Genomic DNA, 40,482 nt, shown 5'->3' with positions numbered 1-40,482 from the left:
TGTTGAACTTGCACGGCTCGCCGCTCGGCAAGTGCCGCGTTGAGATGTTGCCGGGCTGCTCCGAACGGTTGTCGCCGCAGTTGTTGTTCCTGCGCCAAACGTTCGGCGTGGCTGCCCTGCAATTGTCGTAAGCGGTCTTCGTAAAACGCGTCCCGGTACGAGGCAATCGGTTTCATTAGCGACGTCAGCGTAATGTCGCTGGTGTAGGCACCCGGCCCCCATCCGCTGATCCCTGAAGCCATCAAGATCGTACCGGCTAAAACCGTCGCGGCTTCGGCCAGCAGTTCCGATGGTTCCATGTCGCTCGGTTCACGCAGTCGGCTTAGCAGCGCATCTAACGTGACTTGGCGCAACACGAAACGATCGTAATGACCATCCAATGTGATCGACCGAGTGTCCCAGCCGCCAAAGTGATAGTTCGGCCGGCGGTTCACCGGGTGATCGAAATCGAAAGCCCGCGGATCAAGTGAAAGCTCTTGAACGCGGCCCAGATCGAACGAGGCGGCACGCAGAATGTCAGGGTCGGTATTGCGAAGCACTTCCAAGGCCGCTTCGATCACGTTGTGGTAAGGGCCAGCAGAAATGCCGGCGCCGGCGATGTACAACGGGATCGGCCGAACAAACTCGTGAGCATACGGTTCGCAGCGGCGATTCTCGAGCACCGGTACCGGGCGATAGCCGACGTAGTCGTTGAGCTGTTCGATGGCTCGGTCAACAATCTCTTCATCGCTTGCCTCGGCAGCATCACTGGCGAAGGCAATCGCCAGGATCACATCGGCAGCACGGCCCATGAAAAAGCCGTTGAACAGCAGTTCGGGCTGTTGATGAAACAGCAGATCGCGGTGGTAGTCGACGTATGCCGGAAGCAGATCGCTCCACAGGATCTTGACGACACGCTGTGCTTGGCTGGTGTCGCGAAACGCGGCTTGGCTGGCGCGCAGCGACGCAAGCGTTTCGGTCATCCAGTCTTTGAGCACCAACCACGCGGCGGGCCCCGTTAGCGGGTCTCCTGCGGACGCTTGTTGATAGACTTCGTTCCAAGCGGTAAAGATCGCGGGGTCGCTGGTGCCGGACGAGAAGTTTAGATAACCCGCCAGTCGCCGAAGCGGTTCTTTGATTGCATCGGAAGGCGATTGGTTTGGCATCTCGTGGGGCACGTTTCGGGAAGAAAGCGTCGGTGGAAGGGAGTGTCGTCACTGCGGGAGTGTCAAAACCGCTTCCGGTGCAGCCGATGTTTTAATTCGGAGGGCCGGAAGCCTGTCCCGCTCAGTTCATGCTCTTGGCTCAGCCCTTCTTTTTCTTTTTCGTCACCGTCTTTTTGCCAGCAGTCGCTTTGGCAACCGCTTTTTTCTTAGTGGTTTTCTTTTTGGTGGCGGCGGGCTTCGCAGCGGGGACTGCTGCTTTTACCTTGGTCGCAGTTTTTTTCTTGGCCGTTTTCTTGCTGGACTTTTTCTTCGTATTCTTACCGGCCTTTTTGGTTTTGGGCCCGTCACCAAAGATAGAGCTCCAACCGTCCGAATACTTTTCGTTTGTGCCGACTCGAAGAATGGTCATGGAATAGGTCTTTCGCAGTTGAGTGAGTGTGAGTGTGTGGGCAAAGCCACGGCAGCGAGACTAGCTCGCGTGAATGCTTTTGTAACGAGCTCGTTTGGAAACTTCATCTGGATCGTCTCCCATCCGCTCACGAAGGTTTCGTTCGTAGATGTCAAAGTTGCCTTCGCACCACGTTAGTTTTCCGTCGCCTTCGAATGCCAGGATATGCGTGGCGAGTCGATCAAGGAACCAGCGGTCGTGGCTGGTGACAACCACGCAACCGGCGAAGTTCTCAATCGCCTCTTCGAGGGCGCGTAACGTATCGACATCGAGATCGTTGGTTGGTTCGTCCAACAGCAACACATTACAACCTTTTCGTAGTAAGGTTGCCAAGTGGACTCGATTGCGTTCTCCACCGGAAAGGTTGCCAACTTTCTTTTCTTGGTCGGGGCCTTTGAAGTTAAATCGCGATACATACGAGCGAGAGGCGATGCTGCGTCCGCCCATCTCGAGGTGGTCGTGGCCGCCACTGATTTCCTGGAAAACGGTTTTGTTCGGATCCAATGCGTCGCGGCTCTGATCGACGTAGCCCAGGTCGACGGTCTCGCCAACGCGGATCGTGCCCGAGTCCGGAGTGTCTTGTCCGGTCAACATACGGAACAGCGTCGTTTTTCCCGCTCCGTTGGGTCCGATCACCCCGACGATACCGCCCGGTGGCAAACGGAAGCTGAGATCGTCGATCAGGACTTTGTCACCGAACGCTTTGTGGATATTTTTGCCTTCGATCACCAAATCGCCGAGGTGACGTCCCGAGGGGATTTGGATTTCCAGTTCGTCGGGTTTGTCCTCGAACGATTGAGCCGACAATTCTTCGTAGGACTTGATACGCGCCTTGCTTTTCGCTTGCCGCGCCTTCGGGCTCATGCGAATCCATTCCAATTCGCGAGCCAGTGTTTTGTCGCGGGCCTTTTGGGTGCGTTGCTCGACGGCCAAGCGTTTCGCGCGAGCATCGAGCCAAGCGGTGTAGTTGCCCTCGAACGGGATACCTTGGCCACGATCGATTTCCAAAATCCACTGCGCCACGTTGTCTAGGAAGTAGCGGTCGTGCGTCACTGCGACCACGGTGCCGCTGTAACGCGCGAGGTGTTGTTCGAGCCAGGCGACCGATTCGGCGTCGAGGTGGTTGGTGGGTTCGTCCAGCAGCAGCAGGTCGGGTTGGCGAATCAGCAATTGGCACATCGCGATACGGCGACGCTCGCCCCCGGACAATTTGTCGATGTTCGCATCCCCAGGTGGCAGGTTCATGACCGCCATCGCGGTTTCCACTTGTCGATCGAGTTCCCACAGGTTTTGGCTGTCGATGATGTCCTGCAGCTTTGCCATCTCGTCGCAAAGTTTCATCATCTCTTTGTCATCGGTGACGTCGCCCAGCAACACGCTGATCTCGTTGTAGCGGTCAATCACGGCGCGGCGGTCGGCCACGGCGGTCTGCACGTTCTCGAACACCGTCTTGGTTGCATCCAAGGGGGGTTCTTGTTCGAGGTAGCCGACGCTAAATCCGTTGCCCAGCCGAGCGGTGCCTTCGAATTCGGTGTCTTGTCCCGCCATGATTCGCATCAGCGTCGATTTACCGGCACCGTTGGGGCCGAGGACGCCAATCTTTGCACCGGGGTAAAACGCCAAGTTGACCTCGTTTAGCACCACCTTTTGGCCGTGTTTTTTGGTGAGGTTCGTGACTTGGTAAATGAATTGTCCAGCCATGGCAGAAGTCTGAAGTTAAAAGTGAAAGGTTGAAAAATGCTACAGGAAGGAACGGAGCAGCTGCGGTGGGCAGCGGGTTGCAGGGATTCCGTTTAATTACCTTATTCCCATTCAATTGTCGCTGGCGGTTTGCTGCTGATGTCGTAACAGACGCGGTTGATCCCCGCGACTTCGTTAATGATCCGCGTGCTCATGCGGGCCAGCAAGTCGTAGGGTAAATGGCTCCAATCGGCGGTCATGAAGTCATCGGTTTTGACGCTGCGGATCGCGATCGCATTGTCGTAGGTTCGGGCATCGCCCATCACGCCAACGCTTTGCACCGGCAACAGCACGGCAAATGATTGGCTGGTTTCTCGGTACAGTCCGGCGTTGACGATTTCCTCGACGACGATCGAGTCGGCTTCGCGAAGGACTTTCAATTTTTCGCGAGTGACTTCGCCAAGGCAACGCACGGCCAAGCCCGGTCCAGGGAATGGGTGTCGCCAAACCAGCGATTCGGGCAGTCCCAGTTCGAGTCCCAGGCGGCGGACTTCGTCTTTAAACAAATCACGCAGTGGTTCGATCAATTCAAAGCCAAGTTCCTCGGGAAGTCCGCCCACGTTGTGGTGCAGTTTGATCGTCGCGGCAGGCCCATCGGGATCCGCGCCGCTTTCGATGACATCGGGATACAGCGTGCCTTGGGCCAAGAAGTGAGCGTCCTTGATTTTAGTCGCTTCCTCTTTGAAACAATCGATGAAGGCGTAGCCAATTCGTCGACGTTTTTCCTGCGGTTCGCTGATCCCTTCGAGGGTCGACATGAATCGCTCTTCGGCATCAACGACGTGCAGGTCGGTTTTGAAGTGGTCGCCGAATTCGCGGATCACCAACGCTTGTTCGTCTTTGCGGAGCAAACCGTTGTCGATCAAGATACACGAGAGTTGCGGTCCGATCGCCTTGTACAGCAGTGCCGCGACGACCGACGAATCGACTCCGCCGCTGAGTCCACAAATCACGCGTCGGTCGCCGACGAGTTCACGGACGTGTTCGATGGCCGCTTGGGCGAAATCGCCAAGTTGCCAGGTGCCTTCGCAGCCACACACGTCGATGACAAAGTTCTTGAGGATCTGGCCGCCCTGGGGCGTGTGCGTGACTTCGGGGTGGAATTGCATTCCATAGATCGGCAGCGTGCGATGCGCGATTGCCGCATACGGACAGGTGCTGGTTTGAGCGAGCGGTTCGAAGACTTCCGAGATCGAGGAAACCTGGTCCCCGTGGCTCATCCAGACTTCGATTTCCCCCTCGAGGTCACGAAACAGAGTTTCGTTGTTTTTGATCATACAGGTGGCCCGGCCGTATTCGCGACTGGGCGTATTGTCGACTTTGCCCCCTAGTGCGGCACAGGCCAATTGCATCCCGTAGCAGATGCCGAGCACGGGGATGCCCAGTTCAAATAGTTGGGGATCGCACTTCGGTGCCCCGTCGACGTAAACGCTCGACGGACCGCCTGACAAAATGATGCCCTTGGGATTGAGTTCGGCGATCCGGTCAGCCGCAATGTCATGCCGCAAGATTTGGCAGTAAACATTTTGTTCCCGCACGCGGCGGGCAATCAATTGGGCGTACTGGGATCCAAAATCGAGCACCACGATCCGCTGGGCGGTCAGGCTATCGGTCGTGTATTCAGATGCAGATAAAGTCGTATCAGCCATTGCAACGTTTGGGTTGTTTCCGCTCGAGGAAGTCGTCTTCGCGAAGAGTCTTTTCGAGCCAGCGGAATGAGTGGTGTCGCAGGAAAGAATCACGAAGTGTAGAAAATGCCACATTGATACCCAAGGGGCCTGCTTGGATCGTTCTGCGATCGAGCGTCATTTCGGATGGCGTTTTTTCAGCGGCGGGACTTGTTTGATAGCGGTATCGTTCGTCAATCTCTCTTTAAGCCGATCGCAATGAGAATTTTATTAACCAACGATGACGGCGTTTTCGCTCCGGGGCTCGCCGCACTCGAACAACAACTTCGTCATTTAGGCGAGGTCGTTGTCGTCGCACCGGCAACCGAACAGAGCGGGGTGGGGCATTCGATCACGTTTTTGTCGCCGCTGACCTGCAAGTCGATCCGCCGCGATGGCCGGCATTGGGCGTGGGCGGTCGATGGGTCGCCTGCCGATTGTGTGAAGTTGGCGATCGCCGAGCTGTTCAAGGACAATCCCGTCGATTTGGTCGTCAGCGGGATCAATAACGGGCTCAATGCGGGGGTGAACGTGCTGTACAGCGGGACGGTGGCCGCAGCGATCGAAGGGGCCTTTTTTGGGGTAACCAGCGTCGCCGTGTCGCTGGAATATGATCCAGACGCCGATTTTCAGGCGGCTGCCGTGATCGCGCGTGACGTCGTCGGTGGGTTGGTGAAACGTTCGGAAGCGAAAGGGAAACTTTTTAACTTGAATATTCCCACCGCCGCAACACTTTCGCCCCCCCATTTGTCGATTGTCCCCATGGGACTGGCTCAATATGGCCGAACTTACGAAAAACGCCAAGATCCGGGGGGGCGGGACTACTACTGGGCCCTGTGGTCTGAACCCGAACAACCGCCGGCCGAACACTTTGATGTGACCGCGTTACGCAACGGTAACGTGACTCTCACCCCCCTACAGTTCGACCTCACCGTTGAGCCACTGCTTGAATCGATGGGGGATTGGGGGCTCGAGCTCTGACGGACCCTTTTGGGGTTGGTCTCTGGCAGCTAATATTTGCGGAACTGATACCATTTCGCTGTGGGAGCGATTAAGTTCCGCAGCCCCTACTTAAAATCGCCATTCCCGCGAATTGAATCGCGGGATTACTTCTTCCACCCCTCTTCCAGAGAGCGACTGTACCGATGAGCGTAGCCACCACGAACATTCAAACTCTAGCCATCGATACCATCCGGGCCCTTAGCATGGATGCGGTGCAGACTGCAAACAGCGGGCACCCAGGTACCCCCATGGCATTGGCGCCGGTGGCTTACCAAGTCTTCAACAAGACGATGAATTACGATCCCGCCCGGCCGCATTGGCCCAACCGTGATCGTTTCGTGCTGTCGTGTGGCCACGCATCGATGCTGCTTTACAGCACGCTGCACTTGGCGGGCGTCAAAGCAGTCGACAAATCGGGCAAGGTTCTCGATGAGCTTTCGATCAAGCTCGAAGATATCAAGAATTTCCGTCAAATCGGCAGCGTTTGTGCCGGGCACCCCGAGTTTGCGGAAGCAGCGGGTATCGAAACGACCACAGGTCCGCTTGGGGCCGGCGTCAGCAACTCGGTCGGGATGGCGATGGCCGAAAAATGGCTCGCGGCAAACTATAACACTGCCGACGAGGTGCTGTTTGACTACAACACCTACGCCCTTTGCAGTGACGGTGACTTGATGGAAGGGGTTGCCTGCGAAGCCGCTTCGGTCGCCGGCCATCTGAAGCTCGACAACCTGTGCTGGTTGTACGATGACAATCACATCACGATCGAAGGCGACACCGATCTCTCGTTCAGCGAAGATGTTGCGACCCGCTTCGAAGGTTTGGGATGGAATGTGCTACGCGTCGACGATGCCAACGATACCAAGGCGTTGGCGGCAGCATTAGAGAAATTCCACGCCTGCAAAGATAAACCGACGCTGATTATCGTTCGCAGCGTGATCGGTTGGGGAGCCCCAAATAAGCAAAACACTCACGGGGCTCACGGTGCACCCCTTGGATGGGACGAAGTCGCGTTGGCCAAAAAAGCTTACGGTTTGCCAAGTGACGAGAAGTTCTATGTGCCAGAGGGCGTTCGCGAAGACTTTGCTAGCAATGTCGGGGCACGCGGCAGTGAGGCGGCTAAGGCTTGGGACGCGGTGTGGACGAAGTACCAAAAATCGAATCCCGCAAAGGCAGCTGAGCTTGAAGCGATGTTTGCCGGCGAATTGCCCGAAGGTTGGGACAAGGACATTCCGGTCTTTGAAGCGAGCGAAAAAGGGGACGCGACCCGCAATAGCAGCGGAAAAGTGCTCAACGCGATCGCCAAGAATATTCCTTTCATGATCGGCGGTTCCGCCGACTTGGCCCCAAGTAACAAGAGCGATTTGACGTTTGAAGGTGCGGGCGATTTTCTGCCGGGGCAATACAAGGGCCGCAACCTGCATTTCGGTATTCGCGAGCACGCGATGGCGGGAATCGTCAACGGATTGTCGCTTTCCGGGCTGCGAAGCTACGGCGCGACCTTCTTTGTATTTAGTGACTACATGCGAGGTGGACTGCGTTTGAGCAGCATCATGCATCAACCGGTGATCTACATTCTGACGCACGATTCGATCGGCGTTGGCGAAGACGGTCCTACGCATCAACCGATCGAGCATTTGACGGCATGCCGTGCCATCCCGGGAATGAACGTGTTCCGTCCCGGCGATGCGAACGAGGTGGCCGAGTGTTATCGAGCGGCGATGAAGATCAGTGATCACCCCTCGATGTTCGTGCTGTCGCGTCAAAACATGCCTACCTTGGATCGCACCAAGTATGCGTCGGCCAGCGGATGCAGTCGCGGTGGCTATGTTTTGAGTGATTGCGAGGGAACGCCGGACGTGATCTTGATGGGCAGCGGCAGCGAATTGTGCATGGCGGTCGATGCCGCCACGGAACTGACTGCGGCTGGCAAGAAGGTGCGTGTCGTCAGCATGCCATGTATGGACATCTTCGCGGCGCAGGACCAAGCGTACATTGATAGCGTCCTGCCGCCCGAAGTGACCAACCGGGTCGCAATTGAGGCGGGAATCCGCATGTGTTGGGATCGTTGGATCGGCAGCAACGGCAAGTTCGTTGGGATGAGCGGTTTTGGGGCCAGTGGGCCGTTTGACGCCGTTTATGAGCACTTCGGTATCAACACCGCTGCGATGGTGGCGGCCGCCAAGGCGTAAGCTTCCGGCTTTTGCGGGGCAGACCGAGTTGGAGCGAGTGGTTTTTGATTAGGCGTAGGTCTACGATGTCTCGATGGCGGTTCTTTGGTGGGGCCGCCGGCCAGAGTCTATCGCAATCGCAAAACGAAGGTTTGTTAGATGTGCCGTTTGCTCCCTCCATACGGGTGCGGGTCCCTGCATCGAGTCGTTCTGGGGCGACTATGCCTCGGACTACTGAGTCTGGGGGCGTTTGATGGATCGCGGCTGAGGGCCGATTGGCCTCAGTGGCGAGGAGCCAGCCGCGATGGTTACGCCGAATCCAGCAGCTTGATTCGCGATTTGCCCGCCGCAGGGCTGCCATCGGTTTGGGAATTTGCCGACTTCGAAGGAGGCAATTCGGGCGGATGGAGTTCGCCGGTCATTGCGGACGGTAAGGTTTATGCCTACGCCCACACCAAGAGCAAAAAAGGGGATGCCGCACTGGGGCAAGCACTGTTTCCCTGGTTGCCGCCCGAAAAACGCACGGGAATGACCGATGCGGAATACGAAGAGTACGAGGTCCAACGTCGTGATGAAAATGAGGCTCGTGCGAAGGCGTTTTCCTTTGAGCAGCGAGTGGTTTGTCTCGATTTGAAATCAGGTAAAACGCTTTGGGACAAGCGAACACCGGTGGTCTACACACGATTTGTTCAATCTGGAACGCCGTGTGTTGCCCAGGGAAAGTTGTTTGTGTTGGGGCCTGAGCGAACGGCATATTGCTATGACGCTGAAACCGGCAACGTGATTTGGACCCAGCGGTTGCCGGGCGAATTTCGTGATGAGTTCTTCGCCAGTTCGTTTGTCGTGCATGCGGACGTGGCGATGGTGGCCTGTGGAGCTCTGGTCGCGTTGGATGTGGCAGACGGGCGTTTGCTTTGGCAGGGGCAAACGCCGCTGGATTACGCATCGCATAGCAGTCCGGTGATTTGGCAGTTAGGAAATCAGCCAAGTCGTGCTGCGGACGTCGTGATCGCCAACACCAAGGGGGGGCGAACTGAGGCCTCTCGGATCGCAGATGGCACCTTGTTGTGGGATCTCGAATCGGGGGCCGGGCAATCAACGCCGATCGTTACTGCTGGCTTATTGTTGACCTACGGTTCGTCGCGAAAGAACGGCTTGAGTGCGTATCGTTTAGACGCCAAGACGCCCGAGGTCGCACCGGAATTGGCGTGGCGGTTCCGTGGAGCAGCGGACTTGGGGTCGACGCCGGCTGTGTACAAAGATTCAGTGTTTGTGCAAGGTGAAAAGCGTCTGGCAAAAGTCAGTTTGGCGGATGGGGATACCCTTTGGCAGACCACCTTGTCGATTTCCAATCCACGCTACACATCTTTGGTCATTGCCGGCGATCTACTCTACTTTGGTTGGGATGGCTTGCTGTGTGTGGATGCGGCAAGCGATCGTTATCGCGTGCTTTTTGATGCGGAGATTGATTCCGAAGGACGCCTAATCAAGAGTGGCGACTTAAGGAACAAGCTGAAGCTTGACGAGATAGAGGGCGGCGAGGCAGAAAAGGTTTGGCAGAAAACGCTGTCCTTTGGCCCTTTGGCGTGTTCGACGCCCGCAGTTAGCGATGGTGTCATGCTGGTTCGCCGTCGTGATTCTCTGGTCTGTTATCGTCTAAGTTCGGGGGACTCGCCGAGGTAGAGCTATCTGGTGGGTGTCTTGAAGGGGGTAATCAAGGGAATATCGGATCGCCGAATGACGCGATATGTTTTGCGGGGCCATCCGGAAAGGGTGGCACCGAGCGTTTGTTTCTCTTCATCTTTGGGGGATTGGTTTTCCTAACTTGTTGGTGGGCGGGACTTTTTTTAACTGTACAAATCGAGCGGGTGTCCGTTAGTTACTTTAGGGGGCGCTGGTCTTGGTAAAAACAAGGATGGACAGCATTTATGCAAGCGACAACACGATTCGAGCCGAATCCCACGGTGACTCTTCATGGGTCGGCTCAAGGTAATACCGATAAAGAGTTGGTACGTCGCTACGATGACCTCACTCGTGCGCCGAAGGTCAGTTGGACGGGGCATCATCATCTGCTTCGTCTGCTCGGCCAGGGCGGCCAGGGCGAGGTTTATCTGACCGAGTACCGTGGAACCGACGGATTTACTGTTCCGGTGGCGATGAAAGTCTTTTCGCCGGAACGTTACACCGATGCGCGTGCTTACGAAGAATCGATGGCTCGGGTTGCTTCCGTAGCGGCCCGCGTTGCTTTGATTCAGCACGATAATTTGCTCGACGTGCAAAATTTCTTCGAGCGTGACCGTATCCGCATCATGATGATGGAATGGGTCGATGGTTACGATTTACGACAATTGGTTTCGCCTAGCTGTTTAGAGTTGTTGCACAATCGCGTCAGCCAGCGGCGTTGGGATTACATCAACGAAGTGATCTTGACCGACGGCATGGAGCAGTCGCGATTCAAGGCGGGGGTGGCCGTCGCGATCGTGCGTGAATGTTTAGCCGCTCTCGCCGCCCTGCACCGTGAAAATATTGTGCATGGGGATGTCAAACCAGCGAACATCATGCTGAAGCGATCCGGGCACACCAAGCTGATCGATATGGGGTCCGCGTTCGATTTCACGAACCCACCGCGGGATCGTGAGTGTACTCCGGTGTACGCGGCGCCCGAAGTCCTCGAGAATAACGAGGCGACGCCACGGAGTGACTTGGCGAGCGTGGGTTATGTTTTGATCGAATTGTTAAGTGGCATGAATCCGTTTGAGGGGTTCGAGAATTTGAGGCAATTGTTGCAAGCCAAGCGAGAGTTACCCGCTCGGTTGCATCAGATTTTGCCCGGCGATGTGCTGCGAAACGAATTGCTGATGAACTTTTTGTTGGGGCTGATCGCACCGGATCCGAATCGTCGCTTCCCCAGCGCCGAAGCGGCTGAGCATGTCGAGCAAGGGGCCGCGGCATTTCATCGTCAATTGATCCGCAGTGATATGGCGACCGAGTACGACAATGACATTCGCGTCTGGCTCGAAGAGCTCAGGCAACTCGAAGAATTTGAGTGATAGTTTAGGATGGATCAGCAGCATCTCGAAGTCGCCGTGGCTGCGGCGAAGGCCGGCGCGGTCGAATTGATGGCACGCCGTGACGACCGAGTGGTTCGTGAAAAAGCACCCAAGGATTTAGTGACGGATGCTGATCTCGCATCGCAGAAAGCCGTTCGCAAAATCTTGATGGAGGCTTTTTCGGGGTACGCCTTTGTGGGGGAAGAGGACGGCGAAAACGAGCCTCCCGACGCGGTTCGTCTTGGTAAACATGACGCGCCGCCCTGTTGGGTTGTCGATCCGCTCGATGGTACCGTGAACTATGTCCATCGGTTGCAAAGTTTTGCGGTCTCGATTGGTTTGTATGCCGCTGGAAAAATGCGACTGGGCGTCATTTATGATCCCGTGTGTGACGAGATGTTCACGGCGGTCGATGGCGGCGGAGCGTTTGTCAACGGTCGCCCCATGCATGTCAGTGGTCAACAAGATCTTCACGACAGCATGATGGCGTGTAGTTTTCCTGCGGGAGTGAAAGGGGATTCACCTGATGTGGCCCGTTTCGTTCGCGTGCTCGAGAAAACTCGCGCGCTGCGTCGACTCGGTTCCTGTGCATTGAATCTGTGTTACGTCGCCGATGGCCGGCTTGATGGTTATTGGGCCACCTGTGTGCACTCGTGGGATGCCGCTGCAGGAATCGTCATTGCTCGTGAGTCCGGAGCTTCAGTGACCGCCTATGACGGATCTGAATTCGACGATTGGAAGCCGCGATTTTGTGTGTCGAGTTCGCCAAAATTGCAACGATCGTTAATCGAATTGTTAGCGTAACGTTTTGTCCAAGTGGCCAGGGCCATGGTTGTTAGCGGCTTGGACGCTAGCCACCGTTCGGTTGCTAAGCAAAACGCCGCCTCAAAAAGGACACGCCGGAACCGGGGCTAGCGTGGCTTTTCGATTTTGACAATCTCGGCATCAAAGATCTCGACGATCGACTTCACCATCGTGTTGGCTTCGATCTCTTTCATTCGTAACATTCTCGCTTTGCCAGGCTCGACCGGCGCCACTTTGGCTTGCACCGGTTTGGGAGCTGCCAGCTGCAGTTCGAGCGTGATGTCGCGCCCCGCCAATTTTGCCACAGCGGAATTGAGTGATGTTTTATGTTGAGGGCTTTCGCAGCGACTGTACGCAAGCTTGGACTCTCCGGGGAAGACGAGCCGCAGTTTGCCTTCTTCGGCAACCACTCGCTGCACCGCACGCGCCAGCGTTTCGGTCATCGGTTCGACCGTCAATATCGCTTCTTGCCAAATGCGTTCGGCGTTGGCTTGGTTCCAGACTACGGCGGTCGCAGGTGCGGCGGGCGTCGGTGTCTCGCTGCTTTCCGCGGGCGAGCTGGGCTGGCTTACCGAGCTAGCGTGATTGGCCGTGGTGGATGGGGCTGCCTGTTCTTGAGTGGCGGCGACCGGCGTCGCGGGGGAGGTTGTCGCTGTTGCGGACACAGGACGCGAGGGTTCGGTGTCGGCGGTGCGTGCAGCAGGAGCGGCGTTAGCTACTATGTTTTTTTTTTCGCCCGCCGAGCCGCGGTGAGTTGGTGATGCCGCAATCGAATCGGCAGCGGCAGCCAGGTCGGCGATCTGCTGAAGGTCGGGCAGGTTGCAGATTTGGATTGCAGTGGCTTCAAGCAAGACGCGGGCATAGACGCTGTGGCGAATTCGCACCAGCGTTTGGTCTACAAGTCCAACCACCGCCAAGACGGTTTGCAGTCCCCAACGTTCGCCGAGCTCTTTGAGTTCATCGTAGAGGGCCGTCGAGGTATGTCGCATCAGAGTGGCGTCACAGCCGACAGCAACGGCCATCAAGTCGCGGAAATAAGCGAGCAGTTGCTCAGCCAGGCGACCTGCGTCGACCCCGGCGTCGATCCCTGCATCGAGTTGCCGGATTACCTCGGCGGCATCGCGCTCTGCCATCGCTTTGGCAAGCGCGTGCAGTCGCTCGTCGTCTGCGGTGCCCAGCATCGCGTGCACTTGTTCGGCAGTCAGGTTGCCGTCGCTAAAGCTAAGGACTTGTTCGAGTAGCGATTGGCTATCTCGCATCGAGCCGGCCGCGCGTCGTGCGATCAGCTCAAGTGCTTTATCGTCTGCTTCCGCATTTTCAGCATGCACGATTTCGCGAAGCCGATTGACGATCTTGGGAACTTCGACCGGCGCGAAATCAAACCGTTGGCAACGGCTGAGCACCGTGATGGGAAGTTTTTCGGGGTCGGTTGTGCAGAAGATAAACTTCACATGCTCGGGCGGTTCCTCGAGCGTTTTCAGCAGCGCGTTAAAGGCCGCGCCGGTTAACATGTGAACTTCGTCAATGATGTAGATCTTGTACCGCGAGCGGCTCGGGCGTACACCCACGTTCGCTCGCAACGAGCGGATTTCGTCGATCCCGCGATTGCTGGCACCGTCGATTTCGATCACATCGACATCTTCGCCCGAGTCAATCGCTTGCGCCACATCGGTGCTGTTGTCCGGCGTGGCGGTGGGGCCTGACGGATCATTGAGTGCTTTGGCGAAAATTCGAGCCGTGGACGTCTTGCCGACTCCGCGGGCACCGGTGAACAGATAGGCGTGTCCCACGCGGTTGGTGTCGATCGCATTTTTTAACGCGCGGCCGACGTGGTCCTGGCCCACCAATTGGTCAAAGGCGCGAGGGCGATAACGCCGCGCGACCACCACATACGAGTCTTGGGGGGAGGCGTTCTGCTGACCGGAAGACTCAGACATGGTGCGGGGCAAAAGCGTTCGCGTAATGAGTTTTCAACGCGTCGCGAGCAAGCGGCTTGCGTTTGTTCGAGTGCCAAACGTTTCAAGAGCGGAACGCGTTGAGGTGAAACGTTATGTCCGAAAGAGGCGACCCTCACACAGAGCTACACCGCTTATGGCTGCTCCAGTTAAGGCCTGACCAGGTTCACGATTCACAATCGCAAGGGTCGCCACTTTCGGACACAATTCGTTTCACCGAGGACGCGTGATTCTGACAGAAAAATGGTCGGTTGGGAACCGTCCCTCAGGAAAAGTGCTGAGTTCGTTTTTCAAGTCGAGAACGAAGTGGGGGGCAAGGGCGAGGCAATCAGGCCCCGTTTCTTGTTCGCCACCAGTAGGACGCGGGTTGCTGCGTCCATGTCGCATGCCCCGATGGCTTACTTCGAGGTTGTCGCAAAGCGGTCGCCTCGAAGAGCCTGCTGCATGCCTTTCGCTGCTGCGCGGCATGGCCGCTGCAAACGCGGCGGCCGGTGCTCAGTCTCAGCAGCGGTTTTACTTTCGGACTCGAATCTTAGCGGCGTTTGCCACCACGGCCTCGGCCACCACCGCCGCCACGAGCGGGCGTCTTCTTGTGGTTTTCCACATTGGCATCAACCAAGATGCTGACCGTTTCAAGCCATGTCGGAGCACTGGGGCGATCCACGGATCCGGCCGCCGCAGACTCGTTTCGCCGACCCCGGCCACGCGAACGTGATGGGGTGTCCGACGAGCTGTCTGGATCCGCAGAGTCTCGTCCCTTGGAATCGCGGTTTCCACGTGATCCACGGCCCGATTGTGAACGCGATTTTTCGCGACGAATCGCTTCCGCTTCATCGTCGTCTTCGAGATCGTCCACGAACGAGGGAAGTTCGCCGAAGGGGTCCGCGGTATCATCGCTGTCGACGTCTTTTACTTCCTCGTCGCTGCGACTGGACTCATCACGATTGCGTCCACGTCGTCCGCCGCGGCGGCCTCGGCGTCGCGAGCGAGGTCGGGGAGAATCTTCGTCGCGATCCGCAGCGGCGTCACTCGACTTGGGTGAGGTGTCTTCGCTGTCTTGGTCGTCAATCAGCAGTTCATCATCGTCGATGTCGTCAACAAACAGATTGGCACCAAAGCCAATCTCGTCAGTATCGCGGTTGGCATTGCGGCCACGATCCGAACGCGAGCGATCAGAGCGGCTATTAGGCTCGTCCGACACCTTCGCTGCACTTCGTTGACGGCGGCCACCTTCGGCGGCGGCACCACGTTGTGAATCACGCGACGAAGAATCACGCGACGAAGAATCACGTGACGAAGAATCACGTGACGAAGAATCACGTGACGAAGAATCGCGTGACGAACGACCTCGACCTCCGCGATCGCGGCCTCCGCGTTCACGTCCGGAATCGTCACCGCTGTCGGCAGCTTGTCCTGATCGTGAGCGGCTGCCTTCGTCGCCACGACGGGGCTGGTCTTCGCGAACTGCTTGAACGCCTGCTTTCGAAGCGTCGTCGGAGCCTTCGCTACGTTCGAGTTCCTCTTCGGTAATCCGTTGGCGGACGCCTCGGCGGCGACCACGACGACGCGGCCCACGCTCGCTTCGCTCGGAGTCTTTGTCTTCGAAGGAAGACTTTTTCGAGATGAATTTGCCGCTTGATTCCGCAGCGGGTTCGCTGTCGCGACTCCGCGATGGACGTCTTGCCGATTCGCTCGATCGCTCTCGGTTTTCGGCAGCGGGCTTTGTTTCGGCAGCCGGTTTTGCACGACGCGGTGCACCGAAGCTGTCATCGATGTCGCCGGCGTCGTCGCCCTCGGAGGCATCCAATCCGAGACCGGTGCCAAAACCGCTTCGTTTTGCTGTTGGGGCAGGCTCGGGATCGCGTTCGCGCTTTTCGGTTGGGGTGCGTTCGGGACGAGCCTCGGCCTTGGGCTTGGATTCTCGCTCAATTGCAAAATCATCGTCAACAGCCACGCCTAATTGGTTGGCGAGACTGCCCCAAGCACTGTCCTTGTCGGCGTTTTCAGTTTCGTCAGCCAATCCGGTCGGCTTGGATTTCTCTTGCAAACCGGCAGTCCCGACGGGGTTGCGAGGACGATCTTGAAACGATTTTTTGGGGGCCGCTTCCGCCGCACGACCTGGCTCCGCTGCCGGCTTGGCTACCGATTCCGTTTTCTTGGGAGGTCCAAAGCCAGGGATTTTTTGGGGTGGGGTGGGCGAGCGCAAGGCATCGAGCACGTCTTCCACACTTTTCGGACTATCGCCCAACTTTTCGCTGCTGACAGGACTCGTGCTGACCGCGCTCGGGGCACTGCGTCGTTGCGGGGCATTTCCCCCATCGGAGGATTTTTTGACATCCAAGTCCGATTCGAGTGAGGAACTGGGCTTCGATGACTCGGATTTGTTTTTTTCGGGTTCTGTAGAAGCAACAGACGGTTTGGGAGAAGACGTTTTCTTTTTTGGGGAATCGCTTGAGCCAGATGCGCCCAGGAGATTGGCAAGAAAGTTCCAGTGATCAGATCTCATGGATAACTGTTTGGGTAGAATTTTGTGTGTTTTGTAGTGTTTTGCTTGGTCGCAGCAGCAGGGTGGAGCGTTGGCAGCTTACGAGAAACTCGTGATAGGAGCTCAGTGGTCGCATCAAACGTGATCCGCGCGAATCCAGCAAAACAATGTGATATCGTCGAATTTTGGATAGCATTCCGGAAGGAATTTGCTTTTGAATTGGAGGTATCGACTAGGCTGACTCAGTGTAGCTTACCGACACAGTCGTACGCATGCGCTATCCGATTCACCCCTATGTATAGCTTGGCGGGATTTTTCTCCCAAGCCCGAAGCTCGAAATATACTGATTAGGACGCCGGAAACTCTCGCTGCCAATCCGTGTAATCGCTTCGTTGTCGTTGCCCGTCATGACCCTTCTATCCCCATGTTTGACGGGTTTTTAACCCCATTTGCTGCGAAGGACTCCGATTTTTGGCCCCGCCGCCACTGCGATCATCTGAAGGTCAGCAAAATCAAAGTTGGTCTTGTTTTTGCACCGGCGGGGGAACGGATCCGAGGGTTTCGCACAGGAACGTTGGCTTTTTTCGGGCTGTTTTCCGATCTAGATCAATGGGAACGAAATCTGTCACTCACCCGCAAGACCTCTTTCACCATGATGTTGCGACCAGCCGAATACGCTCTCGCTCGATGGATCTCGTTTGCCGGGATGCTGGGGGTATTGCTTGCATGGGGGGGCGGAACCGATGTTTTCGCTCAAGCTCCGCCCGCGGCGGGGCCAAAACCGGCGGCTGCTGCAAAAGACAATACGCGGTACTGGACCACCTCTTGGAATTTCGATTCTGTCGATGTTGAACGGCTTAATGAACGTTTGGACACATTGGGGGTCGGGATTCCGATCGAGATGGAGGGGACCGTTTCGGTCAATCTGAATGTCTCGGTTCCACTGAACGCCCTGACCGACACCAAAAAATATCGACTCGAGGGGCTCGTCCGCTCGCCGCAGTTGAAATTAGAGCAATTGGTGCTCGAAGATTTCCAGACGCATGTTCAGATCGCCGACGGCGTGATGTCGGTCGACAAAATTTCAGGTCGTTTGATCAACGCAGCCAGTCCGCAGCGGTCGCGTCAAGGAAACCGTTCACGTGGAGGCACCGTCAGCGGTTCCGCCACCCTCCAGTTGTCGCCGCTCGGTGAAATCGATGCCTCGATCACAACCGAATCGGTGGCGATCCAGCCGCTGCATGAATTGATCCTGGCCATTCAATCCGTCGGGGATCAACAACCGCTGCATGGCGTGGTGTCGGGCGAGATTCAGTTTCGGGCACCCCTGAAAACGATTCGCGAAATCCGCAGTTGGAATGCGAAGACTCAATTGCGAATCGACGCTCTGGCTCGCGGCGACGCGTTGCCGTTAGATATTCCCTCAGCATCGATCTCGATCGCCGATGGCGTGTTGATGGCCAATGATTTGCAGGTCCGTTCGTCCGAGTCGGCTGATCTATCTGCTTCGCTGCAGGGGCGAATCGAACTGGAACGGCAGCAGCGATTTTCGTTTGCAATTCGCGCGAATGATCTGCCTTTGGATGTGTTGGCACAGCTTGCCGGAGCAAACGCCAATCGATTCGCTACGGGCCAAGTTGATCTAGACGCGACCGCAACCGGAGAATTGGCACAGCAGAAATGGACGATGGCCGGACGAGTGGCATCGCCCCGTTTAAGTATCGCGGGGGTGCAGCTTGGTTTGATCGAACATGCGTTCGAGTTTGATCAACAACACTTGAAACTCGAGCCCGCCGGCGCAATCGGCAGTCCACGACGTGCTGATCTGATCGTGCAAAACGTGCAAGCCAATTACACGTTGCAGGATCGCCGCTGGGTGCTTTCCCAAATCGACGCCCATTTATTTGGTGGCGAGATTTCCGGCGAAGCCTCTGTGGCACTCGACAAGCAGGACAGCAGCACGTTGAACTTGAATTGGCGAGGATTGTCGCCCAATGTGAATGCTCAGCTGTTTTCGCTCGCCGATGTGGTGCTTTCCGCACGTTCCTCGGGCAAGATCGATTGGACGCTTCCTGCAGGCGATTGGAGCCGATTGGCGGACCAAAACGGAAATGTTCAGATTCAACTTGATTCGATCAAAGTGGGCGATGCGGATATCGGACAGATGGATCTCGTGATTTCAAAATCCGACGATGCGCTCAAACTCACTGCCGACGGGAATCTGTTCGGAGGCGATGTCAAAGTGGAAACGCAATCCGACGTGGCCGATGACATGACATGGCAAGATCTGTGGCAACGCCCCTCGCAAATCCGTTTGTCGGTCAATCGAATTCGCATCGATCGGTTTGTCGCGGTGCTGCCTCAGGAATCGTGGTTGGTGCCCCGCTTTCGCCAACTTCGTGGCTTGGTGTCGGCCGAAATTGATTTGGATGGCGTATTGGTTGCAACGCAGCAGGATACTCCGCTACGATCGACCGCGAAAATTCAGCTCGACCATCTGTCGCTTGCGTCGGTACAGATTACCCATCGTTTGGAAATCGAACTACGCACACGCGGCAGCAACGTCGATATCGATAAGGTGGCAGGGATCTACGCCGGAGGCCGGATCACGGCGCGCGGCCAATGGGACTTGCTACAGAACGACGGGCACATTGATGTCCAGGTCGCCTCGGTCGATGCTTCCCCCTCGATTCGCTTGCTGTCGGATTCCGTTGCAGATTTTGTCGAAGGAAAATTGTCTGGCCAATTTCATGTGTCCGGGGGACAATCGATTCGAGCGCGAGGTGCGGTTCAGGCACACGATGCGGTGGTCGCAGGCATTCCCGTCGGCGACGCCAATGGGGGCTTGCTCGCTTCCTACTCGCTCGGCAGCGGCCAATGGGATGCGTCGTTTTCCTCGATTCATGGCGAAGTCGCTCGCGGCCGATTGCGAGGTGTCGCGAAGCTCAAGTCGTCCTATCGCCCCAATCGTTTTGATATGACCAGCCAATGGTCGTTCGAGCGTGTTAATTTTGCCAAGTTTATCGCGGACGCAGGGGGCGGAAGCTTTTCGTATGCCAACGGCCAAGTCCGCGGGAAGTTGTCGCTGGGCGGAGAAGCGATTGCCAGTAGCGACGATCTTCGCGGATCCTTTTCCACTGAACTGGATGGCTCGCAAGCCTCGGCGATCCCAGGGCTAAGCGAGGCCCAGCGATTTCTCGGAGCGGTTCCGCTGGCCGGAATCCGAATCGAGGACGGTCGGCTCGATGGAACCATCACCCGTGGCCGCGCTCGGATCGATGAATTTGTCCTCAGTAGCCCGCAACTCAAGGTCTGGGCCGATGGCTACGTGCAGTTAGATAATCTGCGAATGGATGTCGAGGCGGTGATCTCGACCGGCAACTTCCAGACCAGCCAATTGATGGAAGTCTATCTGCAAATCGCCTCGTTCACCTCGCTTTCGCCGGTCGCCCTTTTTATTCGCATCAATCAACTGCTCAGCAACCGCACCATTTATGTCGACGTTGCAGGCACTCTTTACGACCCCAAATTAAGGTTGCGGCCGCTTGCGACGCTGCGTGACGAAGTCGCCCGTTACATCGTCAGCGAAGTATTGGGACTGAATTGTGCTGTCTTCGGCTCGGAAAACCCGTTCCAAGGCCAAAATTAACCAACCTCCAGCCATCCGCGTCGTCACACGAAGCGTGTCGCCACGAAATTCGATGACTTTAGTCGGGAACCACTGGGGCCATCACCACTGGGGCCATTGCACGCGAAAACTGTGAAACCTTGGCGTTTACGTAGAAATACCGGAGCATCTCAATTGCATCGGCGATGCCCCTCTTGTTAGGACGATAAAACCGACTGGACCAATAAAGTCGATTTTAATCTTGCCCCGGGGCCTACCCACCATGTTCCGAACACTCCTCGTTGCCGTTCTGCTAATCCCTTTGGCCGGTTGCAGCGCTCTGGGACTTTCGCTGTTTCCCACCGGGCACTATCTGACCAAGCAAACCGAAGAGGTTTTGAAGCGGTCCCCCAGTCCGGCAAAATTGCCGCGAGAACTCAATCGAACCGTCGTCGAAGCTCATTATCTCGAACCCGGTGATGTGCTGCTGATCGAAACCGTGAAACTCGACAGTGATGTACGATTGCCGGCGGATCAGCGGGTGATGACCGATGGCAGCATCGATCTCGGGGGATATGGCCGCGTTGTCGTGGCTGGATTGACGCTCGAAGATGCCGAAGCCCTCGTGGAACAGACGCTGGTCGAAGAAGGCGAAGAGAAAACCGAGATCAACATCCGCTTGCTCGAAGCGATGCACCGATTCTATGTGCTTGGCGAAGTCAATTCGCCAGGCAGCTATCCGTTGACTGGCTATGAAACGGTACTGGATGGCATTTTGGCGGCGGGCGGTTTGACCAGCGACGCGGCTCCTTGCAAACTTTTGCTCGCGCGGCCGACCTCATCGCATTCCTGCCGTGTAACGCTGCCGGTTTGCTATCGAGAAATCACTCAAATGGGTGACACCGCGACCAATTACCAATTGCAGCCAGGCGACCGGATCTATGTCGCCAGTCGCACCTTTTTCGAAGAGTTGATGTTTTGGCAGGCCACGCAAACCTGTGATCGCTGTTGCAAGTGCCAAACGCCTTGCCCCCATCCCGAAACGATTAGCACGATCGCCCCGGTGACCCCTGGCTTGATCGGTGTCCCAATGGCGCGGCAACCGTTCGGTAAAGAAGTCATGCTGTCGCCTGAATCGTGGCAAAATCAATCCTTCCCTGCGGATTCAGAACCCAAGTCGCTTTCGGACCTCGATCCCTCGTCGTCATTTCGTTCGGACGTCCAGCTGCTTCCCTCGACCCCCGGGGTGCCCACACCGGCGGCGAGCGACGATGTGTCCGAGACGCTTGAATCGAGTCGCATTTTTGTTCCCCGACCGTCGCAGCCGCCTGCAACGTCCGAGACAAGTCCATCGCTGGATGGTCAACTCGACTTTTCCGAACCGATGACGCTGCCCCGTAACTAACCCCGACGGTCGGCCGCACAATTCTCTTTGCTAGCATTTTTGCTCGAAAATTGCTCACTAAATTTTCGCGAAGACGTTTGCTTTGCGTCGCGGGATTGCCTAATATCTCGACCCAGAATCAAGGGGCTCCGTTGTGTGTGTCGCAAACGGCAAACTCTGCGATTGGGTGTGGACGCATTTTGTTGGCAATTTGTTGAAAAAGGGAGTTGAAGACAATGACACGTATTCCATTAAGCCGAGCGGAAGAGGAAGCACGCCTTCGCCGCGAACGATTGGACCTCAGCATTGCGGAGATGGGGCTTTCGGTTCGAACGACTAATTGTTTGGAAGAGACGGGGATTTTGACGGTCCGCGATCTTTTGAATGCCACCCCACGTCGGTTGTTGGGGATTAGCAATTTTGGCGAAAAGACGCTCGAAGAAGTGTATGCCGCACTCGAAGAGCTGGGTTTCTATCGTCCCGGTCGCGAAGTCACTGCGGCGGTTTCGTAGACACTTATGCCCCGATTCCCAAAGCCATGGAGCAAGAAGCGGGGCAAGCGACGTTTAGGGCATGCGCTCAGCGGATTGGCCGGCGAAGCGGTTTTCTATGTTTCGCTGTTTCTGCTGGGCGTGTTTGGGATTTCGGTCGTCATGATCGCTCGATTTGCCCCCGAGCAGGCACTCGAAGGGTCCACGGAGACCCTTTCCAGCTCGCTTAGCTTTTGGGTGTTTGGCATTCTCTCGCTGGCCGCGATCGCCAGTGGTGGTGGCGGATTGCTGATCCGGCTGAGCAGTTTGGGGACCAGCCACGAGCGTCGTTCGGCCAACGCGAGTCGCAGCGGTACGATCGAAATCATTGGTCCATCTGCGGACGACGACTCGAAATTGCCCAGTGTCCCACAAGGCCGGCTACTGACCGACAGTCCCGGCGAACGGTTGACCTATCGTTTGGCAATGTCCAACCCGGATGATGGCGGTGTGTTGGGGCCCGCGATGTTGTCGTTGTTGTGGAATACCGTTTGGTTCGTTTTGTTAGCCGTGGTCGTTTCGGGGATTTATTACGACCGCCCCCGTCATATCTTGACATTTTTGCTGTTACCGTTAGGCGGAATTGGGCTCTGGGCGTTCCGATCGTTCATCGCCCAAGTGCGACGGATTGCAGGGGTTGGGGCGACGATTGTCGAAATCAGTCATCACCCGTTGGTCCCCGGAGACGATTATCGAGTCTATGTCTGCCAAATGGGACGTTTAAAACTTCGCCGGCTAAAAATTTTATTATGTTGCGAGGAAGAGACGTTTTACCGCCAAGGAACGGACGTAAGGGTGGAAAAATACGAAGCGTTTAGCCAAGTAATCTTAAATCAGCGAGACGTTGCGGTTGACCCACAGACCCCTTGGGAACAACAATTAGCCATCGAGCTTCCCGAGAACGTCATGCATTCTTTTGTCGGTTCTCACAATGCAATTCGCTGGAAGATCGTCGTTTCCGGAGAGTCACGCCCTTGGCCATCGTTCTGCCGAAGTTTCCCCGTCATCGTTCATCCACCCGGATTGCCACCGAAACGCAACCCGCGGTAAATGTTTCGTTGTGTCGGGATGACGCGGTCTACGAGGTGGGGGATCAATTGACCGCGCGCTGGCGAATTTCCCGAGTGCCGCTGGATCAAGTGCAAGGCGTCGAGATTTCCGTGCTTTGGCATACCGAAGGCAAAGGGGACGAAGATCTGCATGTTCATCACTTTCACCGTCTCGATGAACATCAATTGCGTCAGGCTGGGCTGGCCGATACCCAGTCGTTATCGTGTAAATTGCCCTACACACCGCTGAGCTATCATGGTCATCTGATCCGGGTGTGTTGGTGTCTGCGTCTGCGATTGTTTGTTGCCGGCGCCCGTGAAACCGTTAGCGAACAACCGTTCCATTTGGTGTCCAACCGGCTGCGCGCGAATGCTCCGCTGGGATGTGAGATGACGAACCAGGACGGAACGAAGCAGTCTTCGCTGCCCACCGACGTCAAAAAGTCGTTGGATCTGAAAAAGGGCTTTGTTCACCACAGTCGCTCGAGTCGGTTGGCAACCGCTTCAAGCGCGAAGCGATACTAAGCCGCAGGCCCGGCGGTGGATTTTCAGCCCTCCAATCCGTTTTGCACCCGCTTCGTTCGTCCCGGAGCAATCGGTTATCGATTCGATCCGCAGCAGGATGCCGAGCCGCTCGTGGCTGCCCCTACCCTGGCTGCCCCTACCCTGGCTGCATTGGTTCGGCGGATTTGCGATCCCCCTTTCCAACTGATCGTGGGGCCGCATGGATCGGGAAAATCGACGCTGATTCGCGAGCTCGTGCCGCGGCTCTCAAGCCACTTTGCCAAGGTCGTCGAAATTCAACTGCATCAGCCTGAACACCACTACCTAACTTCGCCGCAAACTCTTTCACCAGAAAATGCATCGACTCGCGGGTGGTTTTCCGCTAGCGCCGAACGTCTTATTCATTCTTGCAGAATGGCAAAGTGGGTGGCCGCAAAGCAGCGCGAGGCCCGTCCCAATGGATTGTTGATCATTGATGGGCTCGAGCAACTATCGTGGTGGTCGGTCGACCGAATCCGGCGACGAGCGAAACGTTGGGGGCAAACTGTGTTGGCCACGAGTCATCGACAACATCGCGGTTTTGCGACGCTGCGAAACACGACCTTGGATGCAGACCAAATTATCGCATTGACGCAATCGTTGATTGCCTCGCTCGCAACATCCGAGCAAACGCAGGTACGACGAGAACTGGATCGTCGTTCGCTGGGACCGCAAACCAATCTGCGAGATCTTTGGTTTGACCTTTACGACTTGATAGAAACATCTCGGAGACAACAGCATGCCCGTTCGCTTGAGCGTCGTGATCGTTCAATCGCCCCCCACTCTTGATCTGCAGTCGGCGGATCATTCCGCCCCGGCAAGCATGCGCCCCCACGACAGCGGTGGTGTTGCCGGTTGCAGTGTCGATGCGGTGCTGGGCGAGATGTTGGGGTTGCCTGAAATTGACCTGACCGTGGTCAACCGACTCGAAACAATCTCGATCTCGTCGACCGATCATCTCACGCTCGAGTCGATCACAGGCGACATGGTGGTATTGGATTGGCAAACGGCTTCGCAAACATGCCAGACGCTGCGTTCGCTGGGCCTGGATGCGGTTCGCGGGCCGCACCCGGATGATCCCGACGCGGTGGTCGATCCCGCGCTTCGATCGCGGCGAGTCTATGCATTTGATCTGCGTCAATTCGCCGACGCCAAGACACTGCGTGAATCGATTTTGCGTCTACACGCAAACAAGCAAGTGAAAACATTCTCGCTGTCGCTGGGATCGTCCAACGCCGCTGCGAACCCGCCGCAGACAACTGGCACACGCGAGGTCTCTGGAAAACGGCAAGAAACATCCCCGTTGCCAGGGGCCCCAAACGGGGCGAGTTCTGAAAAGGGAGCGAGTCCCAAGAAGGGGGGGGGGGACGAGAATGACGGTGGCAACGTGAGCCCGCCGCCACGGCCGCTGACGCGTGCGGCAAACCATGCTGTCACGTCCGAGCATCTGGACGCCCTGGTCGATCAGCTTGATGATTTCGATCCCTAGCAGACACGAGAGAGTCACGGGGGGGCGAATGCCGACGCCCGCTTCCGGCGTCGCTTGTTTAATCGCTTTTCCGCGTCGCTTGCATGGTTTGGGTGAATTGCCAGCAGCGGTTTCGGCTGATAATCTATTAGGGGAAACCGCCAACCGGCGGGCACCCGCTTTCCGCCCTTCCATCCTTCGAAAGCACTGTATGTCGGCGATCACCACCCAAGTCGTTAATGATATTCTGTTGGTTGGGTTTACCGACAGCAAGATTCTTGATAGTCAACGTATCGAGCAGGTCGGACGCGAACTTCAAGAGTCGGTCCCTCAAGCGGTTCACAAAAAGATGCTGCTCAATTTTCGTGGCGTCTCGTTTATGTCCTCTGCAATGATCACCAAATTGGTGATGCTCAATAAGAGTTGCAAGGCGCAAGGGGTGAGTTTGAAGTTTTGTGAAGTCTCGCCCAATGTGATGGAGGTCTTCAAGATCACCAAGCTGAACAAGCTTTTTGATATTCAAGAGGGCGAAGAGAAGGCGATGGCTAGCTTCGACAAAAAAGGTTGGTTTGGTTGAACGCTGCCGACTCTCAACCAGGCGACGATCTGAGGCTCGAGAATTCACGTCTGATCGAGGCCGAGCGAGCGGCGATCGGTCATGAGATTCATGACGCGCTACTGCCGTTGATCTTTGGGGCTTCGGCCGGACTGCATCACTTGATCGATCGGCACGACAGTGAGCAGTCAAGTGATTCGGATCCCGTGGCGACTCAGCGACGCGAGCAGCTCGAAAAAATAACGCAGTGGGTCGATCAGGCGTTACAGACAGGGCGTCAAATTCTCGGGGCGGCCTACCCCGCCGAACTGCAGCATCAAACGTGGTCCGTCGCGGCTGCGGAAACGCTGACACGAATTCTTGATGATGCAGCACAGCGCCGGACCGCGATCCACTGGGATATTTCCGACGCTGCCACAACGTTACCCGAAGACGTGGCCACTGCGGCCTATCGCATCACGATCGAAGCGATTCGCAATGCCGCTCGTCATGGCAAGGCGACGGAGGTTCGCGTCGCCGCCAACGTCGAGGATCACATGTTGACCCTCGTGATCGAGGACAACGGGGTCGGTTTCGACCCCCAAGAGGTTTCGTCGGACCGTTTTGGGATTCGGTCGATGAAAGGACGTGCGGATTTAGTCGCTGGGCAACTGACGCTCGCCGCCAAGCCGGGTTGTCCCACTGCCGTCACGTTTCGCTGCCGCGTGAATGCTCAAACGCGGTGATCTTAGGCAGGGGGGATCTTAGGCAGCGTCGCTTGAATTCATGTCTTTGAGCGACTTGCCAAGCCGTTTTTTGTTGGCGGCGGTCGTTTTGCCACGTGTTCCCTTGGTCGTACCGGTGTCGGTCGCCAAAAGTGCCGCGACATTGGGGTGCAAATCATCGCTGTCGGTCGGCGTGCCAATTTGCTCGATCGCATCGCTTACGCCCAACAGCACCGATTGGCGGACGCCGTCTCGCAGCCATTCAAAGAAATTTACGTTCATTCCAACTCTCCATCCCTAGTTTGTTTGCTGATTCTTTTCCGTGGTGCGTCCAAGCCTCGCACGCGTTGTCGGTTCTAGATTAGAAAGCGGGCGAGCGTCTAGACCGATTTGGCAGCCCGCCAAATGGCTGCGTTCGCCACCCCAAACCACGCTTGCTTTGATGGAATTCGCCGCTCATCGGTCGCGGCGACCGAGTCAACGATGCGGAAACTACGCCGCACGCCGCATCGGAGCATCATTTTCGGCGACTTCAGCGACTTCAGCAACTCGCTCGGGCATGCGGATGATCGATTCATCGGCCGACTGAATTTCTTCGACCTGATCAATCTCTTGACCTGCAAAGACGCATTCCAATGTGCCTGAATTGGAATAAATTTTTAGCTCGTCTTCTTCGATAAACCAAACCGCTCGAAACGCTTCGGTGCGAAAACAGCGTCCACAGAAGAAACCGTCACGAATCAGCAGCGACTCTGACAACACCTTCGCGGGCGGATGCTCTTGACCCGCATCGGTGCTCTGGTCGTCGATCCATTGGCACAGACGGCTTCGGACAGTTTCCAGGCGTTGAGAGTTTGTCATTCGATGGTCAAATCACGGTCGAATCGGGGGGATGACACACCGCTGCGTTGCTTGGCACAGCGGGAGTGATCCCTGGAAAAGAGAGAGCTGCGGCAAATGGGGCTCCGTCCTTGGTGCCCCTCCGCCGGTCTTTTCTTTTTCGACTCATTGCAATTGTTTCGTTCGATCGATCTCGATTCAAAGGCAATCTGCCCCTAAACTTCCCAAGTTGCCATCTGTTATTGCTTCCTTTGCCACTAGGAATGGTGTTATGCGAGTCTTGTTGGACGAAACGAAATTGAACGAGGGCGTTCTACGTCTGGCGAGCGAGATTGACGATTTCTACGGCAACCAGCGACATTTGACCGTGATCGCCGTGATGACGGGCAGTTTGGTGTTGTTTGCCGATCTGATTCGCCGACTTTCGATGCCTCAACGGGTTGGGGTTGTGCAAGCATCGAGCTATCGTGGGGGGACAAAATCGGGCGAACTACGGGTCGATTCGAACATGATGATCGATGTCGCCGGCCGTGACGTCTTACTGGTGGACGATATTTTCGACACCGGAAAGACGCTGGATCGGCTTCAGAAGATGATGCTTGATTCGGGAGCCTCGACGGTGAAAACGGCGGTGCTGCTGCACAAAAATCGTGAACACTCCGTTGCGATGCGACCCGACTTTGTGGCCTTTGAGATTCCGGACGAATTTGTGGTCGGTTACGGATTAGACTATTTAGATATGTATCGCAATCTTCCCTACTTGGCTGTGCTTGAACCTGACGAGATCGAGGCCACAGCATCGGAATCGCAACCGTGAGTGTTCTTCCCAACGCGAGATCGCTGAGAGTCTTGTTGGTGGGGCGGCATTTCTGGCCTCATGCCTCGTTTGATGCTGCCGGTTTTTTGGCTCAGTTAGCGACCGATCTCTATCGCAGCGGGGTGCATGTCGAGGTGGTGACGCCCCGCTATGCCGCATCATGGCCCGAGCATTTTCACTTTCGTGAAATTCCCGTGCACCGACCCGCCGCGGCTCCACGCAGCGATTGGTCGATGGGGCGTTACGTGCGTCATTTGACCACTTGGCTGAAAGACCACAGCGAATCGTTTGACTTGATTTTGGCTGATTCGATTCGCGAAGAATCGCAGGCGGTCGTCGAAGCGGCCTCGGCCGCCGGTATCGCCTCGGTGCTGGTGTCCGCAGGCTGGGGTGACGAAAGTGATCCCGCATGGTGGCAATCCTCGCGAAGTGCTCGTCGTTGTGCAGCGACCGCCAAAGAGGCCGACGCGATCATTGTCAAAAACGCGGCTGCCGAGCGGTTGATGATCGCCCAAGGCTTTCCCCCGTCCTTGCTGCACCGAATCGAAATTGGATTTACCAGCAGCGTCAACAACCTCGAAGACAATCGGTCTGCGGCCCGCAATCGTTTGGCCGCTGTCAATTCGGACCTGACCACCCTGCCAGAATCCGAAGTGGTGCTCTGCACCGGCCGGATGCAAAAAACGGGAGCGATGCAGTGGTTGGCCTCCACCGCGCGTCCGCTGATCGCGAACCGCCCCGATTTGCGGTTCTGGTTCGTGGGGGATGGTCCCGAACGTCAATCGTTGTACGATTTTTTGCGTGCGGACGGCGTGCGGAATTCGATTGCCATGCCCGGCTCGTTTGTCGACACGACCGATTTGATGATCGCAGCGGATGTGTTTGTACACGGTGATCGGCAAGGTCTCGATTTCGCCTTGCCCTCCGCCGTTTCCGCGGCCATACCAATTGTGGCAGCGGAGGTCGCGGAGCTGCGTTCGCTGCTCACCCCCAACGGTAAACCGATCAAACGAATCGCCTCGGCAGCAACCTCGGTCAAACCCGATGATCCACAGGACGAAGCCGTAGCATGGTTCACGCCGGGCAAATCCAAGTCACTTCGCATCGCCATCCGCCGTACCCTCGATGAAATGCCGCAAGCGAAACAGCGTGCACTGCAGCTCCGCCGTGACCTGGTTCGATCGCGTCCGCAAACCAAGGCGATCGAAGCTTATATCAATGTAATGACGCGTGTCGTTCAAGAAAAAGCCAACGGCAAATCGCGGATTGCCACCGATTCTAATTCGATCGAGACTGCTTCATGAGCCGACGAATCGCATTGGTGATTCCAACGATGGATCGGGGCGGCGCCGAAAAACAACTCTGTTTGTTAGCCGAGAATCTGCCTCGCGATACGTTTGAAGTTCACGTCATCCTGCTGACCCGCGATGGCCCGCGAAGCGAAACGCTGCGCGCCGCCGGGATCCCGGTCACCGTGATCGGCAAACGATTTAAAGCGGATCCGACGGCACTGTTTCGCCTGCGGCGTGAATTGGTCCGTTTGAAACCGGATGTCGTTCACACCTGGATCTTTGCGGCCAATAGTTTCGGACGCGCCGCCGCTCGATTGGCTCGTGTCCCGATGATCATGGCCAGCGAGCGATGTGTCGATCCTTGGAAAACCGAATCTCATTTTTGGGTTGATCGCCAGCTCGCAAAATTCACCGATGCGATAACCACTAACAGCACCGGGGTGGTCGATTTCTATGCCGATCACGGGATCGACCGCAACAAGTTTTGTGTCATTCCCAATGGTATCCAGCCGCCATCAGGAAACCGTATCGAGCGTGACGAAGCGTTTGCTCGTTTGCAGGTCCCGCTCGATCGAAAGCTGATCTTGGCGGTCGGCCGGCTGTGGCCTCAGAAACGCTATCGCGATTTGATTTGGGCCGCCGAATTGCTCGGAACCACACGCGACGATACCACGTTGGTGATCCTCGGTGACGGGCCGCAACGCGGCGAATTGCTCCGTTTTCGTGATTCGGTGACGATCCCCGAGCGAGTCCGATTCGCCGGGACGCGTCATGACGTGGCTGAATTGTTGCCGCATGCGGATCTGTTTTGGATTGGCAGCGAATACGAGGGGCAAAGTAATTCGGTGATTGAAGCGATGCAGGCCGCCGTCCCGGTGGTTGCATCGGACATTCCTGGAAACCGTGACTTGGTGCTCCCCGGTGTCACGGGAATGTTGGTACCACTGGGCGACACCGCCGATTTTGCTCGGCAAACAATGACGCTATTGGAATCGCCTGAACTCGCCGCAAATCTCGGGAAAACGGCCCAAAAGCGGATCGAAACCGAGTTCACCGTCGACGCCATGGTGCAGCGTCACGCCGAGTTGTATTTGCGATCCCGTTGACGCACGCCATCGCGGTCCAGGCGCGATCCTGATAGCAAATCAGCGGGTATTTCTGGTAAGAGGTTCCGTTCGTAACGATCAGGAGACGATAGGTGCGTCAAAAATGTTCCCAAAACGTCATTTTGACTTAATTCTTCGTTGAGCCAGCCGCCCAGACAGATACCATCGATCTTGTGCTAAGCGTCAAGCACATCGTGGTCATCTAAATCGCGTGGAATCGTTTCGCGTCGCCTAGATCTCTCACGTCCTTCCCACGAAGCCTACTACCACCATCAGGTACCGCCATCTATGGATATGAGCGAGACAAGCCAGCCGACGATTGATGAAGTCGATTTGCTGTTGGCGAATGCCCGCTTGCGTGACGAGCTCGAGCCGTATCGTGACGAATCGATCGATAGCTCGTCGATGCACCGGATGCCATTGCACACCGAAAACGAATATCTCGCCTCGATGTTGGCTTGGGAACGTGCCCCTGCACTCCCGATCGCATCCTGGTTCAATCCTCCGATGCAATTGCCAAGCCCTGACTCGGTTTCCGACAGCACGCTGCCGCGGTTGCTTGCCAACACGATCGAGCGTTTGTATTCCGAGCGAGTGGTGTTGAAGTTCACCGATCACCTATCGGATCGTGAGCTGTACAAGATCATCTATCGCGACATCATGCCCTCGTGCGAAAAGAAGCTCGACATTCCAGGCAAATACCTTGAATGGCGATGTGTCGAGGACAACGAGACTTGGTTGCGTTTCTACGCGGACGCGGTCGACCGCCGACGCTTTCAGGAAGAGCACGATGTGTCGCTTCCCGTCGCGGAAGAGCCCAAGTTCAAACGCAATTTGCCAGGCAACTAGCCTTTGCGGTAGATCCACATGCACGCCAGTGCCGAGACCGCATCTTTCCAGCCGATCTTTTTGCCTTCGTCATAGCCTCGGCTGTCGTAGTGGGTGGGAACCTCAAGAACGCGTACATCCCTCGCGGCAATTTTTGCCGTGATCTCAGGCTCAAAACCGAACCGACATTCTTTCAGTGAAATGCCTCTCAACATTTCACCCTCAAACGCTTTGTGACATGTTTCCATGTCGGTTAAACGCAACCCGGTCATCAGGTTGCTCAGCTTCGTGAGCATCCAATTGCCAAATCGATGCAGCCATGACGGATCGCTGCAGCCATCTAGGTAACGCGATCCATAGACCACATCGGCATTGCCGTCAAGAATCGGCCACACGACGCGTAACAACGTGGCGGGATCATATTCAAGATCTGCGTCCTGGATTGCAACCACGCCCCCTCGACTGTGCCGGATCGCCAATCGTACTGCCGATCCTTTGCCGTGATTGCATCGCCGGCGAATGATCGTGCGATTGCCACGCGGGGCCAAACTGGCGAGCCATTGGCTCGTGCCATCGCAGCTTCCATCATCGACGACGATGACTTCGGTTGATCGTGGCATCACTTCATCAATTCGCTCGAGCACTTTTGGCAGCGTTTCCCGTTCGTTATAGACCGGGACAATGATCGTTAAATCGTAGTGATCAAGCGGCTGGACGCTGTTGGCCGCGATCGAGGCTTCGGCAATAAAGTCAAGCGTCTCTTCGGTCCGCCGGATGACGTCTTCGATCGGGTCGACCAGATCAAGACTCCAGCTCTCGCGACGTTCCTCCACGGCGGTTTCGGTGGTCGCAGACCGCACGCTCGGGGCCTTGGGGTTGGCACGATCTTGGATCGCAACGGCTTGGGGGGAAAACATCAAGTCGGCCGGGGTGTCGGATTCGATTGGCATACGGAGCTCGGGCACAGGCGGTGATAGCGATGGGTCGATCGGTTCCTTCCACAGTAAATCTGGGCTATCAAAATCACTCAAGCCGAAAAATTTGCCGCAACCGGCCAAATCCCGCATAGCGGAACCGTCAATCAGGCCGGTTCTAGCAGTTATGCCGATTCGTTGCTTTAGTCCCCCCAATGCCATTGCTGCCATCGGCTGCTTGGACCCCCCCCGGTGATCGTTTGATTCACGTGATTTTCGTAAAAAGAGAGGGAGTGGCGGTTGTCCGTAGTGCTAGGGTCTAGGGATGACAGACACACGTTAGCTGCGGTCGATTTCACGCATCCGCTAGGATGCTGCAAGCGGCGTCGACTACATTATCCTGCTCAAGCGGTGGTTGTCGTTGCGTTGCATTTTTCCTGATCTACCCCTCGGATCGGTGCAGTGTTCCTTCTCTCAATAAGAAGAACCGTTTGTCTTGACGCTCCGAACACGAAGCAATCCTAACGCGAAGTAAAACCTATGGACCTCCTGATTTATCTTGCCCTCATTCCAACGCTTGGCGTCGTGGCTCAGTGGATTGCGTGGCGGACCGGATTGCCGGGCATTTTATTGCTGTTGCTGTTCGGCGTTTTGCTGGGGCAATTTGTTCAGCCCGATGCGTTTCTCGCCGAGTTGACGGGGGGCGATGCCGCCAAGGCGGGACCCGAGTTGCTGTTTCCGATCGTATCGCTGTCGGTGGCCGTGATCATGTTTGAAGGCGGCTTGTCGCTGAAATTTCACGAGCTGCGTGAAGCGGGAGGTGCCGCGTTTCGGTTGGTCACCCTCGGAGCCGTCATCACGTTTTTCGGTACTGCCGCGGCAGCCCATTTCACGCTAGGTCTTGCTTGGCCGATCAGCTTTCTGCTCGGGGCGATCCTGATTGTGACCGGTCCCACCGTAATCGGTCCCTTGCTGCGGCAAGTTCGTCCGACACGCCGAGTGGCATCGACGTTGAAATGGGAAGGCATCGTGATTGACCCGATCGGTGCGGTTTTGGCCGTGCTGGTGTTTGAGAATGTCTTGGTCCACTCCTCCGAGCCCGATCTTGGTTCGGCACTTTTTATGCTCACCAAAACGATCGTGGTCGGGATGGGGCTGGGCTGTGCTGGTGGTGCCTTCTTATCGACCGCGTTTCGTCGCTATTGGGTTCCTGACCAATTGCACGGCATTGGAACGCTGTCGGTGGGGTTGCTGCTGTATGCGATCAGCAACCATTTGGCGCATGAATCAGGGCTGATTACTGTCACTGTGATGGGGATTTGGTTGACCAATCAACATCATTTCGACATCGAACACATCGTCGAACTCAAAGAGAACTTGAGAACCTTATTGATCGGTTGTCTGTTCATTGTGCTCGGGTCGCGAGTGGTGATCGATGACGTGACCGCCCAAGGATGGCATGGCATCCTGTTTTTGCTGTTGATGATCGGGATCATCCGTCCGATCTCGGTGTTTGTCTCGCTGTGGAAATCGCCGCTGAATTGGCGAGAACAAGCGTTTGTCGCTTCGCTGGCACCACGCGGCATCGTCGCGGCGGCCGTTAGCAGTGTGTTTGCATTGGAACTCGAACGCCGCAGCGGTTCGTTTGATCTGGCGGGGTCCGATCAACTTGCCACCGTTACCTTTCTTGTGATCGTGGGCACCGTCGCCGTCTATGGGTTGGCCGCATCACCGATCGCCAAACTGTTGGGGCTCGCTGATGAAAAGACCAATGGCATCTTAATGGTTGGAGCCGATTCCTGGGTCCGAGACTTTGCCGAGGAACTCACTGAGGTTGGCGTCCCCGTGACCTTGGTCGACACCAACTATAACAAGGTCTCGCAAGCACGCGTCGCAGGGCTCCGCGCCGAATGCATGAATATTCTCAACGAGCATGCCCGCCAGGATCTGTCGATCGCCGGGATCGGACGTTTTCTCGCGATGACCCCCAATGATGAAGTGAACTCGTTGGCACTGCGTGAATGTCGTGGGATGTTTGAAAGCGCCCAGCTGTACCAGCTGAATTTCACTGTGAAAAATACAAGTTCGCGACGTGAGATGACCCGCAATCTCGTCGGGCGGCAACTGTTTCGCGAAGGGCTGACGTTCTCGAAAATTCGGGAATTGCATCAGTCTGGAGCGGTGTTTAAAGCCACAAAATTGACCGACTCGTTCACCTACGCGGACTTTATTCGTCGGTATAATGAGGTACCCGAGCTGCTGTGCGTGGTGCAAAGTGACGGAATTCCGCTGCTCAATACCGTCAGCGATCCGCTGAAACCCGAGCCTGGTCAAACCATTGTTTGTCTTGTCACCTCGGTCCCATTGCCCCAAGAACATGTGGCGATGGATCCGGAAAAGAAAAAGGATCCCAAAAAGACTCTGGATCCTGAAAAGAAATCGGATCCCCAGATCAATACTCCCGAACCCAGTTAGCCCGAACCCCAATAAAGCCGATTCCGCATCTGCGGTCTCGCTTCCCGCTGTCACAAATCATCCCGCTCGCTCTTCGTCTCGTCTCTCTACTCTTTTGCCGTCCGCTATCGATGTTGATTCCACCGTTTACGATGTTGTTGGCGCTGTTGCCGCTGATTGGTTACTTGATTTTGATCGGGGGCATTCGCGCATCGGGACGTGCCTTGATCACCACGGGGCCGCGCGATGTGGCCGCGATCGGCATCGCGGTCAGTGGTCTTGTCGCGGTTGGACCCGTCGAACTGTTCTTTCCCGCTCCGGCGGCTAGCATGTTTGGCCCCTGGGTTTGGTTTGCCATCGCGGCGTTTTACTTTCTATGTCTGACGCTGATCGCAATCACAAGCACGCCGAAACTGGTCGTCTATGGACGTTCGGCTGACCAGGTGTTCTCGTCGCTGCTAATCGCGGCACAGCATCTCGATGCTGCCGCTACGGGCGATGCGGCGGCGTTGCGAGTGGTGATGCCCACGATCAAAGTCCAGCTGCGAATCGATGGACAATCCGGCGCCGATTCGGCCCAAATCTTCGCCTTTGAGCCCAATTTGACCTCCCAGTTTTGGTATCAATTGCAGGCCCACCTTCGCGCCGAAGTGCCTAAACAGCCAGTGCCACGCAATTTGGGCGGCGTCTCGATGCTGATCGCAGCGGGCTGTTTAATTGGACTGTTGCTGTGGCACAGTTCTGGTCGAGAAGAGTTGGTGGTCGAGGGCTTTCGTAAATGGCTATGGCGATGAAATAATGCCACCCTCGGTTCTTTTTATTTCTCACACACTCTCTTATGGTCTGTCCCCAATCCAGGGCAGGTACACCGATGCTCGCAAAAGAAGTCAAAACCGGATCGGTCATTGTGCACGAAGGCAACCCGATCGTCATCATTTCGCTTTCGGTTCAATCACCGTCTGCCCGTGGTGCTGCGACGTTGTACAAGTTTCGCGGCCGCAATGTGGTCACCCGAAATAAAGTCGACGTCACGTTCAAAGGTACCGATGTCGTTGCTGAAGCCGATTTTTCCAAACGCAACGTACAATTGATGTACACCGATCCAACCTACATGTACGTGATGGATCAGGAAAGTTACCTGCAATACGATGTGCCGATCGAAGATGTCGAAGAACAACTTCCCTACATCACCGAAGGACTCGAAGGCATTCGTGCTCTCGTCTACAACGATGAGTGTGTGGGAATCGAATTGCCAGCGTCAGTCGAGTTGACGATCAAACAGTGTGACCCGAGTATTAAAGGAAACTCGGCCACAGCGCGAACCAAGCCGGCAACGCTCGAGACCGATCTGATCGTTCAGGTCCCCGAGTACATCAAAGAGGGGGAACGCATCAAAGTGGATACGCGAACCGGTGAATTCTTGTCGCGTGCCTAAGGCATGTGTTCGATGCCGCATTAAGCGGCACCACACGAGCGTTTTTTGTAGCGGTGCGGCGCAAGCCGCCCGGTCCAGTTCAAACGTCCAGTTCAAACGTTTTTCCACTTTGTAACCGGACGGCTCGCGCCGTACCGCAAACAAAGTCGATCGCGTTTACCTACAGAGCCTTGGGCGTTTCAGCGGCATATTTGGCGAACGCTTTTGCGGTCGCCTCGGCATCAAAGTCACCTTGATACAGCACCACTCGGCAGCGAATGGTCATCGTTTGGCCATCCTTCAGCGTGACGCCTTCGGTTTTATCACCACCATTGAAATGGTAGTGACCGAACGGGTTGGCGGCAAATAAACCGTAGGTGCGAACGTGCCAACTGCAGGGCGCGGCAAAACTCGAGGGATGATAGAAGACAGACATGCCAACGGTTTTGTTGTCGACGGGGCCAGAGTAATTCACCCAGTTTGATTTCTTGGCCCAAGCTTCAGCGTCGGTGAGCCCTTCGGCATTGGTGATCTTGCCGCCAAGCTTCGAGTCGACCTTCATCGTGCCGGCGACACGGATGCCAAAGCTGCCTTCTTTGGTGTCCCCAAAGTTCACATCGCCATCGGTCGCGCGGAGCACCACCTCAAAATCGATGATTCGTTTGCCGTCCTCGGTGTGAAACGTGGTGCGGCGCGAATCAGACAACTGGCGTTTGCCATCGGCATCATTCCAGTCATTTTCAGTCGTGATCACGACCGCTTTGTTTTTCGCATCGACGGTGGCTTCGCCTGCGGTCTGGATAATCCGTCCCGTCCCTTCATGCGCGTCGTCGATCCAAAAGTCGATTCCATTGACTTCACCGTGGGTAAACCACAGCGATCGGTGATGATCGTGATCTAATTTTTCGCCTTCGGTTCCCGATATCATGGGGAAATCACGCGTCATCGATTGTCCTCCCGGCCCAATCACGGGATACACAATCGGGAAGCCGTTTTGATATTCGATATAGCCAGCAAACAGTTTTCCGTTGTCGTAAACCTTCCAACCTTGGGGCGAATCTGTTTTCTTGACACTCATGCCGTCCGTCTTCAAAGGCGAATCGGCCCACAGCAATGTCATCGATGTCGATGCAAGTAGCACTGTGAAAAGTGATCGAAGCAGAGATGTTTTGAGCAAATGCATGGAGGGTCCTAGTGAGCAAAACAAGGGAGGGGAATGGGGCGAGAGTAAAGGAAGCAATCTTGGGGGAAACGGATCAAGGTTGAGCGTCTTCGGTTTGACTCGGCGAGGCTTCCGTGTCGACATCGGATTCGTCGTCGACGTCGTCCGTGGTGTCAAAGTTTAATTGCAACTTTTCGATTCCGATATCAACAATCATCAAATCTTGACCCGGTGGCAATTTTGTTTGGGTCTCTAATTCATTGGTGTGGCTGGGAACGTCTTTCCCAATGACTGAATTCACTTCATGGCCGTCATCCACATCGAGAGCCAAAAAATCAAGCGTTCGCGTTCGCACGCGTGGGTTGGGGAAGATCGATCGCCCTCGAGTCAGCAGCACCACGGGGGTCGCGTCGGGTTGATGAATGGTGCATCCCCAAGGCTCGTCAAACTCTTTTTGCCACAACGATTTTCCGTCATTCAGCGAGATCGCGAAGATCGCATCGGTCGTTTCGTGATCGTTGCCCTGACGCGTATGCAACTGGGATGTCGGCGGTACATCGCTCTGTTGAGGACGACGCATGGGCAGCAAGAAACATTTATCCTCCAGTACCATCGCATGCAATCCAATCAGATCGGGATAGGCAGGCAACGTGACACTGCTGATTTCGGTAGCGGAGATCAAATCCCAGATCGCCGCGTTCCCTTCGGTGTCCAGTAACGTCAAGTAACGACCGCCGATCAAGCGGCCATACGAGGCCGGAATGTTTTCGTTGGTGCGGTTTGCTTCGTTTGCACGTTTGCTCAATTTAACTTTGTTTGTGAACGGATTGAACAAACGGATTTCATACTCACGCGATGTTCCGGTGGGCAGATAGCTCAGCACGTGCTCGCCAATGGAGGACCAGATTTGTCCATTTTCCCAAGCGGTTTCTCGCAGTTTCGCGCCGTCGTGCAAATTGAAAAACACGATACGCTGTTCACTGTCCGAAACCACCGCGATCTCATTTCCGTCAGAAAGGACCTCGCCACTGATCGGAGCATCGGAATTTCGCCACTGGGGTTCCTTGGTCAACAAATCCAACGACATCAACTCGCCGCCCTGCAGTGCCAACACGCGGTCACCGAGGATTGGGCCGAGGTTAAAGGTGGGAACCAGGTTTCTCGCACTCACACCGTTGATCAGATATTGAAAGACTTGATCGCCAAATCGAGTCGGATTGCTACGGCGTTTCAATAGCGGTGAATCGTCACTGCTTAAACTGTGACGCCACAGCACCGATTCATTCGCTTGACTGTCTAAACGGTGCAAATCCACTGCCACCAACGCGTTCGGCGTGACGACGATCATCACCCCTCCGGCAATCATCGCTTCGTTTTGCCCCATGTCACGCTGCCGGTTTTCGAGGTCCAGCGGGATCGCGCGAGGATAGCCGAGCGGATTTCTTAACGCCAAGGCAAACGCACCTTCGCTGACCAGTCGCCATCCCTGAAATTCTTGGCCGGCGAGAATCGTTGTTTCTGATACCTGTTGATTCAGTGCCATCGTCGCTCGCATTCGACTCGGTCGCGGTTCCCATTTGACCTTGGCCGAATCCGGCCACGTGCGTGTCTTGACCAGCGGTAGTGTGGCCGCTTCGATTTGGTCAAGCTGTTCCGCGTCTGGACCATCCTCGCGATCACGCAGCATGGCGAGGATCTGCAGCGCGTCTTTGGCGTAACCGCTCAGCGAGTGAATCTTGGCGAGATGAAACAGACGCGAGGTGGGTAAGGTTTCGAGTTGTTCTGCGGTGGCGTAGCGAGTGCCAAGCTGCAAGCTGTACGCACGAAGCCATTCCTGGTCCTTCTCCAATCGGCTCGATAATTCGTCGCGAATCAGATCGCTGGCCGACAGCGACCCAAATTGTTGAATCAGCTGCCATAACAAATTGTTGGGGCTGTGCCGTTTCTCGGCAAACGAGTCCGCGAACATGGTGTCCACGCTCGCTCGCTCGGTCTCGTCCATTCGGCTCGCCAATTCGGCCGAACGTGCTGCGAGCCACGCGTCGAGCGAACATTGCCGCGCGACATCCGAAACGATGCGATTGGCTGCGTCCTTGCTGGCGGGTTCCATCGTCACGACATCGGACAATTTCAACATGTATTTTGCCGCGTCCACGTGCTGATTGTTTTGTAATGCCGCTCGCACTCGCAGCGCCAACAGTTCGACTCGCTGTTCGGGTTGGTAGATTAATTGGTCAAGCGTTTCGACGAGCTCGCCATCGACCTCGGGCGATTCCCGTAGCGAATCGAGCATCGCGGCAACCGACAACATCAATGCGGTGTCGTTTTCCGGTTCTTGCGCACGTGCTTTTGCCAACATTTTTAACGCCTCGTCACGCTCGCCTCGTTGAATCAGAAGCTCCGCTTTATGGATCAACGCTTGGATGTCTTCGGGGTTGCGATGAAGGGCTTGTTCTATTTTCGGTTCAAGCGAAGCTTCCCCATATGCCACTGCAATCGAAGTCGCCCCCTGTGACATCAACTCGCCTTGGGCCGCAACGAGATTGCCTAGTTGGAACCGCAGCTTGCGGCGAGCCAGTACCGATCCATCCTCGAGCGAGACTTTGATGATTTCATTCGATGTGGTGGGAAGCAAATAGAAATCGTCACCGAACACGCCACGTCCTGAAATCGTTTGGCCGACGGAAAGCAGGTCGGATTTTGAAGTCCATTGACTGTTTCCCGTTTTGACATCGTAGGCGCTGATTTGGTTGGTTCCGACCAAAAAGAATTTGTCATCGCGGATGCCCGCCAGATACCGCATCGTGATCCGGTTTTTTTCCGGGAATAGCGACTCGCCACTGATTACATCCAAACCAATCAATCGATCGGATTCGATCGGAGTGACTAGCAACGATTGCCCTGACGCGATCGGAGCGCCGTTATGCCAACGCTGCATCAGCGGCACTGTCTCGACGCCGCGTCCACGACCGCTCATGCTGCGAGCGAATTCGTCGTTGCGGTTAAAAACAACGCCCCAGCGAAGCATGCGGTCGGCCAAGTCGATTGCCACCATCGCGCCGGCACCCGTGGGACAAATTAACACGCCTTCATGAAACGTCGGCGTGGCACCCGCGACACGGCGGATCGGATCCGTTTCGATGCCGCCGGTTTCCACCGCCACGAGATGTTGACGCCATAGTTCTTCGCCCGTTGCTGGTTCAAGACACACCAGCAGAATATCGCCAGCGATTTCGACAATCGTGTACAGTCGTCCGTCCAGTGGCAGTGGCGGACCAAGGAAGAACGCGTCGCTTAATGTTGATGCGGTGTCTTCGCCTTTGCCTAATCGCCACAACAATTTGCCTTCG

At 56.0% G+C, this 40,482-nt stretch carries 31 protein-coding genes, 1 other RNA gene and 1 pseudogene; 21 read left to right on the top strand and 12 right to left on the bottom strand.

Going from position 1 to position 40,482, the window contains the following annotated elements:
• The 4 genes and pseudogenes from ABX962_RS02455 to guaA form a co-directional block, all read right to left on the bottom strand.
• Window positions 1-1,145 (bottom strand): annotated as a pseudogene (locus ABX962_RS02455) (hypothetical protein); the annotation flags it as partial.
• Between the two features lie 139 nt (window positions 1,146-1,284).
• Complete coding sequence (locus ABX962_RS02450; protein WP_372716281.1) at window positions 1,285-1,554, bottom strand: hypothetical protein; 270 nt, start codon at window positions 1,552-1,554, stop codon at window positions 1,285-1,287.
• Between the two features lie 60 nt (window positions 1,555-1,614).
• The gene (gene ettA, locus ABX962_RS02445; protein ID WP_339937299.1) at window positions 1,615-3,294 is read right to left on the bottom strand and encodes an energy-dependent translational throttle protein EttA; all 1,680 of its coding nucleotides are present in this window, start codon (window positions 3,292-3,294) and stop codon (window positions 1,615-1,617) included.
• A 101-nt stretch (window positions 3,295-3,395) separates the two neighbouring features.
• Complete coding sequence (gene guaA / locus ABX962_RS02440) at window positions 3,396-4,982, bottom strand: glutamine-hydrolyzing GMP synthase (protein WP_372716278.1); 1,587 nt, start codon at window positions 4,980-4,982, stop codon at window positions 3,396-3,398.
• A 237-nt stretch (window positions 4,983-5,219) separates the two neighbouring features.
• Between guaA and surE the strand changes: the two genes are divergently transcribed.
• From surE to ABX962_RS02415, 5 genes are all read left to right on the top strand, one after another.
• Window positions 5,220-5,981, top strand: a complete 762-nt coding sequence (surE, locus tag ABX962_RS02435; RefSeq protein WP_372716277.1) for a 5'/3'-nucleotidase SurE — start codon at window positions 5,220-5,222, stop codon at window positions 5,979-5,981.
• A 164-nt stretch (window positions 5,982-6,145) separates the two neighbouring features.
• Window positions 6,146-8,191, top strand: a complete 2,046-nt coding sequence (gene tkt, locus ABX962_RS02430) for a transketolase (RefSeq protein ID WP_372716275.1) — start codon at window positions 6,146-6,148, stop codon at window positions 8,189-8,191.
• Window positions 8,192-8,329: 138 nt separating this feature from the next.
• A complete protein-coding gene (locus ABX962_RS02425) occupies window positions 8,330-9,853 on the top strand; it encodes a PQQ-binding-like beta-propeller repeat protein (protein ID WP_372716273.1) in 1,524 nt (507 codons plus the stop codon).
• A 245-nt stretch (window positions 9,854-10,098) separates the two neighbouring features.
• Window positions 10,099-11,220: a serine/threonine-protein kinase gene (locus tag ABX962_RS02420; RefSeq protein ID WP_372716271.1), complete on the top strand. Its 1,122-nt coding sequence runs from the start codon at window positions 10,099-10,101 to the stop codon at window positions 11,218-11,220.
• A 9-nt stretch (window positions 11,221-11,229) separates the two neighbouring features.
• A complete protein-coding gene (locus tag ABX962_RS02415; protein WP_372716269.1) occupies window positions 11,230-12,024 on the top strand; it encodes an inositol monophosphatase family protein in 795 nt (264 codons plus the stop codon).
• Window positions 12,025-12,131: 107 nt separating this feature from the next.
• Here ABX962_RS02415 and dnaX read toward each other — a convergent pair whose 3' ends face one another.
• From dnaX to ABX962_RS02400, 3 genes are all read right to left on the bottom strand, one after another.
• Entirely contained in the window at window positions 12,132-13,961 is a 1,830-nt protein-coding gene (gene dnaX / locus ABX962_RS02410; RefSeq protein ID WP_372716267.1) for a DNA polymerase III subunit gamma/tau, read from the bottom strand.
• Window positions 13,962-14,080: 119 nt separating this feature from the next.
• Window positions 14,081-14,175: signal recognition particle sRNA small type (gene ffs / locus ABX962_RS02405), an RNA gene on the bottom strand.
• A 336-nt stretch (window positions 14,176-14,511) separates the two neighbouring features.
• The gene (locus ABX962_RS02400; RefSeq protein ID WP_372716265.1) at window positions 14,512-16,320 is read right to left on the bottom strand and encodes a hypothetical protein; all 1,809 of its coding nucleotides are present in this window, start codon (window positions 16,318-16,320) and stop codon (window positions 14,512-14,514) included.
• Window positions 16,321-17,116: 796 nt separating this feature from the next.
• Between ABX962_RS02400 and ABX962_RS02395 the strand changes: the two genes are divergently transcribed.
• The 9 genes from ABX962_RS02395 to ABX962_RS02355 all read left to right on the top strand — a co-directional run bounded on the left by ABX962_RS02395 (window position 17,117) and on the right by ABX962_RS02355 (window position 26,326).
• Window positions 17,117-20,113, top strand: coding sequence for an AsmA-like C-terminal region-containing protein (locus ABX962_RS02395; protein ID WP_372716263.1), 2,997 nt, complete (start codon window positions 17,117-17,119; stop codon window positions 20,111-20,113).
• 241 nt (window positions 20,114-20,354) lie between these two features.
• Window positions 20,355-21,476 carry a polysaccharide biosynthesis/export family protein gene (locus ABX962_RS02390; protein WP_372716261.1) on the top strand — a complete coding sequence of 374 codons (1,122 nt, stop codon included), beginning with the start codon at window positions 20,355-20,357 and terminating at the stop codon, window positions 21,474-21,476.
• Between the two features lie 215 nt (window positions 21,477-21,691).
• A complete protein-coding gene (locus ABX962_RS02385; protein ID WP_339937278.1) occupies window positions 21,692-21,967 on the top strand; it encodes a DNA-directed RNA polymerase subunit alpha C-terminal domain-containing protein in 276 nt (91 codons plus the stop codon).
• A gap of 6 nt (window positions 21,968-21,973) precedes the next feature.
• A complete protein-coding gene (locus tag ABX962_RS02380) occupies window positions 21,974-23,035 on the top strand; it encodes a hypothetical protein (RefSeq protein ID WP_339937276.1) in 1,062 nt (353 codons plus the stop codon).
• Between the two features lie 74 nt (window positions 23,036-23,109).
• Window positions 23,110-23,559: a hypothetical protein gene (locus ABX962_RS02375; RefSeq protein ID WP_372716259.1), complete on the top strand. Its 450-nt coding sequence runs from the start codon at window positions 23,110-23,112 to the stop codon at window positions 23,557-23,559.
• 15 nt (window positions 23,560-23,574) lie between these two features.
• A complete protein-coding gene (locus tag ABX962_RS02370; protein WP_372716257.1) occupies window positions 23,575-24,366 on the top strand; it encodes an ATP-binding protein in 792 nt (263 codons plus the stop codon).
• Window positions 24,317-25,066: a hypothetical protein gene (locus tag ABX962_RS02365; RefSeq protein ID WP_372716256.1), complete on the top strand. Its 750-nt coding sequence runs from the start codon at window positions 24,317-24,319 to the stop codon at window positions 25,064-25,066. Before ABX962_RS02370 ends, ABX962_RS02365 begins: the two co-directional genes overlap by 50 nt.
• A gap of 28 nt (window positions 25,067-25,094) precedes the next feature.
• Window positions 25,095-25,622, top strand: a complete 528-nt coding sequence (locus ABX962_RS02360; protein ID WP_372716254.1) for an STAS domain-containing protein — start codon at window positions 25,095-25,097, stop codon at window positions 25,620-25,622.
• A complete protein-coding gene (locus ABX962_RS02355; RefSeq protein WP_372716252.1) occupies window positions 25,619-26,326 on the top strand; it encodes a sensor histidine kinase in 708 nt (235 codons plus the stop codon). Before ABX962_RS02360 ends, ABX962_RS02355 begins: the two co-directional genes overlap by 4 nt.
• 18 nt (window positions 26,327-26,344) lie before the next feature.
• Here the strand turns inward: ABX962_RS02355 and ABX962_RS02350 are convergent, their stop codons facing one another.
• Entirely contained in the window at window positions 26,345-26,587 is a 243-nt protein-coding gene (locus tag ABX962_RS02350; RefSeq protein ID WP_339937265.1) for a hypothetical protein, read from the bottom strand.
• Window positions 26,588-26,797: 210 nt separating this feature from the next.
• Entirely contained in the window at window positions 26,798-27,166 is a 369-nt protein-coding gene (locus ABX962_RS02345) for a hypothetical protein (protein WP_372716250.1), read from the bottom strand.
• Between the two features lie 250 nt (window positions 27,167-27,416).
• Here ABX962_RS02345 and hpt point away from each other — a divergent pair, with 250 nt between their 5' ends.
• The 4 genes from hpt to ABX962_RS02325 all read left to right on the top strand — a co-directional run bounded on the left by hpt (window position 27,417) and on the right by ABX962_RS02325 (window position 31,209).
• Window positions 27,417-27,962, top strand: a complete 546-nt coding sequence (hpt, locus tag ABX962_RS02340; RefSeq protein WP_372716248.1) for a hypoxanthine phosphoribosyltransferase — start codon at window positions 27,417-27,419, stop codon at window positions 27,960-27,962.
• Entirely contained in the window at window positions 27,959-29,266 is a 1,308-nt protein-coding gene (locus ABX962_RS02335) for a glycosyltransferase (protein ID WP_372716246.1), read from the top strand. The genes hpt and ABX962_RS02335 overlap by 4 nt, the downstream gene beginning before the upstream one ends.
• A complete protein-coding gene (locus ABX962_RS02330; RefSeq protein WP_372716244.1) occupies window positions 29,263-30,360 on the top strand; it encodes a glycosyltransferase family 4 protein in 1,098 nt (365 codons plus the stop codon). The genes ABX962_RS02335 and ABX962_RS02330 overlap by 4 nt, the downstream gene beginning before the upstream one ends.
• 294 nt (window positions 30,361-30,654) lie before the next feature.
• Window positions 30,655-31,209 (top strand): hypothetical protein, encoded by a 555-nt coding sequence (locus ABX962_RS02325; protein WP_372716242.1) that lies wholly within the window; start codon window positions 30,655-30,657, stop codon window positions 31,207-31,209.
• Here ABX962_RS02325 and ABX962_RS02320 read toward each other — a convergent pair.
• Window positions 31,206-32,138 carry a glycosyltransferase family 2 protein gene (locus tag ABX962_RS02320; protein WP_372716240.1) on the bottom strand — a complete coding sequence of 311 codons (933 nt, stop codon included), beginning with the start codon at window positions 32,136-32,138 and terminating at the stop codon, window positions 31,206-31,208. The two genes, ABX962_RS02325 and ABX962_RS02320, sit on opposite strands and share 4 nt — an antisense overlap.
• A 504-nt stretch (window positions 32,139-32,642) precedes the next feature.
• On the opposite strand from ABX962_RS02320, the gene ABX962_RS02315 reads away from it, so the two are divergent.
• The 3 genes from ABX962_RS02315 (at window position 32,643) to ABX962_RS02305 (ending at window position 35,991) form a co-directional block, all read left to right on the top strand.
• Entirely contained in the window at window positions 32,643-34,577 is a 1,935-nt protein-coding gene (locus tag ABX962_RS02315; protein ID WP_372716238.1) for a cation:proton antiporter, read from the top strand.
• 110 nt (window positions 34,578-34,687) lie between these two features.
• Window positions 34,688-35,350, top strand: a complete 663-nt coding sequence (locus tag ABX962_RS02310) for a hypothetical protein (RefSeq protein WP_372716236.1) — start codon at window positions 34,688-34,690, stop codon at window positions 35,348-35,350.
• 77 nt (window positions 35,351-35,427) lie between these two features.
• Complete coding sequence (locus tag ABX962_RS02305) at window positions 35,428-35,991, top strand: elongation factor P (RefSeq protein WP_339937248.1); 564 nt, start codon at window positions 35,428-35,430, stop codon at window positions 35,989-35,991.
• A 160-nt stretch (window positions 35,992-36,151) separates the two neighbouring features.
• Here ABX962_RS02305 and ABX962_RS02300 read toward each other — a convergent pair whose 3' ends face one another.
• Entirely contained in the window at window positions 36,152-37,090 is a 939-nt protein-coding gene (locus ABX962_RS02300; protein ID WP_372716234.1) for a PmoA family protein, read from the bottom strand.
• A gap of 136 nt (window positions 37,091-37,226) precedes the next feature.
• Window positions 37,227-40,482: PQQ-binding-like beta-propeller repeat protein (locus ABX962_RS02295; protein WP_372716232.1), on the bottom strand; the 3,256-nt coding region annotated here is incomplete at its 5' end.

The sequence above is a fragment of the Novipirellula sp. genome (assembly GCF_041583735.1).
Taxonomy (GTDB): domain Bacteria; phylum Planctomycetota; class Planctomycetia; order Pirellulales; family Pirellulaceae; genus Novipirellula.
The sequence above is the reverse complement of the archived record's forward strand: the minus strand, read 5'-3'. Positions and strand labels throughout refer to the sequence as shown.

Coding starts and splice junctions, on each gene's coding strand:
- ABX962_RS02450 (WP_372716281.1), bottom strand. CDS start 1,554: ATGACCATTCTTCGAGTCGGCACAAACGAAAAGTATTCGGACGGTTGG.
- ettA (WP_339937299.1), bottom strand. CDS start 3,294: ATGGCTGGACAATTCATTTACCAAGTCACGAACCTCACCAAAAAACAC.
- guaA (WP_372716278.1), bottom strand. CDS start 4,982: ATGGCTGATACGACTTTATCTGCATCTGAATACACGACCGATAGCCTG.
- surE (WP_372716277.1), top strand. CDS start 5,220: ATGAGAATTTTATTAACCAACGATGACGGCGTTTTCGCTCCGGGGCTC.
- tkt (WP_372716275.1), top strand. CDS start 6,146: ATGAGCGTAGCCACCACGAACATTCAAACTCTAGCCATCGATACCATC.
- ABX962_RS02425 (WP_372716273.1), top strand. CDS start 8,330: ATGTGCCGTTTGCTCCCTCCATACGGGTGCGGGTCCCTGCATCGAGTC.
- ABX962_RS02420 (WP_372716271.1), top strand. CDS start 10,099: ATGCAAGCGACAACACGATTCGAGCCGAATCCCACGGTGACTCTTCAT.
- ABX962_RS02415 (WP_372716269.1), top strand. CDS start 11,230: ATGGATCAGCAGCATCTCGAAGTCGCCGTGGCTGCGGCGAAGGCCGGC.
- dnaX (WP_372716267.1), bottom strand. CDS start 13,961: ATGTCTGAGTCTTCCGGTCAGCAGAACGCCTCCCCCCAAGACTCGTAT.
- ABX962_RS02395 (WP_372716263.1), top strand. CDS start 17,117: ATGATGTTGCGACCAGCCGAATACGCTCTCGCTCGATGGATCTCGTTT.
- ABX962_RS02390 (WP_372716261.1), top strand. CDS start 20,355: ATGTTCCGAACACTCCTCGTTGCCGTTCTGCTAATCCCTTTGGCCGGT.
- ABX962_RS02385 (WP_339937278.1), top strand. CDS start 21,692: ATGACACGTATTCCATTAAGCCGAGCGGAAGAGGAAGCACGCCTTCGC.
- ABX962_RS02380 (WP_339937276.1), top strand. CDS start 21,974: ATGCCCCGATTCCCAAAGCCATGGAGCAAGAAGCGGGGCAAGCGACGT.
- ABX962_RS02365 (WP_372716256.1), top strand. CDS start 24,317: ATGCCCGTTCGCTTGAGCGTCGTGATCGTTCAATCGCCCCCCACTCTT.
- ABX962_RS02360 (WP_372716254.1), top strand. CDS start 25,095: ATGCCGACGCCCGCTTCCGGCGTCGCTTGTTTAATCGCTTTTCCGCGT.
- ABX962_RS02350 (WP_339937265.1), bottom strand. CDS start 26,587: ATGAACGTAAATTTCTTTGAATGGCTGCGAGACGGCGTCCGCCAATCG.
- ABX962_RS02345 (WP_372716250.1), bottom strand. CDS start 27,166: ATGACAAACTCTCAACGCCTGGAAACTGTCCGAAGCCGTCTGTGCCAA.
- hpt (WP_372716248.1), top strand. CDS start 27,417: ATGCGAGTCTTGTTGGACGAAACGAAATTGAACGAGGGCGTTCTACGT.
- ABX962_RS02330 (WP_372716244.1), top strand. CDS start 29,263: ATGAGCCGACGAATCGCATTGGTGATTCCAACGATGGATCGGGGCGGC.
- ABX962_RS02325 (WP_372716242.1), top strand. CDS start 30,655: ATGAGCGAGACAAGCCAGCCGACGATTGATGAAGTCGATTTGCTGTTG.
- ABX962_RS02320 (WP_372716240.1), bottom strand. CDS start 32,138: ATGCCAATCGAATCCGACACCCCGGCCGACTTGATGTTTTCCCCCCAA.
- ABX962_RS02315 (WP_372716238.1), top strand. CDS start 32,643: ATGGACCTCCTGATTTATCTTGCCCTCATTCCAACGCTTGGCGTCGTG.
- ABX962_RS02310 (WP_372716236.1), top strand. CDS start 34,688: ATGTTGATTCCACCGTTTACGATGTTGTTGGCGCTGTTGCCGCTGATT.
- ABX962_RS02305 (WP_339937248.1), top strand. CDS start 35,428: ATGCTCGCAAAAGAAGTCAAAACCGGATCGGTCATTGTGCACGAAGGC.
- ABX962_RS02300 (WP_372716234.1), bottom strand. CDS start 37,090: ATGACATTGCTGTGGGCCGATTCGCCTTTGAAGACGGACGGCATGAGT.